The organism is Vibrio sp. 10N.286.46.A8 (assembly GCF_041470165.1).
Classification (GTDB): Bacteria; Pseudomonadota; Gammaproteobacteria; order Enterobacterales; family Vibrionaceae; genus Vibrio; species Vibrio tasmaniensis_A.
The window spans coordinates 1-51326 of sequence record NZ_JBFRLX010000027.1 but is presented as its reverse complement, the minus strand read 5'-3'; the positions used below and the strand labels follow the sequence as shown (position 1 = coordinate 51326).

At 44.6% G+C, this 51326-nt stretch carries 48 protein-coding genes and 1 tRNA gene; 13 read left to right on the top strand and 36 right to left on the bottom strand.

The features are described 5' to 3' along the window. The coding region (gene mnmC / locus AB4232_RS03580) for an FAD-dependent 5-carboxymethylaminomethyl-2-thiouridine(34) oxidoreductase MnmC (protein WP_372086226.1) at nt 1-1579 on the top strand (1579 nt) is incomplete at its 5' end. A gap of 147 nt (nt 1580-1726) precedes the next feature. Here mnmC and AB4232_RS03575 read toward each other — a convergent pair. From AB4232_RS03575 to AB4232_RS03565, 3 genes are all read right to left on the bottom strand, one after another. Further along, on the bottom strand, nt 1727-2248 hold the full coding sequence (locus AB4232_RS03575) for an NADPH-dependent FMN reductase (protein WP_009848737.1): 522 nt from the start codon (nt 2246-2248) through the stop codon (nt 1727-1729). 188 nt (nt 2249-2436) lie between these two features. After that, nucleotides 2437-2700: a YfcL family protein gene (locus tag AB4232_RS03570; RefSeq protein WP_009848738.1), complete on the bottom strand. Its 264-nt coding sequence runs from the start codon at nt 2698-2700 to the stop codon at nt 2437-2439. Between the two features lie 9 nt (nt 2701-2709). After that, nucleotides 2710-3240: an elongation factor P hydroxylase gene (locus AB4232_RS03565; protein WP_372086230.1), complete on the bottom strand. Its 531-nt coding sequence runs from the start codon at nt 3238-3240 to the stop codon at nt 2710-2712. Between the two features lie 299 nt (nt 3241-3539). On the opposite strand from AB4232_RS03565, the gene AB4232_RS03560 reads away from it, so the two are divergent. Then, nucleotides 3540-4163 (top strand): trimeric intracellular cation channel family protein, encoded by a 624-nt coding sequence (locus AB4232_RS03560; RefSeq protein ID WP_004734183.1) that lies wholly within the window; start codon nt 3540-3542, stop codon nt 4161-4163. A gap of 113 nt (nt 4164-4276) precedes the next feature. Here the strand turns inward: AB4232_RS03560 and aroC are convergent, their stop codons facing one another. Next, the gene (aroC, locus tag AB4232_RS03555) at nt 4277-5362 is read right to left on the bottom strand and encodes a chorismate synthase (RefSeq protein ID WP_004734182.1); all 1086 of its coding nucleotides are present in this window, start codon (nt 5360-5362) and stop codon (nt 4277-4279) included. Nucleotides 5363-5659: 297 nt separating this feature from the next. Between aroC and AB4232_RS03550 the strand changes: the two genes are divergently transcribed. Beyond that, the gene (locus tag AB4232_RS03550) at nt 5660-6163 is read left to right on the top strand and encodes a GNAT family N-acetyltransferase (protein ID WP_029222191.1); all 504 of its coding nucleotides are present in this window, start codon (nt 5660-5662) and stop codon (nt 6161-6163) included. A gap of 113 nt (nt 6164-6276) precedes the next feature. On the opposite strand, the gene AB4232_RS03545 is transcribed toward AB4232_RS03550, so the two are convergent. Further along, nucleotides 6277-6353: transfer RNA gene (locus AB4232_RS03545), tRNA-Arg, on the bottom strand. Between the two features lie 210 nt (nt 6354-6563). On the opposite strand from AB4232_RS03545, the gene folD reads away from it, so the two are divergent. Next, a complete protein-coding gene (gene folD, locus AB4232_RS03540) occupies nt 6564-7421 on the top strand; it encodes a bifunctional methylenetetrahydrofolate dehydrogenase/methenyltetrahydrofolate cyclohydrolase FolD (RefSeq protein ID WP_012603477.1) in 858 nt (285 codons plus the stop codon). Between the two features lie 151 nt (nt 7422-7572). Here the strand turns inward: folD and AB4232_RS03535 are convergent, their stop codons facing one another. The 5 genes from AB4232_RS03535 to AB4232_RS03515 form a co-directional block, all read right to left on the bottom strand. Next, complete coding sequence (locus AB4232_RS03535; RefSeq protein WP_372086223.1) at nt 7573-9387, bottom strand: cation:proton antiporter; 1815 nt, start codon at nt 9385-9387, stop codon at nt 7573-7575. A 185-nt stretch (nt 9388-9572) separates the two neighbouring features. Next, nucleotides 9573-10772 carry a NupC/NupG family nucleoside CNT transporter gene (locus AB4232_RS03530; protein WP_009848493.1) on the bottom strand — a complete coding sequence of 400 codons (1200 nt, stop codon included), beginning with the start codon at nt 10770-10772 and terminating at the stop codon, nt 9573-9575. Nucleotides 10773-10977: 205 nt separating this feature from the next. After that, nucleotides 10978-11898, bottom strand: coding sequence for a LysR family transcriptional regulator (locus tag AB4232_RS03525; RefSeq protein WP_009848494.1), 921 nt, complete (start codon nt 11896-11898; stop codon nt 10978-10980). A 152-nt stretch (nt 11899-12050) separates the two neighbouring features. Further along, complete coding sequence (locus AB4232_RS03520; RefSeq protein ID WP_012603473.1) at nt 12051-13049, bottom strand: lytic transglycosylase domain-containing protein; 999 nt, start codon at nt 13047-13049, stop codon at nt 12051-12053. Nucleotides 13050-13079: 30 nt separating this feature from the next. After that, on the bottom strand, nt 13080-13370 hold the full coding sequence (locus AB4232_RS03515) for a YcgL domain-containing protein (protein ID WP_009848496.1): 291 nt from the start codon (nt 13368-13370) through the stop codon (nt 13080-13082). A 219-nt stretch (nt 13371-13589) separates the two neighbouring features. Here AB4232_RS03515 and minC point away from each other — a divergent pair, with 219 nt between their 5' ends. From minC to minE, 3 genes are read left to right on the top strand one after another with little or no spacing between them, the layout of a single operon-like run. Next, nucleotides 13590-14252, top strand: coding sequence for a septum site-determining protein MinC (gene minC / locus AB4232_RS03510; protein WP_012603472.1), 663 nt, complete (start codon nt 13590-13592; stop codon nt 14250-14252). Nucleotides 14253-14274: 22 nt separating this feature from the next. Beyond that, nucleotides 14275-15087, top strand: coding sequence for a septum site-determining protein MinD (gene minD / locus AB4232_RS03505; RefSeq protein ID WP_009848498.1), 813 nt, complete (start codon nt 14275-14277; stop codon nt 15085-15087). Between the two features lie 6 nt (nt 15088-15093). Next, nucleotides 15094-15357 carry a cell division topological specificity factor MinE gene (gene minE, locus AB4232_RS03500; protein WP_009848499.1) on the top strand — a complete coding sequence of 88 codons (264 nt, stop codon included), beginning with the start codon at nt 15094-15096 and terminating at the stop codon, nt 15355-15357. Nucleotides 15358-15452: 95 nt separating this feature from the next. On the opposite strand, the gene hflX is transcribed toward minE, so the two are convergent. The 10 genes from hflX to prmB form a co-directional block, all read right to left on the bottom strand. Continuing rightward, on the bottom strand, nt 15453-16820 hold the full coding sequence (gene hflX / locus AB4232_RS03495) for a GTPase HflX (protein WP_372086220.1): 1368 nt from the start codon (nt 16818-16820) through the stop codon (nt 15453-15455). A gap of 286 nt (nt 16821-17106) precedes the next feature. Then, entirely contained in the window at nt 17107-18219 is a 1113-nt protein-coding gene (locus AB4232_RS03490) for an ABC transporter ATP-binding protein (RefSeq protein ID WP_054541691.1), read from the bottom strand. Nucleotides 18220-18225: 6 nt separating this feature from the next. Next, on the bottom strand, nt 18226-19083 hold the full coding sequence (locus AB4232_RS03485; protein ID WP_009848502.1) for a carbohydrate ABC transporter permease: 858 nt from the start codon (nt 19081-19083) through the stop codon (nt 18226-18228). Then, a complete protein-coding gene (locus AB4232_RS03480) occupies nt 19080-20018 on the bottom strand; it encodes a carbohydrate ABC transporter permease (protein ID WP_009848503.1) in 939 nt (312 codons plus the stop codon). Before AB4232_RS03480 ends, AB4232_RS03485 begins: the two co-directional genes overlap by 4 nt. Nucleotides 20019-20199: 181 nt before the next feature. Then, complete coding sequence (locus AB4232_RS03475; RefSeq protein WP_012603467.1) at nt 20200-21447, bottom strand: ABC transporter substrate-binding protein; 1248 nt, start codon at nt 21445-21447, stop codon at nt 20200-20202. Nucleotides 21448-21557: 110 nt separating this feature from the next. After that, a complete protein-coding gene (locus tag AB4232_RS03470; RefSeq protein WP_017104018.1) occupies nt 21558-23003 on the bottom strand; it encodes an ATP-binding protein in 1446 nt (481 codons plus the stop codon). 72 nt (nt 23004-23075) lie between these two features. Continuing rightward, complete coding sequence (locus AB4232_RS03465; RefSeq protein WP_017104017.1) at nt 23076-23804, bottom strand: response regulator; 729 nt, start codon at nt 23802-23804, stop codon at nt 23076-23078. 157 nt (nt 23805-23961) lie between these two features. Beyond that, nucleotides 23962-25419 (bottom strand): protein adenylyltransferase SelO, encoded by a 1458-nt coding sequence (locus AB4232_RS03460; RefSeq protein WP_372086216.1) that lies wholly within the window; start codon nt 25417-25419, stop codon nt 23962-23964. A gap of 516 nt (nt 25420-25935) precedes the next feature. Next, a complete protein-coding gene (locus AB4232_RS03455) occupies nt 25936-26577 on the bottom strand; it encodes a LysE family translocator (RefSeq protein ID WP_009848508.1) in 642 nt (213 codons plus the stop codon). Nucleotides 26578-26838: 261 nt separating this feature from the next. Continuing rightward, nucleotides 26839-27771, bottom strand: a complete 933-nt coding sequence (prmB, locus tag AB4232_RS03450; protein WP_009848509.1) for a 50S ribosomal protein L3 N(5)-glutamine methyltransferase — start codon at nt 27769-27771, stop codon at nt 26839-26841. A 62-nt stretch (nt 27772-27833) separates the two neighbouring features. Here prmB and smrB point away from each other — a divergent pair, with 62 nt between their 5' ends. Beyond that, nucleotides 27834-28364 (top strand): endonuclease SmrB, encoded by a 531-nt coding sequence (gene smrB, locus AB4232_RS03445; protein WP_009848510.1) that lies wholly within the window; start codon nt 27834-27836, stop codon nt 28362-28364. A 135-nt stretch (nt 28365-28499) separates the two neighbouring features. Here smrB and sixA read toward each other — a convergent pair whose 3' ends face one another. Next, nucleotides 28500-28964 (bottom strand): phosphohistidine phosphatase SixA, encoded by a 465-nt coding sequence (gene sixA, locus AB4232_RS03440; RefSeq protein WP_371707233.1) that lies wholly within the window; start codon nt 28962-28964, stop codon nt 28500-28502. Between the two features lie 304 nt (nt 28965-29268). On the opposite strand from sixA, the gene AB4232_RS03435 reads away from it, so the two are divergent. Continuing rightward, nucleotides 29269-32046: an insulinase family protein gene (locus AB4232_RS03435; RefSeq protein ID WP_372043858.1), complete on the top strand. Its 2778-nt coding sequence runs from the start codon at nt 29269-29271 to the stop codon at nt 32044-32046. Between the two features lie 316 nt (nt 32047-32362). Here AB4232_RS03435 and fadJ read toward each other — a convergent pair whose 3' ends face one another. Beyond that, nucleotides 32363-34609, bottom strand: coding sequence for a fatty acid oxidation complex subunit alpha FadJ (fadJ, locus tag AB4232_RS03430; protein WP_372086212.1), 2247 nt, complete (start codon nt 34607-34609; stop codon nt 32363-32365). Then, the gene (gene fadI / locus AB4232_RS03425; RefSeq protein WP_372086209.1) at nt 34609-35916 is read right to left on the bottom strand and encodes an acetyl-CoA C-acyltransferase FadI; all 1308 of its coding nucleotides are present in this window, start codon (nt 35914-35916) and stop codon (nt 34609-34611) included. The genes fadJ and fadI overlap by 1 nt, the downstream gene beginning before the upstream one ends. 559 nt (nt 35917-36475) lie before the next feature. Here fadI and AB4232_RS03420 point away from each other — a divergent pair. From AB4232_RS03420 to AB4232_RS03405, 4 genes are all read left to right on the top strand, one after another. Continuing rightward, a complete protein-coding gene (locus AB4232_RS03420) occupies nt 36476-37024 on the top strand; it encodes a sigma-70 family RNA polymerase sigma factor (protein WP_372086228.1) in 549 nt (182 codons plus the stop codon). Continuing rightward, nucleotides 37017-37745, top strand: a complete 729-nt coding sequence (locus AB4232_RS03415; protein WP_009848516.1) for a DUF3379 domain-containing protein — start codon at nt 37017-37019, stop codon at nt 37743-37745. Before AB4232_RS03420 ends, AB4232_RS03415 begins: the two co-directional genes overlap by 8 nt. A gap of 297 nt (nt 37746-38042) precedes the next feature. Then, nucleotides 38043-39296, top strand: coding sequence for an outer membrane protein transport protein (locus AB4232_RS03410; RefSeq protein WP_012603455.1), 1254 nt, complete (start codon nt 38043-38045; stop codon nt 39294-39296). Between the two features lie 296 nt (nt 39297-39592). After that, nucleotides 39593-40873 (top strand): outer membrane protein transport protein, encoded by a 1281-nt coding sequence (locus AB4232_RS03405; protein ID WP_135381269.1) that lies wholly within the window; start codon nt 39593-39595, stop codon nt 40871-40873. 138 nt (nt 40874-41011) lie between these two features. Here AB4232_RS03405 and AB4232_RS03400 read toward each other — a convergent pair whose 3' ends face one another. The 13 genes from AB4232_RS03400 to AB4232_RS03340 all read right to left on the bottom strand — a co-directional run. Next, nucleotides 41012-41797 carry a VacJ family lipoprotein gene (locus AB4232_RS03400; RefSeq protein ID WP_012603453.1) on the bottom strand — a complete coding sequence of 262 codons (786 nt, stop codon included), beginning with the start codon at nt 41795-41797 and terminating at the stop codon, nt 41012-41014. A gap of 118 nt (nt 41798-41915) precedes the next feature. Next, nucleotides 41916-43136 (bottom strand): c-type cytochrome biogenesis protein CcmI, encoded by a 1221-nt coding sequence (gene ccmI / locus AB4232_RS03395; RefSeq protein WP_012603452.1) that lies wholly within the window; start codon nt 43134-43136, stop codon nt 41916-41918. Then, the gene (locus AB4232_RS03390; RefSeq protein WP_009848521.1) at nt 43136-43624 is read right to left on the bottom strand and encodes a cytochrome c-type biogenesis protein; all 489 of its coding nucleotides are present in this window, start codon (nt 43622-43624) and stop codon (nt 43136-43138) included. The genes ccmI and AB4232_RS03390 overlap by 1 nt, the downstream gene beginning before the upstream one ends. After that, nucleotides 43621-44172 carry a DsbE family thiol:disulfide interchange protein gene (locus AB4232_RS03385; RefSeq protein WP_009848522.1) on the bottom strand — a complete coding sequence of 184 codons (552 nt, stop codon included), beginning with the start codon at nt 44170-44172 and terminating at the stop codon, nt 43621-43623. The genes AB4232_RS03390 and AB4232_RS03385 overlap by 4 nt, the downstream gene beginning before the upstream one ends. Before the next feature lie 5 nt (nt 44173-44177). Beyond that, nucleotides 44178-46148: a heme lyase CcmF/NrfE family subunit gene (locus AB4232_RS03380; RefSeq protein WP_009848523.1), complete on the bottom strand. Its 1971-nt coding sequence runs from the start codon at nt 46146-46148 to the stop codon at nt 44178-44180. After that, nucleotides 46145-46627 (bottom strand): cytochrome c maturation protein CcmE, encoded by a 483-nt coding sequence (gene ccmE / locus AB4232_RS03375; RefSeq protein ID WP_372086204.1) that lies wholly within the window; start codon nt 46625-46627, stop codon nt 46145-46147. The genes AB4232_RS03380 and ccmE overlap by 4 nt, the downstream gene beginning before the upstream one ends. Further along, nucleotides 46624-46830 (bottom strand): heme exporter protein CcmD, encoded by a 207-nt coding sequence (gene ccmD / locus AB4232_RS03370; RefSeq protein ID WP_009848525.1) that lies wholly within the window; start codon nt 46828-46830, stop codon nt 46624-46626. Before ccmD ends, ccmE begins: the two co-directional genes overlap by 4 nt. Nucleotides 46831-46844: 14 nt before the next feature. Further along, nucleotides 46845-47585, bottom strand: coding sequence for a heme ABC transporter permease (locus tag AB4232_RS03365; protein ID WP_009848526.1), 741 nt, complete (start codon nt 47583-47585; stop codon nt 46845-46847). Between the two features lie 174 nt (nt 47586-47759). Continuing rightward, the gene (gene ccmB / locus AB4232_RS03360; RefSeq protein WP_009848527.1) at nt 47760-48428 is read right to left on the bottom strand and encodes a heme exporter protein CcmB; all 669 of its coding nucleotides are present in this window, start codon (nt 48426-48428) and stop codon (nt 47760-47762) included. A 1-nt stretch (nt 48429) separates the two neighbouring features. Then, entirely contained in the window at nt 48430-49047 is a 618-nt protein-coding gene (ccmA, locus tag AB4232_RS03355) for a cytochrome c biogenesis heme-transporting ATPase CcmA (protein ID WP_012603450.1), read from the bottom strand. Between the two features lie 278 nt (nt 49048-49325). Then, a complete protein-coding gene (locus AB4232_RS03350; RefSeq protein ID WP_009848529.1) occupies nt 49326-49838 on the bottom strand; it encodes a DUF2802 domain-containing protein in 513 nt (170 codons plus the stop codon). After that, nucleotides 49838-50332 (bottom strand): chemotaxis protein CheW, encoded by a 495-nt coding sequence (locus tag AB4232_RS03345; RefSeq protein ID WP_009848530.1) that lies wholly within the window; start codon nt 50330-50332, stop codon nt 49838-49840. The genes AB4232_RS03350 and AB4232_RS03345 overlap by 1 nt, the downstream gene beginning before the upstream one ends. Nucleotides 50333-50402: 70 nt before the next feature. Beyond that, a partial coding sequence (locus AB4232_RS03340) for a chemotaxis protein CheW (RefSeq protein WP_372070364.1) occupies nt 50403-51326 on the bottom strand: 924 nt, incomplete at its 5' end.

Sequence of the window (51326 nt, the reverse complement as noted above, 5' to 3'; positions counted from 1 at the left end):
AGGTTTAGTCGATGCGTGGTTCTTAGATGGCTTTGCTCCAAGCAAAAACCCTGAAATGTGGAATCAAAACCTATTCAACGGCATGGCCAAACTGGCAAAACAAGATTGCAGCTGTGCAACGTTTACCGCTGCCGGTTTTGTTCGCCGCGGTTTAATCGAAGCCGGCTTTGCAATGAAAAAAGTTAAAGGCTTTGGTACTAAGCGTGAAATGATTGCCGGCCGACTTGACGAAAAGCACGCTCATACCAACATCAAACCTTGGTATGGCCTAGCTCAACACAGTGATTCACAAGATATCGCCATTATCGGTGGTGGTGTTGCCAGCGCTGCGCTCGCAAAAACGTTAAGCCGACGTGGTAAAAACATCACCCTTTATTGTGAACACCCACAAGCTGCGGGCAATGCCTCAGGTAACAACCAAGGTGCCATTTATCCGCTACTCAGCGAAGCGACATCGAACGTGTCTCGCGTGTTTGGTCCAGGGTTGCTGTTTGCTCGTCAGTTTATTAATCAGGCGGCACAATCTATTGAGTTTGACTACAGTTGGTGTGGCGTTAATATTCTGATGTGGGATGAAGGCTCCACTAAAAAGCTCAATCGCATGTTAGAAGGCAATTTCCACACAGATCTGATTCAGCGTTTAACGCCAGAGCAAGCCAACGAAAAGATTGGCTTACCAGTCGATAAAGAGAGTGTCTACTTTCCACTGGGAGGTTGGTTAAGCCCTCTCCAATTGACTCAAGGTTTGATTGGCAGGTTAGAAGAGACCAACCAAGTGAGCGCGCACTATCAACATCAAGTAACGCAACTTGAATGGTTAGAAACAGAACAGCAATGGTTGCTGACGATTGAGACGCCTCAAGGTGAAATTCAAACCAAGCACGACCAAGTAGTTGTCGCGAATGGACACAAGTTCACCCAATTTGAGCAAACTCGCCCTGTACCTCTGACGCCAGTTAAAGGGCAAGTGAGTCATATTCCGACTACAGAAAACCTCAGTCAACTAAAAACGGTGTTGTGTTTTGATGGTTACTTGACGCCACAGAACCCAAATAATGGTCACCACTGTATTGGCGCGAACTACGACAAGACCAATATCGACCAAGAGTTTGATATTGAGGTTCAGCAATATAATGGTGAGCGCCTACATGTGTCGCTACCAGACCAAGCATGGACAAAAGATGTCGACACCAGTGGCAACCTAGCGCGCCAAGGTATCCGAAGCGTAAGCCGTGACCACCTTCCGTTTGTCGGAAACGTTGGCGATTTTGAATCAATCAAAAAACAGTACCAAGACCTGCACAACTTCAACCCGCAACGTCACTCTGTTGATGATGTTCAAACGGTAGCAAGCTTCCCTAACCTATACTGCTTTATCGGGCTAGGCTCACGTGGCTTGAGCTCTGCGCCATTATTAGCTGAAGTGTTAGCATCACAAATCTGTGGCGATCCCCTACCCTTGCCTGTTGATGTGCTTGAGGCGATTCACCCAAGCAGAATGTGGGTGCGCAGACTGCGTAAAGGCAAAGCATTAACGGCTGGATGGGTTGCAGACAAGCACTCTAAATCAAATTCATAGTTTCTAGTTCAGCTATTCTGAACATCTGAAGTTTCTGAATATCAGAAATATCTAAAACTAAAGGCTAGAAAGCCCGAGCGACATTATGTCACTCGGGCTTTTTGTTGTTCGTGTTGATCTAAACTGATGTTCTAAACGGAGCAGTATTTACAGCTTAGCAACCGCGTCTTTAATCTGTTGGGCGATCTCTTCGTTGCTGATAGCACCAGACTCAAAATCAAAGTTATCGTAGAAGCTAGGCACTGAAAGCGATGCTTTAACGTTACCACCAAAGTACGGAGCCGAACCAGTTGCTGCGCCAAGTACTGTTTGTGCGCCACCAGGGCCTGGTGATGTCGCTAAGTAAACCGCAGGTTTCTCGCCAAATACTGAACGCTCAATGCGTGTCGCCCAGTCAAATAGGTTTTTGTACGCCGCTGGGTAGTGGCCGTTGTGCTCAGCGAAAGAGATAACAAATGCGTCAGCTTCTGCTAGGTCACGTAAGAATGCTTGAGCACCTTCCGCTTGACCAATCTCTTTTTCAGTGTCTTCACTGAACATAGGAACGTTGTAATCGTTGATGTTTAGAACTTTGACTTCAGCACCTTCAATCAAGTTAGCTGCGTAAGTTGCTAGAGTTTTGTTGATAGAGGTAGAGCTGGTGCTTGCGCCAAATGCGATAACTTTCATGATGTGACCTTTTCTGTGATTCCGTTAAGTGGGATTAGAATAACGTAGTCAGAAAATGGAACCATCACAAGGATTGAACGGACTCATTCAAAAAATTCGAATGAGTCTCAAATTATTGGTTCGCTCAAAAATGAGGAGGGAGAGTTGTGAGCGAATTACGGTAGACGAATAATGCTAAACGACTAAAGTTACGCTTGGTTTTGCAGCTCAACCCAAAGGTCATTAACGATCGTACGATCGGCTGGCGTCAATTCAGAACGTGCGTCTTCTAGGCTCTTCTCAATACGCAATTTAACTTCTGCTACGTCTTCAATGCCGTCTTCTTCACATGAAGCTACTGAAAGAGAAATATGACCACGTAAGTAACCACCAGCAAACAGTTCATCATCTGATGCGTTTTCAATGCGAGCATCAATTAATTCAAGTAGTTTTTCTTCAAATTCGATAATCATAATATTCTCTTATTTCACAATAAATTGGCTAGTACATAAAGGTTCTACATCGTAGAAGCTGCGTAATGCTTCAGAGAGCATTTTCACGCGAGGCGGCAGACCAGCTTCAAAGATACCCATGACTTCGCTGTGTACTTTATTCATAAAGGCCAAACGATCTGGCTCAAAATCGCCGTGTAGATTGTCACAGCTAACATTAAAAGGAAAGCCTGCGCTGGTCGCAATGATCCATTCATACGCTTGTGGGCGAATTTCCACTTTTTCAAACTCAGCTTGAACCGACTCAGTTCGGCCATCAGGCTCATACCAGTAACCAAAATCTTCCAATAAGCGACGCTCAGGACCAGCCACACACCAGTGCGCTATCTCGTGAAGTGCTGAAGCATAAAAGCCACGAGCAAAAACGATACGGTGATGAGGAATCTCCTCATCGGCTGGCAGGTAAATGGGCTCGTCCGCTCCCAGTTCTAGCTTAGTATTGAAGCTCTCGAAAAAGGCTTGATTGAAAATGTCGATGATGTCTGGGTATTGGTGTGTCATAAGATCAAATTTAAGTAAAAAGAACTGGGGCATTTTGCGTTTTTTTAAGCGCTCGGTAAAGCCCTATCACTGGCAATGACATTAGGTTCATCATAATACTTTACGATGACAATCGATTGCTGATCCCAGATTACACCACTTTGAGGTAAATGATTAGTTTAGCTAATCTGAAATGCCTATTCACGGTACAAATATTCATTCGTCAATCAGCGTTTTTACTACTACACTCGCGCTTAATTTTTATATCCCTATGGCCTATAAGACTCCAATTTATAGACCTAAATTATAGAGCTACAGCAATGCTACTAAGTGTTTTGTATATCATTGGCATCACGGCAGAAGCCATGACCGGTGCTCTCAGTGCTGGCAAACAAAAAATGGATTGGTTTGGTGTAATGCTAGTTGCGAGTGCAACGGCAATTGGCGGAGGTACAGTAAGAGATATTTTACTCGGCCATTACCCTTTAGGCTGGGTTGAAAACCCCCAGTACCTGGCGATCACTTGTATTGCTGGTGTTATCACAACGGGATTAGCCAAATGGGTAATCAAGCTAAAAGGCTTGTTCATTCGTTTGGATGCGCTGGGGCTTATCGTATTTAGTATCATTGGTACTAAAGTAGCGATGACCATGGGTCTGCACCCAATGATTTGTATGGTGTCTGCATTAGTGACTGGCGTGTTTGGTGGCCTACTGCGCGATCTTATCTGTCGTCAAACGCCACTAGTCTTGCATGAAGAGTTGTATGCATCTGTCGCCCTTGTCGCTTCAGGCTTGTACTTAGGTCTTCTTGAACTAGGCATAAACGATGTGACCGCGACGATCGTGACATTGGTTGTAGGCTATTTACTGCGCATGGCAGCAGTGAGATTCAAATGGCGCTTGCCTTCGTTCCAGCTTGATCCGGAAAGCTCTGTGCATTAGATAATATATTCTCAATGACGCAGAATATAAAAAGGGTTGCTTCATTACGAAGCAACCCTTTTTGGTTTCTCTCAAATCAGTTTCAAATCTGTTCTGAATAAAACGAAGCAGAACTAGATTTTTGGCGTTTCTGTTGTCACACCAAAGTTTTGACCACGGTGACGCAGTAAGTGGTCAAGCAACACGATAGCCAGCATCGCTTCAGCAATAGGCACTGCACGGATACCAACACATGGATCGTGACGACCTTTAGTGATTAACTGCGTTGCTTCACCGTCTTTAGTGATCGTGTCACCAGGAACGGTAATGCTTGATGTTGGTTTAAGCGCAATGCTTGCCACAATATCTTGGCCAGTAGAAATACCACCTAAGATACCGCCAGCATGGTTGCTGCTGAAACCTTCCGGAGTTAATGGATCACGGTGTTCACTACCGCGTTGATTAACCACATCAAAGCCATCACCAATCTCAACACCTTTCACCGCATTGATGCTCATTAGAGCGTGCGCGATGTCTGCATCTAGACGATCAAAGATTGGCTCACCAAGGCCTACAGGCACTTTAGTCGCAACTACTTGAATCTTCGCACCGATCGAGTTGCCTTCTTTTAGCAAGTCACGAATCAGTTGGTCAAATTCAGGTACTTTGTCGGCATCAGGACAGAAGAAAGCGTTGTTTTCGATCTCGTTCCAATCCACTTTATCAATTGAGATATCACCCATTTGAGAAAGATAAGCTTGGATTTCAACACCAAATTCTTGCTTAAGGTATTTCTTCGCAATCGCACCTGCCGCAACACGCATTGCAGTTTCACGAGCAGAAGAGCGACCGCCACCTCGGTAATCACGCACACCGTACTTTTGATGGTAGGTATAATCAGCGTGGCCAGGGCGGAACTTGTCTTTAATTTCGGAATAGTCTTTAGAGCGTTGGTCTGTATTTTCAATCAATAGACCAATAGAAGTACCCGTAGTCTGGCCTTCAAATACACCGGATAAAATCTTTACTTCATCCGCTTCACGGCGAGCCGTTGTATAACGAGAAGTACCTGGGCGACGACGATCCAAATCTCTTTGAAGGTCTGCTTCGGTAATTTCTAATCCTGGTGGGCACCCATCTACGATACATCCTAGTGCGATACCGTGACTTTCTCCGAACGTAGTCACGCGGAAATGTTGTCCGATACTGTTTCCTGCCATTACTTCCTCTAAATCAGCCATCACTCAGAAGGTTTGATTCCTAAACCGACTGGCTAATAGCTTTACTTGTCTATTCTTCGTGAATTCATAGTGGCTTTATTACCAAATGATGTAAACCCCAAAAAACCAACAATTTTAACTTTCTATTACATGAGCCGAATGAAATGAATAACGAGGGGAAATGAGTGGTGCTTTAAAGTGGTGATTTTGAATAGTTTCATGGCCAGTTAACAAAGGTTAATGAACTCGGTTTGAATACTCTCTATGTTGTAGCCCAAAATAATAAGGAGAAAAGTGATGATCGAGTGGAGAGTTAAAAAATTTGCGGAGCTGTCTGTTCAAGAGCTCTATGATTTCTTACAACAAAGAGTCGATATTTTTATCGTGGATATGAACACACCCTATAGTGATCTAGACGGCAAAGATAATCATCCAGAGACCTATCACATCATGGGTTATGAGAACGGACACCTAGTGGCTTACAGTCGAATTATGGCTCAGAAGCTTGGATACCCCGTAGATGTTCTCCCTCAGCTCGATTCTGATGCAGATGATGTTTGTATCGGGCGAGTGATCGTAGCGAAAGAATGCCGAGGTAAACAGATAGGTAACCAGCTCATGCAAGTGAGTTTTGATACCACTCGGAAGATTTACCCTGATTGCTCAATTTTTATTTCGGCACAAGCTCACCTTAAAGACTATTATGGTAAGTTCGGTTTCGACGTAGTGACCGATCGTTACTTGGAAGATGGATGCAGTATGCTAGGCCTTAGATATACCCCACAGCTCGTTGCCGTTTAGCAAAAACTGAAATACAAAGGCATCTAAAGACACAACACGGTATTGAAATATTAAGTCGTTCTGAAATGCAAAAAACCCGACAACTCAGGGAGTTATCGGGTTTCTTTAAATAGTGGTACGCCCTGAAGGATTCGAACCTTCGACCACCTCCTTAGAAGGGAGGTGCTCTATCCAGCTGAGCTAAGGGCGCGCTACAGGAAAGGATTATACGAATTCGAATCAGTAAAGCAACGGCTTTATCTAACATTCTGATCCAAGTGAGTAAAAAAAGGGCAATAAGATTATAGGTGTTGGAAAATAGAACAAAGCAAACGTTTGCTTAATGGTAATCAAAAAGATTTTCTGGAATAATGCGCCAAAACATCAGCCACTAACTTGAATATCAATACTAAGGAAATTCATGACTGCTCAAAATATTGATGGAAAGCTAATTTCTCAAACGGTTCGCTCTGAAGTTGCGGCTCGTGTAAAAGCTCGCACTCAAGCTGGATTACGCGCTCCGGGCCTAGCGGTTGTTTTAGTGGGTGAAGACCCTGCTTCTCAGGTTTACGTAGGAAGTAAACGTAAAGCATGTGAAGAAGTTGGCTTCGTATCTAAATCTTACGACTTGCCAGCCACTGCGACAGAAGACGAATTATTAACACTGGTAGACCAACTGAACGAAGACCCGGAGATTGACGGTATTCTTGTTCAACTTCCCCTACCAGCTGGTATTGATAGCACTCAAGTTCTTGAGCGCATCACGCCGGAAAAAGACGTTGATGGCTTCCACCCATACAACGTAGGTCGTTTGGCTCAGCGTATGCCTAAGCTTCGCTCTTGTACGCCTAAAGGCATCATTACGCTGCTTGACCGTTATAACATCGACTTACGTGGCAAACACGCGGTTGTGGTTGGCGCATCAAACATCGTAGGTCGCCCAATGACGTTAGAGCTTCTTCTAGCCGGTTGTACAACGACAACATGTCACCGCTTCACCAAAGACCTTGAGGGTCATGTACGTCAAGCTGATGTTGTTGTTGTAGCAGTTGGTAAGCCTAACTTCATTCCTGGTGCTTGGATTAAGAAAGGTGCTGTTGTGGTCGATGTAGGCATCAATCGTTTGGAATCTGGCAAACTCGTTGGCGACGTTGAATACGATGTCGCGAAAGAGAGCGCAAGCTTCATCACACCAGTTCCGGGTGGTGTTGGTCCAATGACTGTAGCAAGCCTAATTGAGAACACAATGATCGCTTGTGAGCAGTTTCACTCGAAATAGTCCGCAATGACAGCTTCGATAGTAATACCGTTGGCATGAATTGCCTCGCCCTAGAGTAAAACAAGCTAGAGCAGAATTAGAAAGCCGCAACGTGATGAACGTTGCGGCTTTTTTGAATCAGGGCAACTCGCTTCTGATGCAGTGCTCGTTGCTACTTATCTGGTATCTCGATTTTTTCCGTCTGTTCAGAAGGCGGCAATAAACTAATGATCGCACACTCCGTTGATATGAGTTTTTCCAAATCAGAACCTTGTGTTACTAAACGGAAATCACCACCTGTAATCACACCGAGTGGAATCGCTTTAGGATACAGCGCGTTAAACTCATTAAGGTCAAACGCATCGGTCAATCCCGTGCTCTTAATTTGGCTGCCTTGAGCCATCAAGGAGTTAAGCTTGGAATAGGTAATTCCTTCCGAAAACAGGCTTCTGTTACCATCTCGGCTCACTGAATGCCTTTCGTGTTTAGTTTCTGTCGATTCAAGCTCAAACACCTTATTTTCACCAAACTCATCTTGATAATGCATGCTGACTAATGGATTGGTTTGACGATAAGGCGAGACGATCATCACGCGCCCTATCCCGTCCAATTCCAGATTATTTTCCGCGTGGCTTGAGGCTGGGTTACCAAAATAGACATTCAGGTTATCCATACGCGCCAAACGAATGCTTTCCCAGTTGGTATCGGCAAGTACACTGTTGATATTGTGTGTCGCCAGCACCTTGGCAAACTGTCTTGCAAAATGAGTCGCGCCAAAGAAGATAACCCCTTGCGCTTTCTCTTGAGTCACACCCAACCTTCTCGCCCACCAACTTGCGGTAAGGCTTTGAATCACAACCGTACCGATGATGACCAAGAACACCATTGGCACCAGTAGATCAGCCCCTTCAATCAATTGCTTCTCTTGAAGTTTGATAGCAAACAGAGAAGAAACTGCGGCAGCAACGATCCCGCGAGGTGCCATCCAGCTCAAAAACCATTTATCTGCTGAAGTAAGATCCGTGCCGATCCCGCTGATCCACACGCTCAAAGGACGAGCCACCAGCATGACGACCGCTAATAAGCCAATACCGCCCCAACCTATCGAAAGGAAAGTCCCAGAATCAAGTCTACTCGCCAGTAAGATAAACAAGGCAGAAATGAGTAACACGGTTAAGGTCTCTTTGAACTCAATAATATCTTCAAGATCCAAGCCTTTCACGTTGGCGAGCCAGATACCCATGATGGTCACGGTTAATAGGCCAGACTCTTCACTCAGATCATTAGAAAAAGAGAACGCCGCCAACATCAACGTTAGGACTGCCACGTTACGCAAATAATGCGGAACCCAATGCCCTTTCAGCATCTTGGTAATCAAATAGCCACCGATGATCCCTAAGCCTAAACCGATGGCTAGAGTCAGCCCCAAAGCCGACAGTACATGGCTTGTAGGATCGGCTGAAGAAACAATGTATTCGTAAACGAGAACGGCAAACAGAGCGCCAATCGGATCAATCACTATCCCTTCCCAGCGCAAGATGCTGCCTAACGAAGATTTGGGCTGAATGCTGCGCAGCATGGGAACAATAACGGTTGGACCCGTCACCACCACTAAGGCAGCAAACAGAGCGGCTAATGGCCAACTGAAGTCCACAAAGTAATAAGCACCCACCACGATACACGCCCAAGTAAACAGCATGCCGAAACTCACGAGGTGTGTCACCATGCGACCATGGCCTCTGATTTCTTTGAAATTCAGGGTCAATGCACCTTCAAACAGAATAATAGCGACACCTAATGAAATCAGCGGAAATAGCACGTCACCAAAAATGGCATCGGGATTAAGGATGTTAAGACCGGGACCTAAAAGTAGGCCGACAATAAGAAGAGGAAGAATAGCAGGAAGACGTAAGCGCCAGCCTAACAATTGACACGTTAAAGACAGCAGTCCAATTAATGCCAAAGAAGAAGTAATCGACAAATCCATTTGTGCCCCTAAAAAATTCGTACCACACCTTGTGATACAAACCTATTTGCTGAAACAAGAAAGCCTATGTCATTAAACTATAGGCTCTCTTTTTCATGCTAACCGAATATTAGTGTGATTAATCAGTCACTTTACTATAGGGGAAATAAAGTGACTGACTCATCCACTCTGTACTTATCATCTATCTACAGAGAAAGCACCACGCCAGCGATCGCAGCGCTCATTAAGTTGGCAAGCACACCCGCACAAATCGCTTTGAAGCCATATTGTGAGATGAAAGAGCGACGCTCTGGAACTAAGCTACCCAAACCGCCAATCAGAATCGCCATGGTAGAGATGTTAGCAAAACCACATAGTGCAAAAGTAACGATCGCTTTTGAGTGCTCACTCAGTGCATCTTTTACGTCCATTAACTGGATGAAAGCCACAAACTCATTCACAACGATTTTGTTACCGATCAGCGAGCCTGCAACCACAGCTTCAGACCACGGTACACCGATCAGCCATGCAACAGGTGCGAACACATAACCTAGGATAAGTTCGAAGCTTAGGTTTACGCCAAACCAGCCACCAACAATACCTAACAAGCCATTCAGCATCGCAATCACACTGATAAAGGCTAGAAGTGTCGCACCCACCGCAACGGCAATACGAAGTCCAGACATAGCCCCATCTGCCATTGCCTCAACTACGTTTGTTGCTCGTGGAATCTCTACACCAGACTCAATATTTTCTTGAACATCCTCTGGGCTGCCTGGTACTAAGATTTTAGCCATCAATAGACCAGCTGGTGCCGACATGAATGCCGCAGCGATCAGATAGTTTAGGTCAACACCCAGCGATGCATAACCCACTAGCGTGCCGCCAGCAACAGAAGCCAAACCACATACCATCACAGCAAACAGTTGTGAGTCCGTCATATGTTTTAGGTAAGGCTTAACCACCAATGGCGCTTCGATCATGCCAACAAAAATGTTTGCCGTTGCAGACAGTGACTCCGCACGACCTGTGCCTAGAAACTTCTGCAAAGCACCGCCGATTATGTTGATCACCTTTGGCATAAAGCCGATGTGATACAAACCTGAAATCAATGCAGAGAAAAAGATAATGATGCCGAGAACGTTAATAGCGAAAACAAATCCGTTATTCGTTAGGCCACCGAATAGGAAGTTAATCCCCTCTTGACCGTAGTTGATCAAGCTAGACACCGCACCAGTAGCTGCATTCAGCGCTTCTTTACCCATTGGCACATAAAGAACCAATAGCGCGAATGAGATTTGCAGTAAGAAAGCCAAAGAGACAGTTCTTAGCGGAATATTTTTTCTGTCCGTAGATAGTAACCAAGCGGCTACTAAAATAGTGATAATTCCAAGTAGGGAAGCCATATGCGTCAACCTAAAAGTTGTAGGTAGGAAAGGCGACGCATTGTATAGAGGAAATCGTTTGCGGCAAGGTGCGGTTGTTAATGTGATGTTGGGATTATCAGCAACTAGCCCAAGGTTAGATTAAAGCATTGAATTTTAATGGATTAGCTTGTTCAAAATGCATACTTTTTCCATATGGAAATTATATTTATGAATTAGGAAACAATTAACGATGCAGCTCAACGCAAGTTTTGAGGTTTTTGTCCCAATACGTCGGCGAACCAACATGCTGTTTGATGAACTCAATCACTGCTGAAAGCTTCTTTGGCATGTTCTTTCGACTCGGATAGACGGCATAGAATGGCATCAACTGACTGGCTCTCCATTCTGGTAATACTTGGATTAACTTGCCTGTTCTAAACTCCTCTTTGACTAAATAAGTCGCCAAATAAGCAACACCCCATCCAGATACAGCTGCGTCTCGTACCGCCTCAGCCAAATCCACCGAGTAATCGCCCGCCACTTTGACACTGAGGTTTTCTTGCCCGTTATCAAACGCCCATGACGTGTAGTCTCGTTCACGGCTGCGATAGATAAGACAGTTATGGTCAATCAGATCAGATGGCACATGAGGAGTACCAGCTTTAATCAGATAATCCGGTGATGCGGCTACCACAAATTGGCTGTCGGCTAAACGCTGCGCAATATAACCTTCTGGCAGGTCTTCATTATTGGTGATCCAAAGATCCAAGCGCTCCTCAATCATATCCACTTTGTAATCGAACAAATGCACTTCAATTCTCAGCTGCGGATAGAGCTGTCTGAGCTGATCAATCGCTGGAATGATATGCAGTGTGCCAAATGACTGAGACAAGCCTATGCGGAATATTCCAGAAATGTCGTCACGCTGGCTATCCATATCCATTTGAGCCGCTTTCACCGTATTGAACAGCTGCTCACAATGCTGATAGAACACTTCCCCTGCTTCAGTTAGTGTCAGGCTGCGTGTGGTTCTTTGCACCAGCTTGATACCTATCGAATCCTCGAGCAAAGCAACTTGCTTACTGATGTGAGACACCGACACATTCAAACTTTTTGCTGCACTGGTAAAGCCTTCATGCTTGATTAACGCATGGAATATCACCATCTGTGCGGCTCTATCTGTTAGCACAAGGCCACCTTTAAAAATCTCTGAAATATAAAAGAAAAAGGACTCCGAAGAGTCCTTTAGTTCGTTCTGCCTATGGTAGACCAAATGCTATTCAAAGCGACCTAAATCTGTTAATCAAATTAGGTCGATTAATCAAACTTAATTCTGTCTGCTAGGTGGCTTACTGCCAAAGCAAAGTAGTAAGAACGATTCCACTTCATTAACACATTGTAGTTGTTGTAAATGAGGTAAGAACGGCCAGTTTCATCGTCTGGCATAATTAGCCAAGCTTTAATATCTTCATCAAGCGTTGGTAGTGGGCGATCGTCAAAGCGCTTAATACCGAGTTCAGACCACTCTTTTAAGTATTTCGCTTTGTCTTCGCCTCGGCCTTGCATTTCAATAGACACAGTCGACGGTACGTGAACCTGACGGCCCCAAGTATATTTGTCATCCCAACCCGATTGGCTGAGATAATTCGCCGCTGAAGCAAATACATCTTCTTCAGTACCCCAAATATCTTTCTTGCCGTCGCCGTTACCGTCAGCGGCATAAGCTAAGAATGAGCTTGGCATAAACTGAGGCTGCCCCATCGCACCAGCCCAGGATCCTTTCATCTCTTGTGGTGCAATATGGCCTTGATCAAGAATCTTCAACGCCGCCATCGCTTCGCTACGGAAGAAGGCTTCTCTACGTCCTTCATAGGCCATAGTCGTGAGAGCATCAATAACACTGTAGTTACCCGTGAACTTACCAAAGTTACTCTCAACACCCCATAGCGCGACAATGAATCTTGGTTGAACACCATATTCATCACCAATGCGCTTCAACGCAGAATAATGCTTCTTATAGAGCGATCTCGCCTGCTTCACTTTCCAATCTGGAACCGCGCGTGGAATGTATTCATCCAGAGTCAGTTTTTTCTCAGGTTGATTCTTATCGGCTTTCACCGCTCTTGGCTTAAACGTCACACCATCAAAGGCTTGATCAATGATCGTTTCAGAGATGCCTTCTGCCCGGCCTTGTTGCTTTAGTTTCTCTACATATTGCTCAAAGCTCAGCTCTTCAGCCTGAACGGAACCAATCGTCAGGCTATTAACTAATAGTAATGCCGACACAGCCAATATGGTTTTCGAAAATTTACTCAACGATCACTCCTCCTTGAATTAAGGTAGCTATCACTCTTCGTCTTGAACGTTTTGCTGAGCTTTACGCTCTTTATGAAGTTCAAGTTCATTAACCGGTGGTGGCGGAACCTGCAAAAAGAAACCATCGGTGTTCAGTGATTCTCTCACTTTATCGATGTTCACTTGCGCCAGTTTACGGCCATCCATTTTAATTACCATTACAAAACTAGGTTTACCAAACATTTGCATCAATGCGTCAGGAACTTGTGAGAAATCATCCTTCTTAGGGATATAAAGGTATGTTCCTTCTTTCTTTGAACTTTTATATATAGAACACAGCATGACAAACCTTTTTATTGTTTATGACTACAAAACTCTCACTTACGAGATCAATAGTTTATGTTAAGGGAAATATTGGGAACAAAACGTTCATTTGACAACAAGATTACTTGCTGTGCTTGGTTTGGGAATATAACATGATAAACCAAGTTTCAGGCAACGCCCTTTATTTTATTGATAAAGAAATTGTACCAATCCGCTATTGAGGTCCTGTAGTTTTCGATGTCTAGTAATCCAGATCTAAAAGGTAGCAGTTTTACGCTATCTGTTTTGCACTTATCCGATGATCAAGTCGAAAATGCGGTGTCTTTTCTTCAAGAAAAAGTAAACCAAGCTCCCACTTTTTTCGCTGCTGCGCCTGTTGTTATCAATATTAGCAAAGTCGCGGGTGATATCGATTTTTTGCAACTGAAAGAGGGGATATCTCAAGCGGGCATGATCCCAGTAGGTGTGGCTGGTTGTTCGGATAAACGTATGCAGAACCTAGCGAAAGAAGCTGGTTTTGCAGTGATGACAGCCAGTAAATCACCTTCTCAAGCTCCAGCGAAGATGGCTCCGATAAAAGTGGTGAGAACGCCTATTCGTTCTGGTCAGCAAGTGTATGCAAAAGATGGCGATCTATTGATCCTCAGCCATGTGAGTGCCGGCGCAGAAGTCATAGCCGATGGCAGCATTCATATCCATGGTACTTTACGCGGTCGTGCGATTGCAGGCGCGAGTGGTCAAACTGAAGCAAAAATAATTTGTAATGATTTACAAGCCGAGCTGGTTTCCATTGCTGGAAATTACTGGCTCAGCGATCAAATTGAAAGCGAGTACTGGCAGAAGAAAACCATGTTCAGTATGGCAAACGATGTATTACACGTTGATGTCCTCGCAATATAAGAGAAATAAAAAGGAAAACTAAATGGCACGCATTATCGTTGTAACGTCAGGTAAAGGCGGGGTAGGTAAAACGACCTCCAGTGCAGCTATTGCCTCAGGCTTAGCTTTAAAAGGGAAGAAAACCGCAGTTATCGACTTTGATATCGGTCTGCGTAACCTAGATTTAATCATGGGTTGTGAGCGTCGTGTTGTGTACGACTTCGTTAACGTTATCAATGGCGAAGCGACACTGAACCAAGCGATGATCAAAGACAAGCGCACAGAGAATCTATTCATTCTTCCGGCTTCTCAAACTCGTGATAAAGATGCACTAACAAAAGATGGTGTTCGTCGTGTATTTGATGAACTAGATGAAATGGGCTTTGATTTCATCATCTGTGATTCTCCTGCAGGTATCGAGCAAGGCGCTCTGATGGCTCTTTACTTTGCTGATGAAGCGATTGTTACGACTAACCCAGAAGTTTCTTCTGTACGCGATTCAGACCGTATTCTCGGTATTCTTGATTCTAAGTCTCGTCGTTCAGAAGATGGCTTAGAACCAGTGAAAACGCACCTTTTACTGACTCGCTACAACCCAGCACGTGTAACTCAAGGTGAGATGCTAAGTGTTGAAGACGTTGAAGAGATTCTTCACATCTCTCTACTGGGTGTCATCCCAGAGAGCCAAGCAGTACTGAACGCATCGAACAAAGGTGTTCCAGTTATTTTTGACGAAGCAACCGATGCAGGTATGGCTTACAATGATACTGTAGAACGACTACTGGGTAGCCAAGTGGACTTCCGTTTCTTAACGGAACAGAAGAAAGGCATCTTCAAAAGACTGTTCGGGGGCTAATTCGCAATGTCATTACTAGAGTTTTTTAGACCACAAAAAAAGACAACCGCAAACCTAGCTAAAGAGCGTTTGCAGATCATTGTTGCCGAGCGACGCAGCCATGACGACCCAGCGCCGTCTTATCTGCCGCAACTAAAAGAAGACATCTTGAAGTGTATTGCGAAGTACGTTGACGTCGATCCATCAATGGTTGATCTGACTTTCGAACACAAAGATGACGACATCTCAGTATTAGAGCTGAACGTCAAACTTCCAGAAGAAGACCGATAAGCAGAGATCGAGCGGTGCTTATCACGATTCAATAAAAAAGAGAGCCTAGGCTCTCTTTTTTGGTATTTTAACTTGTGTCTAAACGCTATAAAAGATTAAGAATTCTGCATACGCTTTTTCAGTCGAGCTAAGTCAATTTCACTAGAGCGAACAGTCAACTTAATGCACTCGTAATCGTACTCTTCTTTAATCACACTCATGTTTGAGCGAATCTCACCGATGATGCCTTGGCCAGAATAAGGAATCGTGATCTCTTCTTCGATCATGCCTTCTTCAGCAACACCAACGATGTACTTGTGCAGTTTCGTGATATCCAGAGGATCCCGAGTCGACGTTAGCATCGCATCTGGGAATTCTTCGATCAGCTCTAATTGCTGTTCTTCAGTCAATCTATCGCACTTATTCAGAACTAATAGTTTTTCGCTGCCTTCTACACCCACTTGAGCTAATACGTCGTGTACCACATCAAGTTGTGCGCGGAATGAAACATCAGAAGCATCAACCACATAAAGCAACAATGAAGCATCGTGCGCTTCTGCTAGCGTTGAGTGGAATGATGCAACCAGATCGTGTGGCAATTTCTTGATGAAACCCACTGTATCTGAAACCAGAATACGAGGTTGAGTAATCGGCTGAAGCGCACGAACCGTAGTATCTAGCGTTGCGAACAGTTTATCTTCACCCACCACTTCGGTTGCGGTCATTGCACGCATCATCGAAGATTTACCGGCGTTGGTATAGCCAACTAAAGCAACAGTGAAAAGCTCTGCACGCCTTGTGCGTCGGGTCTTCATTTCATCTTGTACGCTTACTAGCTCACGCTTAAGCGCAGCAATTTGGTCACGTACGTTACGACGGTCTAGCTCAAGTGAAGTTTCACCGGCGCCCTGACCCATTTGACGCTCTTTATCACCCTCAGCCGTTTCACGAAGTCGTGGCACTAAGTAGTTTAGACGAGCGATATCAACTTGCAGACGAGCAGTACGAGTACGAGCGTGACGGCTGAAGATTTCGATGATGATGCCAGTGCGGTCAAATACTTCCACACCCAAACTCGCCTCAACAGTACGCATTTGAGATGGACTTAAATCACAGTCAAATACCACAACATCAGCGGCACCGTATTGGAAGTTGCCCGTTGGAAGATCATCAAAATCTAGCTCATCGATTTCAGAATCAAACAAACCCGACTCATCAAGAAAGTCTTCATCTTCAGCTTCTTCAATAGAGCCTTGGTAACCAGTTAGATGTGCAATTTCGGCAAGCTTACCCGCACCCAACACATTCTGTCTTTGAGATGAACTGTGGTGTTGCGATTGCGTACCGACGACTTTAAACCCTAGGGTTGTCACTAAGCGAGCAAGTTCGGCAAGAGACTCTTTTGCTTCGTCACCTTTAAAATCCGGTGTCGTAATAGAAATAAGTAAAGCGTTATTCGCCGCTGGTTTTGCTGTTAGTTTCATGTATTCTTCTGTTTATGCACCAAGGTGCAGCCTAGTTTCTGGTCTAAAGTAGTGTGATCCTACGCGTTTCTACGTCAGCTTTATAGAGCTAAGGGATACTAAATCACGATATTATTGCAGTAGAAGCATATATATCGTTTATCCCTCTGTTTTTATAAGGGATAAAACGCAAGTATAGCCAACGAAAAAGGCAGCATCACGTTACTTATTAGTAGTTGGTGATACTGCCTTTGATTTAGACATGAACTTTGATTGTTAAACTAACTCAGCAACTAGAAGTTAAAAGTTAAAAGTCGATTCTCGCTTCAGTCTGAGCATCAAAGAATACGGCTTTCGATAAGTCAAAATGAAGCGGTGCCATTTGCCCAACCGACACTTCAAATTCTGGCGATAAACGACACGCGACTTCTTGGTCGTTCACCTTAACCATTGCAATAGTATCTGGCCCTGTTGGCTCCAACACTTCCAATTGCAGATCTAGCTTTGTAGTTGCCGACACATCATCACCTTCTTGCTCAGTAATGTGCTCAGGACGCAACCCAATGACCAACTCTTTGCCATCTTGGTCACGCATACTCTGTGGCAATCGAATGTGGTGTTCTTGCTCCGCCGTGCCAGTTACTTTGATGATCGGATTCTGTTCCTCATCCAAGTCCACCATGGTTTTAATGAAGTTCATGGATGGTGAACCCATAAAGCCTGCTACGAACATATTGTTTGGCTTGGTGTAGATCTCTTGCGGTGTGCCTAACTGCTGCAGTTCACCGTCTTTCATTACTGCGATGCGATCCGCCAGAGTCATCGCTTCGATTTGATCATGGGTTACATAAACAATCGTGGTATTCAGCTTCTGGTGCAGACGTTTAATCTGATGGCGCATCTCAACACGCAGCTTGGCATCCAAGTTAGAAAGCGGCTCATCAAACAGATACAGCTTAGGACGACGAGCTAGAGCGCGTCCCATCGCGACACGTTGACGCTGACCACCAGAAAGTTGCGACGGTTTACGATCAAGCAACTGTTCGATTTGCAGCATTTCTGCCACTCGATTTACTTCAGCATCAATCTCTTGCTGCGGCATCTTACGAATCTTCAAACCGAAAGCGATATTGCCACGCACCGTCATGTTTGGATACAAGGCGTACGACTGGAATACCATCGCGATATCGCGATCTTTAGGTTCAACCTGCGCCACGTCTATGCCATCAATTACAATCTCACCCGAGCTAATATTCTCTAGCCCAGCGATGGTGTTCATCAAGGTGGATTTTCCACACCCCGAAGGGCCGACAAGTATCAAAAATTCCCCCGAATCGATACTAATGTCGATGCCCTTTAACGTTTCGTTGTCCGCGTTGCGATAGGTTTTACGGATCTGTTTTAAATCTAATGTTGCCATGGGTAATTATCCTTTTACTGATCCTGCCGTTAGGCCACGAACAAAATATTTTCCTGCGAAGACGTACACCAACAGCGTTGGCAAGGCGGCGATGATCGCGGCAGCCATGTCGACGTTATATTCTTTAACGCCTGTGCTGGTGTTGACTAGGTTGTTTAATGCCACGGTAATCGGCTGTGTCTCTGAGCCCGAATACACCACCCCGAATAAGAAATCGTTCCAGATTGCGGTGAACTGCCAGATCACTGTCACCATGATGATAGGTGTAGAGATCGGTAATAAGATCTTAAAGAAAATGGTAAAGAAGCCTGCGCCATCCAGTTTTGCTGCTTTGATCAATTCATCAGGAATCGAGATGTAGAAGTTACGGAAAAATAGAGTCGTAAACGCCATGCCGTAGATAACGTGCACAATCACCAAGCCGATAGTTGTGTTTGCTAAACCCATCTTGCCAAGCATGGTTGCCATTGGCAGCAGCACAACTTGGAACGGAATAAAGCAGCCAAACAACAGCAAGCTAAAGAACAGATTTGAACCTCTGAACTGCCACTTGGTTACCACGTAGCCATTGAATGCACCGAGCAATGTTGAGATCGCAACCGCAGGTATCACCATTTGGAATGAGTTCCAAAAGTAACCTTTGATGCCTTCACATTTCACGCCCGTACAAGCGGTGTCCCACGCTTTATACCAAGCATCGAACACCCACTCTTTCGGCAAGCTCATCAAGTTACCCGCCTTGATATCAGGCAAGGTTTTGAATGACGTCAGCGCCATGACGAACAATGGCATTAGGTACACTAAACAGAAGAAAAGCAGTGCTGAATAAATAAAGATTCGAGCAAAATTGATGTTATTCATCATGACTTTTTCTCCCTAAGTTCAGAGTAAAGATAAGGCACGAGAATCGCTAAGATACCAGCAAGCATCATCATGGCACTGGCAGCACCAAGGCCAATTTGTCCGCGAGTAAAGGAGTGTGCGTACATAAATAGCGCAGGAAGATCCGATGAATAACCGGGGCCACCTGCCGTCATTGCGGTCACAAGGTCGAAGCTCTTAATCGCAATGTGAGAAGTAATGATCACCGCACTGAAAACCACAGGGCGCAAGCAAGGCAGAATGATTTTGAGATAGATGGTAGGTAAGCTTGCCCCATCAATTTGAGCTGCTTTGATGATTGAAGAATCGATCCCACGCAGACCTGCTAAGAACATCGCCATCACGAATCCAGAAGACTGCCAAAGTGCCGCGATAACCAAGGTATACACCGACATTTCAGAGTCGACTAGCCAATCAAATTTGAAGTCCGTAAATCCCCAATCTTGCATCAGCTTTTCAATGCCAAGACCCGGATTAAGAATCCATTTCCACGCCGTACCCGTCACAATGAATGACAACGCCATTGGGTAGAGATAGATAGTACGAATCGCCCCTTCTTGACGGATATTCTGGTCAAGTAATACCGCTAAACCAACACCAAGCAAGATAGCAATCGCCATGAACAGAAAACCAAACACACCGAGGTTGGTGATTGAGGTGATCCAGCGATCGTTGTCCATCAGCTTTTCATATTGGGTTAAACCAACGAAGTTAAAGCTCGGCAGAAATCGAGAGTTGGTGAACGACAGCGCTGCCGTCCAAAATATATAGCCGTAGATACACACCACGGTCACTAACGCGGTTGGCGCCAGTACTATTTTAGGTAACCAATGTTGCAACCTGTCAGCAAAACTCGGTTTCGGTGCAGGCTGGCTCCTTGTGGGTTTTGGAGTCGACTCAGTCAAAACATGCTCCATAACTTATCCTTGTTGCACAATCGAGCCAATGGCTTACCTTTCGGCACCACATCAGCATCACGCATATCAGAATTGGGAGTGAAGAGCAGATAGGCTCCCTACGAGCCTACCCACCCTGGGGGTTCGATAAAGCAACACAACCCGTCACTCACGTGCGTTGTGTGTCACTTATCAAGTTAGATTAGATAGCCGCTTTCACTGCTTTTGCTAACTTAGCTGCCGCTTGTTTAGGATCGGCATCTTTCTCGTTGAAGAAGTTGGTCACCACGTCATAAATAGCGCCTTGAGCGTAGCTTGTTGTCGCTAGGCCGTGAGCCATACTCGGGACAAGATCGCCCGATTCAGCACTCGCTTTGAAGGTAGCCATTGAATCCAACGCGCATTGATCAAACTTAGACATGTCCATATCTAGACGTACAGGGATTGAACCTTTGTTGAGGTTGAATACTTCTTGGAAATCTTTGGTAAGAATGGTTTTTGCTAGGTCTTGCTGCGCTTTTTGGTTCTCTTTGTCACTTAACTCAAAGAACGCAAAGCTATCGATATTGAAGGTAAATTGGCCGTCAGTACCCGGTGCTGGTGCACAAATGTAGTCTTTACCTGGCACTTTGCCTGCCGCAGTAAATTCACCTTTCGCCCAGTCACCCATGATTTGCATCGCGGCTTCGCCATTAATAACCATTGAAGTTGCGACGTTCCAATCACGACCTGGAGAGTTGCTGTCGATGTAATCACGCATCTTTTTGAACTTGGTGAACACTTCCACCATTTTGTCGCCAGATAATACGTCCATATCAAGATCAACGAACGCTTTGTTGTAGTCTTCACTGCCTAGTACATCAAGTGCTACGGCTTCGAATACGGTCGCGTCTTGCCAAGGCTGACCACCATGAGCTAACGGAATGAAGCCAGCCGCTTTAATCTTGTCTGCAGCAACAAAGAACTCATCTAATGTCGTTGGAACCGTCACGCCTGATTTTTCTAAAACAACAGGGTTAGCCCAAAGCCAGTTAACACGGTGAACGTTGACAGGAACTGCCACATATTCGCCATCCCACTTCATCACTTTAGTCACTACTTCTGGTAGTAGTTCATCCCATTGTTCTTGTTTAGCAGTCGCATCGAGAGACGTTAGAAAACCTAAACCACCCCACTCCTGGATATCATGACCTTTAATCTGCGCGGCAGATGGAGGGTTGCCCGATACTGCTCGCGTTTTCAAAACAGTCATCGCACTTTCACCGCCGCCACCAGCAACTGCGAAGTCTTTCCAAGTATGGCCTTGTTGTTCAATCATCTCTTTCAGTACGGCAGCGGATTTCGCTTCGCCACCGGCAGTCCACCAGTGAAGCACTTCCACTTCACCAGCTTGAGAAAATGTTGAGGCAGCAAGAAGAGATAGAGTAAGTAGGGTTTTATTGATTTTCATTATTATCTTCCATGTTTAGCGGACTCGACGTCCGGTTCATTAAAGAGTCTACTTATTCTGACTGATAAGATTGAAACAAAAGGTAACCCCAATGTAACAGGATTGTTACATTACACTTCTAGACCTGTTGGGATATAGACTTTGACTTCCAAGCCACCTTGAGAGGAGTTGCGAATAATGAGATCTCCACCGTGTCCGTGCAGGATATTTCGGCAGATCCCGAGGCCAAGTCCGTGTCCTTGATCATCCGTTGCTAGCCTAAAATAGGGTTCAAAAACCATCTCTAACTTGTCTTCAGGAATGCCATTCCCACGGTCTTGAATAGTCACGACAACCCAAAGCTCATCACCACTAACTTCCACGACAGCTGATGAACCATACTTAACCGCGTTGTCAATTAAGTTGGTCAGTACACGCTTAATCGCCAGTGGTTTCGCGACCAGTGGCTCAATGACGACCGGCTCAAACTCAACTTTTGTCTGATACTGGTTATGAGATTCAATAACAGAAAGTACCATTTCGTTGAGGTCAATAATGGCATTATTCTCGTGTAGATCGGTGTCTCTTACCGCTTGCAAAGCACCTTTGACCATCATCTCGAGCTCATCGAGATCTTTATTGAATTTGTCTTTCTTTACTTCACTCTCCAACAACTCTGCACGCAATCTTAGACGTGTTATTGGTGTCTTTAAGTCATGGGAGATCGCAGAAAAAAGGTGCTCTCGGTCGGCAACATAGCGACGAATCCGTTGCTGCATGCGATTAAAGGCTCGGGTTGCGGTGACCAGTTCAGTCGCCCCTTCTTCGTTTAGCGGAGGCTGCTGAATATCCATACTCATCTCATTGGCCGCCCTTGCTAACTTTTTCAGAGGACGCACTTGGCGACGAATCATCAAGTAAGTTAGAACCAGCAGAATAAGCGTTGAAGAAACTAAGAAGATCACCTGCTCTCTGCCAAGAATCGTATCGTCGAGTTTCACATATGGAGCAGGCAACAATGCCGCAATGTATACCCATTCGTGACTGGTCAATTCGATTTGTACAACCAGAATGGGTGGATTCAGCGGTTCTAACGTTAAAGTATGATGTGCCCACGATCGCGGGAGATCGCTCAAGTAGATGTCATTTTTAAGCAAGCGAAGATGTTCAGGGCGAGAGAAATCCACCCGAACTGATTCGACTTTATTGAGCTTGCTACTTAAAACACTTTCTATCGCTTCTATCGATGCGGTTTTTAGTCGGGTATCCGGGATCGGTTCGACAATCAAAGCCTCTTTATTGAAAGAAACAAAGAAACGCGTACCACCCATATTGCGGATTTGATCCAACACGATATGACGATATTTAACGGGTAGAGATTGAAAAAAAGTCACCGTTGAAGCAAACATGTTCGCCATACTCGACGAAGCAGAACGAATCCCTTCCAGCTCTTTGTGTTTTGATTCGCTATACCATATAGACGTTGCGATGCCCTGAGCTATTACCACGGCTAACAGCGTCAACAATAAGGTTCTTGCGACTAACGAATTTGGTTTCAACCAACTCATCCAGTTCATACGAGATATTTCATCCAGAATACTTCATTGGAAATACTTTATTTGCGTTACTTGATTAACAGTAGGTCATGCTTAGTGTTCATACTGAACCGGCACAGCAAGAATGTAGCCATTACCGCGCATGGTTTTGATGTAGTGAGGATATTTACCACTGTCGCCCAGTCGGCTTCTCAGGCGGCTAAGCTGTACGTCAATGCCACGTTCAAAAGGCAGCGCTTCACGGCCTCTGGTAGCGAAAGATATTGTGTCACGGTCGAGAACTTCGTTAGGACGAGTTAAGAACAACATCAACAAAGAAAAGTCACTGCCCGACAAGTCCATCTCTTCTGAGTTTTCGTTGTGATAGATTCGGTGCGCGAGCGTATCGAGCGTCCAATCACCAAAAATAATCTGCTTTGGCAGTGCATCACTTGGCTTGTCGTCCACCACTTGAACACGGCGTAATAGCGCTTTGATTCGAGCCATTAACTGACGAGGGCTAAACGGCTTCGCGATGTAATCATCTGCACCAATTTCTAAGCCGATAATCTGATCGGTTTCATCCGATACCGCTGTCAACATAATGATAGGCACATTGGATTGTTTTCGGACTCGCTGACACAAGGTAAAACCGTCGTCACCGGGTAGCATCACATCAAGCAGAATCAGGTCTGGATAACCATTGTTTTGCAGATGAGTTTCGAGTTCAACACCATCTCCCACCGAAGAAACATCGAAACCCGATTTTGTGAGGTACTCTTCCAGCAGCTCGCAGATTTCTTGATCATCATCCACCACGAGAATTCGAGTATTTGTTGGCATCGCCCAAACCTATTAAATTTACAACTTATTCACATAGTGTATAGGCTGGCCGATTATTTGATTATTGACATGTTTGTAAAGTTAGACGAACAAACAGATAAAGATCACATCTTAGTGACCTCTACCTGTACTTAGCGACTCAAAGAATCATAGGAGGTTAAGAGGAACAGCTGATTTCCATTGCTTTGCCCCACTCAGGCGGCAAGGCAGCAAGATGTTCGTAGTCAGGATGTTCCGCATAAGGGTCTGCCAGCACCACCATTAGTGCATCAATATCGCTGCTATCACCGCGCTCAGCTTTATCTATCGCAAGCTGGGCTAGGTAGTTTCTGAGGATGTATTTCGGGTTTACTTGTCGCATTTTTTCACAGCGATCGGCCACTGAACTCTCTTCCAATTCACAGCGTTGCAAGTAGTTATTCACCCATAGCTTTGCGGCCTCGCGGTCGATAACCAAATCAATCACGTCTTGCGGCGGCAATGTATCTAGGTTCGACAACGTTCTAAAGAATCTTGGGTAGTCGACTTTGTTTTGTGACATCAGTTCGAACATAGATTCAAACAAGCGACTGTCACCTTCGTGTTTCGAAAGCAATCCTAACTTACGGCGCATCAGCTGACTGAAATAACCGTTCATTTGTGGTTCGTACTGTTCTAACGCGGCCTCTAAATCGGCTTTATCCACCAGCGGCGAAAGAGAATGAGCCAGTGCCGACAAATTCCATAATCCAATTCTAGGCTGCTGATTAAAGGCATAACGACCTTGATAGTCGGAGTGATTACAGATCAAGCGAGGGTCATATTCATCTAAGAAGGCGAACGGGCCATAATCGAAGGTTTGCCCTATGATCGACATGTTATCGGTGTTCATCACCCCATGAGCAAAACCATTCGCTTGCCACAGCGCGACCATTTCCGCAGTGCGATCAACAATCTGATTAAACATAGCAGCGTAGGGTTTGTCGTCATCGAGGCATTCCGGGAAGTGCCATTCGATGACTTTATCGGCCAATAATTTATGTTCTGCCAACTGATTGGTATAAAACAGATGTTCAAAGTGACCGAAACGGATGTGTGACTCAGCAGCACGCACCAGCAATGCGCCCCACTCTTGCTTCTCTCGATAAACGGGTGTGTCGCTAGTCATCATCGCCAATGCGCGAGTAGTTGGGATATTAAGCCCCGCCATCGCTTCGCTACATAGATACTCACGAACCGTTGATCGAATAACAGCACGACCATCGCCCATACGAGAATAGGGAGTTTTACCCGCACCTTTAAGGTGTAAGTCGAACGTTTCACCACTTTTCGCGACAACTTGAGCTAATAACTGCCCTCTTCCATCACCTAAATCAGGGTTATAAGAGCCAAACTGGTGGCCTGCGTATTTCATTGCTACTGGCGAGAATTTCTCAGGTTCAACATTGCCCGACAACGTCTCAAGCAATTCCTCTGAGGCGCCCTCAAATGACGGAAAGCCGAGTTCATCCGCAAGGTTATGGTTCCATGCGAGCCATTGAACATTGTTTAGCGGTGTAGGTTGAATTGGGGTATAGAACAATCGAGGTAATGCCGTAAATCGATTGTTAAATGAAATAGAATCCCAGACAGACATGAGAGATACACTGTAGATAAAAGATAACTTAAGATTATCACAGTTTGATAACAACTTCAGATCAGGTTATGCAGTGAGTCTATTGAGATAAAGGGGGCTAATCAGACAAAGAGATTATTCAGAGAAAAGGTTACTGAGAGGAAGGTACAGCTAAGAAAAGGTTAAGTGGCTAGCCTGATGAGAAGAGCCACATTTACGAGTGTAAGAGTTCTAACTTTGAAGACTTTTTGAAAAGTATATTCATAATAAAACTGAAAATATAGAGCCATGAAGCTGACTACATTAGAGCAAGAATACCCAGAAGAGAAAGGGTAGAGAAAATCCAAGTACGACTGATTACGCCAAAATTACTGTGTTGAATCATTTCTTGATGCTGCATATATCTCTCCTGAGAATGTGATGGTGTAACACCAATATATCGACTTTATGCCGATATCAGCAAGCACATTAATATTAACCTTTTATTACAGCCTGAATAATTTTCTGTAACTATTCAGGCCTTTGATAAATTGAAAATTACGCTCTGCTTGTAGTAGAAAGCAGCGCCCCAGCACCGATAAAGACACCACCAGTCACACGATTAAAAACCTTGGCTCTACCTTTAGCAAACAACCAATTTGATGATTTCGCACCTAGGTAGGCATAAACCAGTAACCAAGACAATTCCATCACAACGAAGGTCAAAGCGAACACCAAAAATTGAGGAAATAGCGCTATCGATGGGTCAATAAACTGAGGAAAAAGTGCGGTAAAAAACAGGATAGCTTTTGGGTTACTCGCACCAACAATAAAGCCACTGACATAATGCTGTGCAGCGCTTTCTTTAACAGGTTGAGAGCCGGCTTGTTGATTCGATAACTTGTCGTAATCTTGCTGACTCGATCGTAACGACTTCCAACCGAGATAAATAAGGTAAGCAGCCCCCGTCCACTTAATGATATTAAACACCACTTCTGACGAAGCAATGATCACCCCTAAACCGGTAAAAGATAACGTAAGGATTCCGGTAATGGCAGTCACGCTACCCAAGGCGGTAAATATCGATAACTTAAAGCCAGATTGCACACCCTTAGTCATGCACAACAAAGAGCTTGGCCCTGGTGATGCCGTTAAGATCAACACCGCTAGCAAATAATAAATCCATGTATCAAAGGTCATCGCGAATTCTCCTTAACTCACTAAAACGACTAAATATTGAGCACCAATATGTAATAGCTATTCATATTAAGCAACTAAATATTGAGCACATTCACTCTGTGCTGTTTACTTATCCCTTAAATTTCGGCAATAAAAAACGCCATGCATTGCTGCATGGCGTTTAAATTCAAACGTTTCAAATAGAACGTCTTATCAGGTTCTAACCTTAAGTTTCCAGCCTAATCTCTAAGCTAAATTCCTAAGCTAACGACTAACAGTAACCTAGTCTTTGTAGATAGAGAACTCATCCGCGCAAGCAACAAGCTGCTCACGAGTGATCATGAATACGCCATGACCACCGTTCGAGAATTCAATCCAAGTGAATGGAATCTCTGGGTACTGATCCATCATGTGAACCATTGAGTTGCCCACTTCACAGATAAGAATACCGTCGTCAGTTAGGTAGTCAGGTGCGTTAGCTAAGATGCGACGAACCAATTTCAGACCGTCAGTACCCGCTGCTAGGCCAAGTTCTGGCTCGTGAGTAAACTCATCTGGCAGGCTGTTCATATCTTCTTCGTCCACGTAAGGTGGATTCGATACAATCAGGTTGTATTTCTCTTTTGGCAAGTCACGGAAAAGATCTGAACGAATTGGAAACACTTGCTGCTCCATGCCGTGATCTTGAACGTTCTGCTCTGCAACTTGCAATGCATCTGTAGAGATATCAATCGCATCTACTTCTGCGTCAGGGAATGCATGAGCACAAGCAATAGCAATACAACCACTACCTGTACACATATCCATGATGCGAGTTGGCTCTTCAATTAACCAAGGTTGGAATTGAGCTTCGATCAGCTCACCAATTGGAGAGCGAGGCACAAGAACGCGCTCATCAACGAAGAACTCAAGGCCACAGAACCAAGCTTTATTGGTTAAGTAAGCCGTTGGTGTACGCTCATTGATACGCTTGATTACGCGCTCAACAATACGCAGACGTTCGCTACTTGTTAGACGAGAGTTCATCACATGCGAAGGAACATCAATCGGTAGATAAAGAGTAGGTAAAATTAGTTGTACCGCCTCATCCCACGCGTTATCAGTGCCGTGACCATAAAATAGGCCCGCTGCGTTAAAGCGACTAACAGTCCAACGAATCACATCTTGAAGCGTGTGTAGTTCTGATACCGCTTCTTCTACAAAAATCTTATCCAAAATTGTCTCCGAAAAGCGCTACAATACTGCTAATTACGTTTCTAATTAGAATTCATAACCTGATGAGCAAAAAAGACACCGACTTCGATGACGATTTCGCCCTGTTCAACGATGCAGTAAAGGGCGTTAAAAAGTTGCAACAGGATACCATAGTCCAGCAGCCAAAAAGAAATGCCAAGCAAAAAGAAATTACTCGAACGGCAAGACAAGCCAGTGATAGCGAGTTTTATTTCTCGGATGAGTTCATTCCGCATCTTAGCGAAGAAGGGCCTACACGTTATGCGCGCGATGATGTCTCTAAATATGAGGTGAAGCGCTTACGTCGTGGTGTCTATGTACCGGATGTATATCTTGATATGCACGGTATGACGCAGCAAGAAGCCAAACGTGAACTTGGCGCGATGATTGCGCACTGCGTGAAAGAGAGCGTAGCTTGTGCCTGTGTACAGCACGGCATTGGTAAACACATCCTTAAACAGAAAGTGCCTTTGTGGTTAGCACAGCACCCAGATGTGATGGCTTTTCACCAAGCACCTTTAGAGTTCGGTGGCCATGGGGCGCTACTGGTTTTACTTGCTATCCCAGATAAATAGCCATCGACTTGCTCTTTATTCTAAAAAGTACGTCCAGCACCTTGTCGTTTGGTCGAAATAATCCGTTAGAAACAACGAAGGGCATCTCAATAATCATGAGGTGCCCTTAAATTTATCTTGAGGAAACGGGCTCAGCTATGGATTAATGTTCCAAAGCAACTCGCCTTTTTGTTTTTTAAGGTCGAATTCAATACACGCGAGCCCTGAGGTTGGGAACATAGGTGGCGCCATGCCCGTCGCAAATTCAGCCGTTAAATAGCCCACTAGAGGTAAATGAGAAACAAATAAAATGGTCTCTAGCTTTTCTACTTCAGCCATTGCTATGGTCAAATCAAACACATCGTCAGACATTCCGTAAGGCGTAATGTCATCACAGGTTTCTACTTTCTTTCCAGAAAACGCTTGAGAGATTTCTAACCACGTTTCTTGTGCCCTCAAGTATGGGCTCACAAGCACTTTATCGAACTGGCTAAACCCTTGCTCATTTGCAGCTTGTGCTACCGCAAGAGACGCCATTTTACCGCGCTTCGTTAACGCACGTTCTGCATCCGAGTTAGCAAAATGTTCTGCTTCACCGTGGCGCATTATGAATATTTTCATGTTCAGTCCTGTCTACGTAACATTTCGAAAGTCGATATATCCCATATCAGCGATACGCTACTTAGCGTTTGGCTCTCAAACTAGAGAAACCGCAGTCTATATAAATAATTATATCAAGTCACTTGCTAAAGAGTTCGACTTTCTTAACAATCTTATTAAAAGAAAATAAATCACTGATAAAAATCGATAAAAGTGATTTAGAAGTCGCCAAAAAGCACTTCATATCCCAAAATATGATCGCGAGGTTTGCACCTGAAATCATCGCGTACATAATTTAAAAACCACCTTCTCTGGAGATGCATCTGTGCATTTAAGCCCTAATGATGAACATCAATACCGTTACGTAACATTAGATAACGGGTTGAGAGTACTGTTAGTTCACGATCAGAACGCTCAAAAAGCTGCAGCCGCACTCGCCGTTAATGTCGGGCATTTTGATGACCCTACAGACCGAGAGGGTTTAGCTCACTACTTAGAGCATATGCTATTTTTGGGAACTGAAAAGTATCCAAAGGTCGGAGAGTTCCAAAGTTTTATCAGCCAGCATGGCGGTAGCAACAACGCTTGGACAGGAACCGAACACACCTGCTTCTTTTTTGATGTTGAATTGAATGCCTTTGAAAATGCACTCGATCGCTTCAGCCAATTTTTTACTGCCCCCCTGTTCAACGAAGAAGCCTTAGACAAAGAACGCCAAGCCGTTGATTCAGAGTATAAAATGAAACTCAACGACGACTCGCGACGCTTGTACCAAGTGACCAAAGAGCTAGTGAATAACAATCACCCATTCTCGAAGTTTTCTGTCGGTAATATCGATACGTTGGGTGACCGAAACGGCGAGACGATTCGACAAGAGATCTTGGCTTTCCACCAGCAGCAGTACTCTGCTGACTTAATGACACTGACGCTGTCTGGTAATCAATCACTGGATGAAATGCAAAGCTGGGTTGAGGATCGCTTTAGCTCGATTACCAATCACAACCTACAAGGCAAGAAGGTTAACGTACCCATTATTGGCGAGTTAAGTACTGGCGTTCAAGTCCGTGTTGAGCCGATCAAAGAAGTACGTAAACTTATCTTAACCTTCCCAATGCCAAGTATGGATGAACACTACGGTATTAAACCATTATCGTTTTTTGCACACCTTATAGGTTACGAAGGCGAAGGCAGTTTGATGATGCAACTCAAAGAGAAAGGCTGGATTACTTCTCTCTCCGCAGGTGGCGGCGCAAGTGGCAGTAACTATCGTGATTTCACAGTCAGTTGCTCATTAACCATCGAAGGCTTAACCAAAACCGATAACATCATCCAAGCGGTGTTCCAGTACGTTAAGTTGATTGAACAACAAGGTATTGAAGAGTGGCGTTACCTCGAAAAACGGGCTGTTTTGGAATCAGCCTTCCGCTTTCAAGAGCCCTCAAGACCACTTGATGTCGTCAGCCATCTCGTTATCAACATGCAGCATTACCAAGAGCAAGATGTAGTGTATGGCGATTACAAAATGTCGCATTTCGACGAAGAGTTACAACGTTCTCTGCTTCCTTACTTAACCGTCGACAACATGCGGGTCACCATTGTTGCTCAAGGGTTCGAATATGACAGAGAAGCGAAATGGTACTTTACGCCCTATTCGCTCACACCATTTAGCGCTGAGCAAGTTCAATGCTTTACATGCATTAACCCCGGCTGGCAGTTTGAGCTCCCAAGCAAAAACCCATTTATTTGCTACGACTTAGACCCTGCAGAGCTCGAAGGTGACGCCAAGCACCCACAACTGTTAGAAGAGCTGGACGGCTTTAAGTTATGGCACCTCCAAGACCATCAATTTCGAGTTCCAAAAGGTGTGGTGTATATCGCTATAGATAGCCCACACTCAGTTGCCACCCCGAGAAACATCGTTAAAACACGCTTGTGTGTAGAGATGTTCTTAGACTCGCTTGAAAAAGATACATATCAAGCTGAGATTGCTGGCATGGGCTACAACATGTATACCCATCAAGGTGGTGTCACACTTACTCTATCTGGATTTAGCGAGAAACAGCCACAGCTGCTCAATATGATTCTTGAACGTTTCCAAGCACGCGACTTTAGTTCAACACGATTCGAAACGATTAAGCATCAATTGCTCAGAAACTGGAATAACGCATCGCAAGACCGTCCTATTTCTCAGCTGTTCAATGCGATGACGGGAATCTTACAGCCAAACAACCCGCCCTATTCCGTTTTAATTGAAGCGCTGGAAACAATAGAAGTCGACGAGCTTTCTTCTTTTGTTCAAGCTATTTTGGCCGAACTGCATGTCGAAATGTTTGTGTATGGTGACTGGAAAAAAGCCGATGCGAACAAGATGGCTGAAACGCTAAAAGATGCCCTGCGTGTTCAAGATCAGGCTTACGAAGAGTCACTGCGCCCTTTAATCATGCTGGGTGATAACGGTAGTTTCCAACGCGAAGTGGTCTGTAATCAAGATGACTCAGCCATTGTGGTTTACTACCAATGTTCAGATATATCACCTACAAATATTGCACTGTATTCATTGGCCAACCACTTGATGTCAGCCACTTTCTTCCACGAGATTCGTACTAAGCAGCAGCTAGGCTATATGGTCGGCACTGGTAATATGCCATTGAACCGACACCCAGGTATTGTGTTGTATGTGCAATCGCCTAATGCTGCCCCAGCAGATCTGTTGGCTTCCATAGACGAGTTCCTCAATGCCTTTTACATGGTATTGCTAGAGCTTAACGACTATCAATGGCACAGCAGTAAACGCGGTCTTTGGAATCAAATTTCAACGCCAGATACCACCTTGCGTGGTCGTGCTCAACGCTTATGGGTTGCGATAGGCAATAAGGATTTGGAATTCAATCAGAGGGATCGCGTGTTAGAAGAACTCAAAGGTCTGACTCGCTCAGACATGATGCGCTTTGTGGTTAGCCAACTTAAACCTCGTACAGCGAATCGTCTGATTATGCATGCCCACGGCAACGCTCATAATGAAGAAGAGAAGTTGTCAGCAGGTGTGGAGATTGGCTCAATTGATGAGTTTCAGTTGCGTCCTAAAGACTGTGAGCTTGGTTAGTCGTTCTTAGTAAAAAGATCAGAAGGTTGATGTGAAAGCATCAACCTTTTTTATTGAATGCAGCACAAGAGCAGATCTCCTATTACGCTCCTTCGTCGCTTTAGGAGATGACGGTAGTTTTGATTGAGGTGTGTTGACCACCTTCCTAATCAACACAATAGCTTACTTGTTACATCTCAATCGTCATTCCAAAAAAGGAGAAACGACTGAGTCGGGAATCTCCTTCTTTTGCATACTCCCATAAAAATGAAGCCCGCATCAATTGCTTGATACGGGCTTTATAATCAAAGTGCTAGAAAGTTACTAATAGAAAGAGTTACTTGTAGAAAGACTCATCCAACCCTGCACGTGTCAGTAGGCCATCACATGGCGCGAAACGATCACCGTACTTTTTAGCGAAATCGTTCATCATCTCTACCAGTGGCTTAATACCGAGTTGATCCATATAACGGAACGGACCACCTAGGAATGGCGGGAAGCCGATACCGAAAATAGCACCAATATCGCCATCTCGCGGGCTACGGATAATGCCATCATCCAAACAACGAACCGCTTCGTTGAGCATAGGCAGTACACAGCGCATTGCGATATCGTTGTCGCTTAGCTTAGGTTCAGGTTGCAGCTTAAGCAGCTTGTAAACTGACTTATCGACTTCCTTCTTCTTACCTTTGTAAGTGTAGAAACCTTTGCCACTCTTACGGCCTTTACGGTTGTCATTCAAAAGAATGTCGAACACATCAGGGCCTTGGAAACGTTCGCCTAATTCATTAACTAGAATCGGGATGATCTTCGCACCGATATCAACACCGACTTCGTCTAACAAAGTAATTGGGCCAACCGGGAAACCAAAGTCCAGCAACGTGCTGTCGAGCTTTTCAATCGGCTCATTTGCCAATAACAGATGCGCCGCTTCATTCATGTATGGAGCAAGAATACGGTTTACGTAGAAGCCAGCCGTATCTTTAACAACAATCGGTGTTTTACCTTGCTTCTTCGCTAATGCAACAACCGTCGAAATCGTCTCTTCTGACGTTGTTTCATGAGGAATAACTTCAACCAGTGGCATTTTTTCTGCTGGGCTGAAGTAGTGAAGACCGACTACGTTTTCTGGTCGCTGCGCCTTCTCTGCAATCTTATGGATTGGCAGTGAAGACGTGTTGGTCGCAAAGATAGTCTCTGACTTGGCATTGGCTTCAATGTCTGCAACCATTGATTGCTTAAGGTCGAGATCTTCAAATACCGCTTCAATCACCACATCCGTGTGGTTAAAACTCGTAAAGTCGATGCCACCAGACAGTTGTAACATCTTACTCTCAAGGCCAGCTCGGCTCAGAATACGACGTTTACGTTGCTTATCGAACAACTTGTAATTGTAGTTAAGTGCATTGAGCACACCTTCATTAGACACATCTTTAATACGAACCGGGACTTTCGCTTTAGCAACACTGACGTGGCTGATACCAGCGCCCATAAGACCACCGCCCAATACACCAACACGCTTAACCGCTTTTGGTTCTGCGTCCGCACCGTGCTCTTTTTTCATTTCAGTCGTTGCAAAGAAAATCGAACGAAGGGCTTTGGATTCTGCGGTCATCACCAATTCAGAGAAACGCTTCGCTTCGTACTGAAGACCTTTATCAAAGCCGTTCTCTAAGCCATAACGAATCACATCAAGAATCGCATCAGCGGCTGGGTAATTGCCGCGTGTTTTCTGATTGGTCTTCTTTGAAGCCTGTTCAAAAATAACCTTGCGACCAAGACCCGTACGTGAAATTAGTTTTTCTTTGGCCGAAGCTTGGCTTTTAGACGCCAAGCGCTTACCTTTTTTCCCGCCTGAGTTCTTTTCAACAAAGCTCTTAGCAACTTCCAGCAAGATAGTTTCTGGCACACAAGCATCCACGACACCTAGCGATTTCGCTTTTTTAGCGCGCAGTTGCTTACCCGTAAGAATAAGGTCAAGAGAAGGCAGTAAACCGATAAGACGAGGAAGACGTTGCGTACCACCAGATCCTGGCAACAGACCAAGTTGGACTTCTGGCAAGCCAAGACGAGTCTTGTCTGAGTCTGTACATACGCGGTAATCACACGATAGTGCCAGCTCTAAGCCACCACCTAAACATGGGCCGTGAATCGCTGCGACAACAGGATAAGGTAAATCAGAAAGCGCTTGGAACATCTCTTGCCCCTGACGAGCGAGAGATTGTGCTTCATCAGCCGTTTTGCAGGCATCAAGCATTCGAACATCAGCGCCAGCAATAAAATTATCTGGCTTCAATGAATGAACGATTAAGCCTTTAACTCGGCTTTGCTTTTCCTTCAACTGCTCGAAGATTGCTTTCATTTCTTCGGCAAACGCCGCTTGTAGCGTGTTCATTTTTTCGTTTGGTACATCGATCGCAAGCCATGCAATATCTTGGTCATCGATAGTTAAAGAAAACGCGGTCGCCGGTTTTACGGCTTCATCGTTTGAAACCGTCTTATCACTTTTAGATACAGTCACTGGCTTTGAATCCGTTTTTTTGACTGCTTTCTTTTCTTTTTTCACATCAAGAGTCGTAGACATTATTCCACCTCCAAGATCATTGCTGCACCTAAGCCACCAGCCGCACAAGCAGTATTCAATGCTAGGCCACCACCACGACGTTTAAGTTCACGCAGTGTCTGAGTCATCATACGCGCGCCAGTCGCTGCAAACGGGTGTCCGTAAGCAATTGAGCTACCCAACACGTTGAACTTCTCCATATCAATCTCACCGATCGCTTTGTCACGGCCAAGATTCTTCTGAGCAAATTCATCGCTTGCGAACATTTTGACGTTAGCCAGAACTTGAGCCGCAAACGCTTCATGCATCTCGATAAGTGTTAGGTCTGATAATTCTAGTCCTGTGTTCTTCAATACTTGAGAGGTCGCGTACGTCGGCCCCATCAGCATATCCGTTTCAACACCAATCGCTGAGAACGCGTAACCACGAATGTAACCAAGCACTTCTAAGCCTAGCTCTTTCGCTTTTCCTTCGCGCATCAACATCACTGCGGCACCGCCATCGGTGAGAGGCGTGGCATTGGCTGCCGTTACACTGCCGTATTGTCTGTCGAATGCAGGGCGCAATTTAGCGTAACCTTCAACCGTCGAGTCGTGGCGAATGTTGTTGTCTTCTGCTAGGTACTTTTTATAAGGCGCGGGGAATGCCGTCATCACTTCGTCTTTAATCTTGCCTTCTTTCCATGCTTGAGAAGCCAAAGAGTGAGAACGGTGAGCAAGTGCATCTTGAGCTTCGCGAGTAATACCATGTGTCTTAGCCATCTGCTCAGCAGTTTGTCCCATAGACAAACCTGTCGAGTATTCTGCGACTGCTGGTGGTACTGGCATCAAATCTTTGACTGAAAATGTTTTAAGAATCTTCAGTTTTTGACCTATGGTTTTCGTTTTACTCAGTGCTAATAAATTCGCCGCTAACTTTTTCGAAACGCCGATTGGCAATACAGAAGAAGAATCCGCGCCGCCCGCAATACCAACATCAATCGTGCCAGCCATAATGCTCTCGGTCACGTTGACTGCAGCTTGGAAGCTAGTCGCACATGCTCGCGTCACACTGTAGGCATCAGTATTAATGTCCATACCTGTACCCAACACGATTTCACGTGCAATGTTCGGTGCTTCTGGCATTTGCACTACTTGGCCGAACACGATTTGTTCGATAAGCGCAGGATCGACATCAGTTCTTGCAAGCATTTCGCTCACCACCATTTTGCCTAGGTCAACCGCAGGCACTTGGCTAAATTCTGTGCTCTGACGAGCGAATGGGGTTCGTAGTCCAGCGACAACGGCAACACGTTCTCCAGAACGCGTTTTGACTTCCTGTTTGCCCATGGTTTCTCCTTAAGGTTAAGAGGTCTGACCTGAAGCATTGTAAACAAGTTGTTAATTAAATCAAACAGGCGTTTAAATAAACGTGATACGAGTATCCCACTGCTTGAAAATCTAACTGAACATTCAGGCGAACCTTTTTGAGGGAAAGGTTGTCGTAAGATACTAAACTATTGCAAGCAAAGCTGTTATCGCTATGTAAGGGATGTTTTTCTTAAGGCAAAAAAAAACCACACAAAACTGTGTGGTCGGAATGTATATAAAGCAATTAACTTAACGCCAATTGAAATAATCAGTTTCCTGATTAGGAGAAAGTAAAGTCAGCCTTCAAAAGGAAGTGTCGTCTTGCTCAACATGCTAGCCACGAATGACTAACTAGACGACAAGGTGTACTATAGCGTTTTCGAGGGCTTAAATTTTGAAGTAGATCAATTTTAATGTGATTTTACGACTTCCTGCCGACGTTAGCCCTAAAAACGAAACAGCATATGTAACGAAGCACAACGTATAGAAGACAGCTATACGCAGAGCAATTATGGAGGCTCGTGTGTCAATAATAAAAATGTTTGGAAAGAAAACAGCCAAGCGTCCGGTCAACTCTGATATGGACAAACAAAGAAAATACGAAGCACTCGTGCGCGCCTATCATCGTGACCTCTTTCGCTATGCCTATTGGCTATGCAAAGACAAAAGTATTGCCGAAGATTTAGTTCAAGAAACTTGCCTTCGTGCATGGAAGTCACTCGATAGCCTACAAGATCAAAAAGCCGCAAAGTCATGGCTGATTACTATCTTGCGCCGCGAGAATGCTCGACGTTTTGAACGCAAACAATTTGATCTGGTTGATATCGACGATCATGGTAACGATGCTAGCATCAGTGATGACCCACATCATCAACACCAATGGTTGCAAGCGCAGATCATGAAACTTGAAATCGAATACCGTGAACCCCTCTTCTTACAAGTGATTGGTGGTTTTAGTGGTGATGAGATCGCCGATATTCTCGATCTTAACAAAAATACGGTGATGACACGTTTATTCAGAGCTCGAAATCAGTTGAAAGAGATGCTGGATACAGAAGAGGCAGAGAGGGGGCAACATAATGGATGATTTGGAATTTCGTCGTCGTGTATTGTCGGAACCTAAGCAACGTACACAAGACATTATTGATGCAGCAGCGAATAGTGAAGCCAATAGTAATTTCTTAGACGATGTACTATCACTTGATAAGCAAATCCATTCAGCATTGAATGTGGATGTGCCAGACGATCTGGCAGATCGTATCCTATTCAATCAGACCTCAAGCGAAGAGAGCAAAGTAGTAAGGCCTACGTTTGCTCGACGAGCGATGGCAATGGCTGCTTCTGTGGCATTCGTTGCAGGTTTATTGGTTGGTCAAGTCAACTGGAGCAACGCGTTGGTATCTCCAGCTCAAGCAAGCTTGGCGGATACTGCAATGAAACATGTTGTTGATGAAAAGAGCTTCGTTAGTGCACTTGATGAAAATGTATCATCTCAACAAATCAACGCAAAAATGAACCCGTTTGCTTTTCAGTTTGATGAAGCCTTCCCTTACCACGTCTATTACCTGAACCACTGTGGTTTTGGCAAATCCAACGCAATGCACATGGTTTTCCAAGGCGAAAAAGGCAAAGTCACGCTGTTTTTAACTGGCATTCCGACTGACAAGTCTATCGACTTTGATGAAAAAGGCATGTCAGGCTCGGTAACACCGATCGATGGCAGCAGTTTGATCCTTGTAGGGGAAGATGGCGAGGATGTCTCTAAAATCGCCGAAAAGCTGACAAAAATGATCAAACCAATGAGCTAATTTGCTCTCAAAGCCCCGTAACAAAAGGCCCAGCAAGTATATCACTGATATTGCTGGGCTTTATTTATCAATAAATCGCAAAACCATTCACCACACCAATACCTCTAGAGTTAAAACTCTAAAAAACAGCATTTCTCTCCATTTTCGTGCCAGATAGGCGTCATTTCCATAATTTTACCCTCAAAATTTCCAATGGTCGGATTTGTATATCGTATACTTCCGAATAGGATCAGCCAACATTGAGCAATTGCTCAAATTAATCGCCCTGTAGAGGCGGATATATAAAGGAATAAATGAATGACTACCAACAACACGCGTCTGTTTAAAAAGTCTCTTTTAGCAGTAACAATCACACTGGCATCTTCGCAAGCGATGGCAGCAGGTTTCCAACTTAACGCACAATCAGCAACCGGCATCGGCCGTGCTTTTGCTGGTGATGCAGTAATCGCAGATAACGCGTCAGTAATGGCACGTAACCCTGCAGCAATGGCACTATTTGATAAAACTGAGCTATCTCTTGGTTTTGAAAGCATCACTTCAATGATTGAAGTCAACGACGTTAACTACGTTGGTGGCAAAGTTCCGGTAAATAATACTGATGATGTAGGTGACACATCAATCGCGCCTAACATCCACTTAATCGTTCCAGTAAATGATAAATTTGCTTGGGGTATCAATGCCTACTCAAACTTCGGTACTAAAACAGAGTTTGACAACAACTACCCGGCAGCTGAATACGGTGGCTTAACGGATGTTAAGAGCGTCAACTTTGGTCTTGCAGGATCTTACCGACTAGACGACCAATGGAGCTTCGGTGCAGGTTTAGACCTTATTTATGGTCAAGGTACGATGAAACGTACCGCTGGCGCTGGTTTTGGCCCTGGAGATGCATCTAAGGGAATTCCACCAGCAGGCACTCCTTTATTAAACGTCGACAAAGCTGATGGTTGGGCTGTTGGCTTTAACGTTGGTACTGTTTATGAGCTAGATGAAAACAACCGTTTTGGTCTATCTTACCGTTACAGCCCTGAAATCACCGCTAAAGATGACAAGGGCCAAGAAATCACGCTACCACTACCAGACATCGCTGAATTCTCTGGTTTCCACAAAATTGAAGATACTAAGTTCGCAGTTCACTACTCTGTACAGTGGATCGGCTGGGGTGATTTCGACCAGATCGAATTCCAAAACCTATCTCAAGGTGCGATCAAAGGCGCTTACAATAAGGAATACAAATGGCAAGATGGTTGGCACTACGCAATTGGTGGTACTTACTACCTAAACGATACGTGGACACTACGTACCGGTTACATGTATGACACCAGTGCGCAAGACGAACTGACATCTATCTCTGTTCCGGATTCAGACCGTCAGTGGTTCTCTGCTGGTTTCACTTACCACATTGATACCGCTTCAAACGTAGACTTCGGCTTTACATACTTGTTAGGTGACGATGTGAAGGTTTCAGAAACCTCTTCAGGTACGCCACTAACAGCGACGACACATGCTGATGCAATCCTATTAGGTCTTCAGTACAGCCGCAGCTTCTAATATAAAGTTAGCTATAATCCCAAAGGGTCGCATTGTGCGACCCTTTTTTGTTTTCCTAAACCACTGACCAACCTAAATTTAAGCTTACAACTGTAGCCTGCAGAGCAAATATACAGCTACAGGTGTACGCTCAAACTTCGCAACACAGCCGAAACATTTAGATGATTTCTCTAATAATTAAACACATTTGCTCATTTAATCCCTAAAACACTGTTTTATTCGAATTTCATTTTTAAAGTAATAACTCTAAAAGTAGAATCACGCCACTAAATACTTATGATTCAGTGAACATAATAATGAAAATGAATAAAACTCTTCTATCTGCTGCAGTGGCAGTTGGATTACTTTCGACTTCTACCGTAACTAACGCGGCAGGTTTTCAACTAGCAGAATACTCAGCAACAGGCTTAGGCCGTGCTTACGCTGGTGAAGCAGCAATGGCTGACGGTGCAGACGCGCAATGGCGTAACCCTGCTATGCTGACTTACCTAGAAGGCACACAGGTTTCTGTTGGTGGTATCTACGTTGACCCAAATATTGATATTGAAGGGACTTCTACAACTCGCAGTGGTACAACAGCATCAAACTCTAGTGACTTCGCGCACAGTGCTTTTATTCCAAACTTTTATGCTTCTCATAAGTACAACGAAAAATTTGCGTTGGGTTTTGCTGCAGGCACAAACTACGGTATGGCAACGGACCTAGGTAAAGACTTCGGCGGTGCAAACCATGGTAACGAAGCAAGTGTGACTACTATGGAGCTGAACCTGAATGCTGCATACCAAGTGCTAGAGAGTGTTTCTATTGGTGGTGGTGTACGTTACATCATGGCTGAAGGTAGCTTTGGTGCGACTGCTGCTTCTACTTTACCTGTGGGAACAACTCTGAAATACATGGAAGGTGATGATACAGCATGGGGTTGGCAAGTTGGTACCGCTTGGGATATTAATGAAGACAACCGCCTTGGCTTTACCTACAAATCAGAAGTTGACCTGACTTTAGAAGGTTACGCTAAGGGTATTGGCTTCAACCCAACAAACCCAGTAGCGCACAAGAGTGGTTCAATGGATCTCGCTCTTCCGGCAACAGCAGAACTTGCAAGTTTCCATCAACTGACAGACACAGTAGCGGTTCACGCGAGTATTAACTGGACAAACTGGAGCAGCTTTAAAGAGCTTGTTGCTGATTTCCCTGGCGAAAAAAGCGTAGAGATCAAGCAAGAGAACTGGGAAGACAACTACCGTTTTGCTATCGGAACCACTTACCAAATGACGCCTAAGCTAGCACTACGTTCTGGTATCGCATATGACACATCAGCGGTAAGTACAGAACACCGCACTGCGACGATTCCAGAAACAGACCGTACTTGGTTAAGTATCGGTGCGGGCTACCAATGGTCTGAGCAGCTAACTCTGGATGCTGGCTTCACTTACATTCTAGCGAAAGACGCGAAAATGCATGAATCAGATCCAGGAACACAACAAAAACCTGGAGCGGATGCCTTTGGTGGCCGTTTCGACGGCGAGGTTTCAGGCAGCATCTGGTTAGTCGGTATCCAAGCTAACTACCGCTTCTAGGCTAGTTACCTAATTATCTACTTACCTTCTTACCGAAAGGTAGAAAAGTAGAAAAGTAGAAAAGTAGAAAGCATTAAAAAGGCTCGATGTTGAATTAACATCGAGCCTTTCTCTTATCTGCTTATCTAAGCTTTGTCTCTAGTAATCTTCGAGATACTCATCAATGAAATCTTCTTCCTCAAGATCAACCTCTTCTGGCTCGATCTCAGCTTTAAAATCTTGACGTTGGATGTAAATATCACGAGTCAAAGCATATGGATCTGGAGAGTCATCTAATAAGGCTTCTTGCGAGGCCAACTGAGCACGTGTTTCCATACCTTCAAAGGCCCACTTCCCTAACTTTGCCCAAAAGGTAAACAGAGACAAAGGTACATATAAGCTATCCACTTGCTCTGTTACTTGTCGGGTCGTCACAGGGCCATATCCCGGCAGCATAAAATACGGTCCATTCCCTACCCCATAATGACCAATCGCATCAGAAAACGACTTTTCGTCATATTTGGTGATCCCCGCTTCGCTAGCAATATCAATCAGACCAAGAAGACCAAAGGTAGAGTTAATCCAAAAACGATTGAAATGATCGAGCGCTTTCCCACCATTACCCATAATGAGATTATTGAGCATACTTGATGGCTCATCTAAGTTGGCTAAAAAATTGGAAATACCAGAGCGAATTGGTACAGGGGTATAGTCAACATAGGCAAGAGAAACAGGTCGAACCAAATAAGGGTCGAGATACTCGTAGTTGATATCCCACATCGCTCGGTTGAAACCTTCAAAAGGGTCGTTCGGATGGGACTCTTCGACATATTCAGAGGTTTCGAAATTATCACCGCCATTGCTTTCATCTGGTACGCTCGAACAACCTACCGTTAAGCTTGCGATGAAGAGTAAACTCGAAAGTCTTAAAACACTGATAGACATATCACCTTTTCCATAAGGAATAATAAAAAAGGCCAGCAATCGCTGGCCTCAATTGGTTGCGTAAGTCTATACCGTTTTTTAATAAATCGGAATAGCTAACACCTATGCAAAGTAATGATTAATATTGCTTATTGATATCAATGGTAACTGGGGCACCCAGTTCAACCACTTCACTTTCACCGTACCAATCACCGTCTCGAGTTGAAACGTTACCATCTGTATCAAGCCTAGCTCTAACCATTAGAGTTTCAAGGCTGGACAGCTTCTGCCCTTCCAACATGCTGTTGCCATCATCAAGAACGACAGTACGAGGGAAAGTTCCTAGCGGATAACGAGCCGCAGCAATCGGCATTGGTGAGCCGTCAGCTCTGTGCACTGATACAACTAACACTGAACTAGGGGCAGCATTCACATCACCAGATAATTCAAGCGTTACAGCAACAGTTTTACCTTGGTCAACGCCCATAGCATTGCCCATTTTCTTCTGTGCACTTTCAATACTGCGCGACAACATTTCATAGCGACTGTCTTGTGGACCAATCATCTGTTGCATGATGCTCCAGTACTTAACAGCACCTGGGTAGTCTTGACGCTCAAACGCATCAAACGCTAGCAACGAGAACACACGAAGATCAACATAGTCGTTTTGAATCAAACGGCTCAAAATTAAACGAGCTTGGTTTTGATCCGCATCATCAGGTGAAAGCATCAATGCTTGTGCATAACCTAGCTGAACATCTTCATTCTTTGGCTCAAGCTTGTAAGCTCTTTGCATCGAATCTTTCGCAGTTTCCGCGTCGCGGTTAGCCAATGCAATACGACCTAATAGTAACCAACCTGTCGAATCTTTTGGTTGATAGTGCAGACGAGTACGAAGTGCCAGAGTCAAATCTTCTAGTTCATCATCCGTTAATGCACCACCTTCCGATGACATTAGCTTTTTAGACAACTCAGGAAGGTTTGAACTCACTTCTTGCCAGTGTTGGACTTTATCCAGAGCACCAAACTGAAAGTACATACCATATGTAACAACCACGACTAGGACAATAGATGGTACTACGACGCCCAATGTTGAGATTTGGGTCTTCTTCATCTCTTTCTGCGCAGGTACATCATCAAGTAGAGACTGTTTCAAATCAGCGATCAGCTCTTGTTGGTTATCAACAAGGCCTTCTTCTGCTTCTACTTCGAGCTCAACGAGACGATCTTTATAGAATGCTTTGTTCAACTCGTCGCGAAGCATTTCATCATTGTTCGCCTTCTTATTTATGAAGGGCAGAACAATTAAGAAAATAGCTGCTAGCGAAAGGATAATGGTAGAAATCCAAAATAGAGTCATTACTTCTTATCTCCGTCGTTCTCTTCATCGAGTAACGCTTTTAAACGAGCTTCTTTGTCTGCATCCCAGTCTTTATCTGACTCTACTGCTTTCGACTTTGACTTTCGGCTTCGTAAAATGATCAAACCGAAACCAAACACGACTACCGCAAACGGACCAACCCAAAGGATTGATGTGGCTAATGTGAGTGGTGGGTTGTAAGTAACAAAGTTACCGTAGCGAGCAATCATGTAATCAATGATGTCTTGCTTCGACTTGCCATCTTTTGTCATTTCATACACTTTTTGGCGTAAATCAACCGCAAGCTCTGCGTTCGAATCACCAATGGTGTTGTTCTGACATTTAGGGCAACGCAGCGTGTTGCTTAGCTCTTTGAACTGCTGCTCTTGATCAACGGTATCAAATTCATGAAATTCGATAGGCGCAGCAGAAACAGTCGCCGAAATAGCAAATGTAGCGAATAGAGCAATCAGTGTCTTCTTAATCATTTCGCTTCCTCCAACAACTCTTGGTACATCGGCTCAAGCGTCGATGCCCAGTTAGTTGGGTTCACGTCACCAACATGGCGATAACGAACTACGCCGTTAGCATCAATGAGGAAAGTCTCTGGAGCGCCATACACACCAAGGTCAAGACCTAGCATGCCGTTACCATCGAACAGGCTGATCAAGTATGGATTGCCCAGCTCTTTTAACCAACCTACCGCTTTATTGCGATCATCTTTGTAGTTAAGGCCAATAATCTTAACGCCTTGACCCGCTAACTTATTCAAGTAAGAGTGCTCTGCATAACAAGTAGGACACCAAGTCGCCCACACATTTAGAAGCAGTGGCTCACCTTTAAAGATAGCTTGATCATGGAACTTACCCGGTTGCTCTAAGTCTTCTAAACCGAACTCAGGTACTGGCTTACCAATCAATACCGATTCAAGTTTAGTCGGGTCATCACCCGACTGGTTACGCATCAATTGAGTCGCAAAGATTCCAGCTAGAACCATGAACGCAATCAATGGAATGAATAAAATCTTCTTGTTCATTCGAATTAAGCCTCCTGCTCTTTAGTAGACTTTTTCGTTGGCTTACGGAAGCGGTAACGACGGTCACTGATAGCAATAACACCACCAATCGACATAATCAGAGAACCAGCCCAGATCCAACGTACAAATGGTTTGTAGTAGATACGCACAGCCCAAGATTTATTGTCGTCTAAACGCTCACCCATTGCGATGTAAAGGTCGCGCGTTACGCCACGATCAATCGCCGCTTCTGTCATCATCGACTTAGCGGTTGTGTAGAAACGTTTTTCAGCGTGAAGCGTGTTGATGTATTTGCCTTCTTTGGTAATTTCAAAGTCAGCAATGTAACCATCGTAGTTAGGGCCATCTTTGTCACGAACTCCTGTAAACAGGAAGCTGTACTCTTCAAGTTGGTAGCTTTCACCTGGTGCTAAGCGTACGTCACGTTCGATGCTGTAGTTTTGCACCATCGCAATACCAATCACTGTCACGGCCAAACCAATGTGACCACACATCATCGCCCAGTGGCTACGAGGTAGCTTAGTCAAGCCTTTCAGGAATGTATGACGGTGTGTCGCACGTTCATGAAGCTCAAAGCCATGCATGAAGATAATCCAGAATGCCATTACCCAACCGGCAAAAGCGGTACCGCTGAAACGGTCAGCCAAAATCGTAACCATTAGCGCACTTAAGCCCAGTGAGAATACACCTGAGATCAGCATAGGTTTAACGAGCTTAGATAGGTTGTCACGTTTCCAACGGATCAGTGGACCGATACCTAATAGGAACGAGAACGGGATCATTAACCAGAAGAACAACATATCAAAGAATGGTGCACCGATAGATACCGAGCCCAAGCCTAACTGTTTATGAACTAATGGCAGCAAGGTACCAACTAACACAACCACAAGTGCAGCAATCAATAGGATGTTGTTGCCGAGTAGCGCGTTTTCACGAGAAACCAAATCGAAGTTACCACGTACACGAACCGATGCGCCTTTAACAGCAAACAACAACAGTGAACCACCGATAACGAACACTAAGAAACCTAGAATAAACATACCACGGGCAGGATCCGACGCGAATGCGTGAACCGATACCAAGATGCCCGAACGAACTAAGAATGTACCTAGTAAGCTTAGTGAGAATGCAGAGATAGCCAGCAAGACTGTCCAAGCTTTAAATGTGCCACGCTTTTCGGTTACCGCTAGTGAGTGCATTAGAGCAGTACCAGCTAACCAAGGCATGAATGAAGCGTTTTCTACTGGATCCCAGAACCACCAGCCACCCCAGCCAAGTTCGTAGTAAGCCCACCATGAACCAAGTGCGATACCTACTGTTAGGAATAACCAAGCAGCGATTGTCCAAGGACGAGACCAACGAGCCCATGCCGTATCTAAACGACCGCTCATTAGAGAAGCGATTGCAAAAGAGAACGCTACCGAGAAACCTACATAACCCATGTAAAGCATTGGCGGGTGAATAATCAAACCCGGATCTTGCAGTAGTGGGTTCAAGTCACGGCCATCAACAGGGAAGAAAGGCAATGTACGTAAAAACGGGTTAGACGTTACGATAATGAACAGCAAGAAGCCGACAGTAATTAAACCCATAATCGCCAGTACGCGAGCCACAGACTCTTGAGGCATACCACGACTAAACGTTGCAACTGCTACCGTCCAACCCGCTTGGATTAGAACCCAAAGCAGTAGTGAGCCTTCATGAGCCCCCCAAACCGCGGTAATTCGGTAGTACCAAGGTAGTTGGCTATTCGAGTTACTTGCTACGTATTGAATCGTAAAATCATTTGTGTAGAACGCGTAACACAAGATAAAGAACGAAATCGCTAGGAATCCGAACATACCCCACGACAGCGGTCGTGCACTGTTCATCAATAATGTGTTATTTCGAGCGGCTCCATACAGTGGGAGCACGCTTAGCAGCAGTGCAAGTCCCAAAGACAGGATCATCGCAAAATGGCCGATCTCGGCTATCATTGAGCATTTCCTTCTTTTTGTTCAGCCGTGTATTGCAAAGGCTCATGAGTTTTCTTCATTGCTTCAGCAACTTCAGAAGGCATATATTCTTCATCGTGCTTTGCCAACACCTCAAACGCTTCAATTGTCGTTGCATCCTTAAGGACACCTTGAGCAACAATACCTTGGCCTTCACGGAAAAGATCAGGAAGGATGCCATCATATAGAATCGTCACTTTAGGGCCTACATCAGCCAAATCGAAGCTAACACGCAATGATTCATTGTCACGGCTTACAGAGCCGACTACAACCATGCCACCAATACGTAAGCGTTGACCCACTTCAGGTTTTTTACCATCTTTGCCGTTGACGAGCTCGGTTGGTGTATAGAACAGATCCATGTTCTGGTTAAGTGCATAAACCATCAATCCAACAGTTGCACTGATACCAAAAAAGATCGCTAAGATAATGCCTAGCCTCTTTTTGCGTCTTGGGTTCATAGAGTGTTCTCCATATTTTTTGCTGCATCAATACGAGCTTGACGGTCAATCTTAGCTTGTACTTCATTTAATAATTGCTTACCACGACGAACGCTTACGACCAGTAAAATGATCATCGCGAGGAATGTGATTCCAAATGCACTCCATACATATGAGGCGTAGCCACCCATGGCAAAGAAATCACTCAGAGATTCAAAATACATAATTACCTACCCTACTACGCTTTATTAGCCGCTAGCTTGCGAACCCATGGACGGTGACTCTCTTTACTGATGATTTCGTTTCTAAAACGAACCATAGTCACAGCACCAAAGAAAAAGGCAAAACCGAAGATGTTAAGAAGAAGCGGCCATAGCATGTCACTTGAAATAGAAGGCTTATCAAACTTAGTAATTGTTGCGCCTTGGTGGAGTGTGTTCCACCACTCTACTGAAAAGTGAATGATAGGTAGGTTGATGACACCAACGATGGCCAAAATACCGGCTGCTTTTGCTGCGGTTTTTTGGTCGTCAAACGCATGGTGCAGTGCAATAACACCTAAATATAGGAATAGAAGAATCAGCTCTGAGGTTAAACGTGCATCCCAAACCCACCAAGCACCCCACATTGGTTTACCCCAAACAGCGCCAGTTAGTAACGCAATAAAGGTAAATACAGCACCGATAGGCGCCATAGCCAACGCAGCCATGTCTGACAGCCTTACCTGCCATACCAAACCGATAAAGGCGGCAATTGCCATCGACATGTATACACCCATAGACCAAATTGCAGACGGAACATGGATATAGATAATTCGGAAGCTATCGCCTTGCTGGTAATCAGAAGGGGCAAATGCAAGCCCCCATACAGTACCGGCGGATAGACACAATAGCGCTAGGATCGAAAACCATGGCAGAAGTTTACCAGCAAGCTGATAAGAGGTTTCTGCTTTGGCGTAGGGATGGAGCCATTTCCACATGTTGTAATCTCACTCTTACTTCATATTGCTTACAGCTATCACAGCTATAATTATTATAATTTATTTGGCTTACAGCTTCTTTCAGTGACTCTAGGAGTTTGAAGGCTTTAAATAGTTCACTTTGAACATGCAAAGTGCTGGTGAGTGCGTAGTTAATCTTAACCAGGTAATTAACTAGTTAACACTCACTCTCAGTGCTGCACTGATGGCAAATGGGGTGAGCGTCATCGCGCCCATTAACATTGCCCCTAACACCGCTAATTGTCCGTTATACGCAACGCCTAACGCTGCGGCATCAATCGCTGATGTAGCAAATATAAGAATTGGGATATACAACGGCAAAATAAGCAGACTTAACAGCACACCACCTTTTTGTAACCCAACCGTTAAAGCCACACCAATCGCACCAATAAAGCTTAATGCAGGCGTACCGACCGATAACGTTAAGACTACCGATAACCAAGTATCGAAATCCAAGGACAGCAGTACCGCCAACAACGGACTGATCAATATTAATGGTAACCCTGTCAATAACCAGTGCGCTATGACCTTGGACAAGACTACCAACTGCAACGGGATGGGCATCAACATCATCTGCTCAAGCGCGCCATCTTGAAAATCATCACGAAACAAACGCTCTAAAGAGAGCAATGCAGAAAGCAAAGCCGCTACCCAAACAATACCTGCAGCAATACGTGCAAGTAGGTTTGGCTCAGGGCCGATACTCAATGGGAAAAGGGTGATGACAATAATAAAAAACCACAGAGGGTTAAAGATATCGGCTTGGCGACGAAATGCGATCAATAGCTCACGTCGGATGATCGTTGTCATTGAAGAGATCATATTACTCACCCAACTTTATTTTTCTTAGTTTCGGGCTATCAGCAAACATATCTTGGTGTGTGGTTAATAACACAATGCCACCGTTATCTGCATGCTGAGAAAAAAGAGACTCCAAAACCTTAACACCCTGCTTGTCTATTGCAGTCAGCGGTTCGTCTAGAATCCATAACATTTGCTTACTTAACCACAGACGAGCCAATGCTACACGGCGCTGTTGACCCGCCGAAAGTTGACCTGCAGGCACATCTTCTCGTCCAGCAAGGCCGACTTGAGCCAATGCATTGTAAAGTTCTTCCTTACTCGTTCCACTGCTGTGAATCGATTGATAGAAGCTCAGGTTTTCATAGGCACTAAGCTCGCGTTTTACGCCAGTTTGGTGACCAAGAAAAAGCAAATTTTGGTGATACACATCTCGACTCGTTTCAATGGACTCACCATCCCAAGAGATAGTGCCTTCATCACGATCACCTAAGCCGGTGATAATCCTAAGGAGTGTCGTTTTCCCAGTACCGTTACGACCTTCAACTTGAACCAGCTCACCGGGTTTCAATTGAAAAGACAACGATTCAAACAGAACCCTGTCGTCACGAATAGCAGTTAAATTTGAGACTTCTAGCATAGGTAAATTTAGTCGAGTAATGAGAGGGCTATAGTAGCACACCAATAAGGTGACAAAACAGGACTAGGCGTTTTCGAAAGAACAAACTCCGTAAGAAACTGTTACCACCGCATCACAATTTACACATTTTCATCAACAAACAAGATATTGCATTAGATACAAATACTTATAAACATCGTTCTATATAGGTATAACAGGCACAAAAAAAGAAGCCGAAGCTTCTTTTAAGAGGTGTGCGTGATGAACATCAATTGCTCATTACGCAGTAAGCGCTAAATTTAACGACGTCGAGTCGGGTCTCTGCGATCACGAGAGGATGCAGGTTGTTCATCATACGATGAAGGATTACTTCTTAACGAAGGGATTTTTTCCTTACCTGCGAGCTTATTCTGCAGAGACATCATCAGCTCAGCTTCTGCCTTAGGTAATTCACACTCTTCGATCAGTTCGTTTATCCCAGCACCAAGCTGAACCATTTTAGTTGCACGTGTATACAAACGCCCATCGGTGTCCGCATGTTCCAACTCAACAATACGTTCATTCAAGTGTTTTATCAGATCTTGCTGTTCCGTCACTTTCTGACCAAGGCCAACCACAACAGAGCGAACTTCAAGTAATTGCTTACTCGATTTTTGAAGCTCTTTATCCAAGTTACGAACTTGCAGGCGTGACGTATCGATCTGCTTTTGAATCGCACTTTTTACTTTGCTAATCAAAATCACGATGAATAACGTAAAAACCCCAACTCCGACTATCAGAGCAATAGGGTTTAAAGGAAGCGCTTCAAACATTACAGGTGAGCCATCTCATCCCATTCGTCTTCACTTAACAGCTTGTTCAGATCGACTAAGATAAGAAGCTTGCCATCACGGTTACTAACACCTTGGATGAACTTAGCACTTTCATCAGTACCAACACTTGGTGTCGTGTCGATTTCAGAAGAACGCAGGTAAACAACTTCAGCAACGCTATCTACTAAAATGCCAATAACTTGACGCTCAGACTCAATAACGATAATGCGTGTGTTATCTGTGATTTCACCTTGCATCAAACCAAAACGAGAACGAGTGTCAATAACAGTAACAACGTTACCACGCAGGTTGATAATACCTAAAACGTAGTCTGGAGCACCCGGTACTGGAGCAATCTCGCTGTAACGCAATACTTCACGTACTTGCATTACATTGATGCCGTAAGTTTCTTCTTCTAGTTGAAATGTCACCCATTGAAGTACTTCATCATTTGTTTGATCTTTTCTTACTTCAACTTCACTCATATGAGACATAGATAATCCTCTTGCCGTCGTTACCGACCACTGTTGTTAACTTGATGCTTATATTGTACCAATCGTAGTACTAGCCCAATGCTTTTACGTCTAGCCCTGCATTTAGCATGGCGGTTAATGCTTCAACATGGATCAAAGCACACATTTTTTCTTTTACCATACCAGCGAGCCATGGCCGTTTCCCTGCCGTTTCTCGCCAGCGTACTTTATCTGTATTAAGCAGCTCGGTACCTTTAAGCTCTGTGCTCGCAAGCCCCCACAAGCTTTCGCCAAGCATGACTATATATTGATAATTTTCTTTATAATCATCACATAATAGCTTTTCAGGCATCACCCATTTGGCGGTATCAACCACGTCTAGCTTACTATCTCGATTAGTTTGCAACCCCAAATACCAAGCAGGTTTGCCAATAATATGACTTAACTCTTCAAGGCGATGAATACCCCCGAGCTCATCAAGTGGCACAGCAAACGTCACACCGTTCACATCAAAATACAGCACTTGAAAATCTTCAGTTCTAGCCGTCGTTTCCCATGATGTAAACTGACCGGCTCCACCAGCTTGAGTTTCAAGTTCGGTAAATGGCTCAATTTGAGGAGATTCAAGATCGGGTTCAGTAGCCTTAACTTCTACTTGCTCCGTCTCCAGCGATTCAGCTTGTAACTCTTCAATTTGCTGCGATTCAACAGGTGGATCTACAGCAATTGATAAATCAGGTTCTGGAAGATCCCAATCTTGAATTTCAGGATCTACAGACACTTGAACAGACTCTACTGCAGCGTCAAACATTTGCATGTCTGCCTGCTGAGCAATTTGCTGTGTGTTCCGATCCATCAACTCATCTAGATTCAGCTCATCGACAACATTAGTCGCTTCTAAACGACTCAGAAGTTTCTGAACATCCTCAAGATTCGGCACTTCAAATTCTGCAGCGCGTATTTCGGCGTAGCTTGAATAATGACTAGTCGTTAATTGTGGCTCTGGCTCTGGCTC

Bases quoted from the DNA above. Each gene is read 5' to 3' on its own strand.
- AB4232_RS03575 (WP_009848737.1), bottom strand. From the start codon at position 2,248: ATGAAAGTTATCGCATTTGGCGCAAGCACCAGCTCTACCTCTATCAAC.
- AB4232_RS03570 (WP_009848738.1), bottom strand. From the start codon at position 2,700: ATGATTATCGAATTTGAAGAAAAACTACTTGAATTAATTGATGCTCGC.
- AB4232_RS03565 (WP_372086230.1), bottom strand. From the start codon at position 3,240: ATGACACACCAATACCCAGACATCATCGACATTTTCAATCAAGCCTTT.
- AB4232_RS03560 (WP_004734183.1), top strand. From the start codon at position 3,540: ATGCTACTAAGTGTTTTGTATATCATTGGCATCACGGCAGAAGCCATG.
- aroC (WP_004734182.1), bottom strand. From the start codon at position 5,362: ATGGCAGGAAACAGTATCGGACAACATTTCCGCGTGACTACGTTCGGA.
- AB4232_RS03550 (WP_029222191.1), top strand. From the start codon at position 5,660: ATGATCGAGTGGAGAGTTAAAAAATTTGCGGAGCTGTCTGTTCAAGAG.
- folD (WP_012603477.1), top strand. From the start codon at position 6,564: ATGACTGCTCAAAATATTGATGGAAAGCTAATTTCTCAAACGGTTCGC.
- AB4232_RS03535 (WP_372086223.1), bottom strand. From the start codon at position 9,387: ATGGATTTGTCGATTACTTCTTCTTTGGCATTAATTGGACTGCTGTCT.
- AB4232_RS03530 (WP_009848493.1), bottom strand. From the start codon at position 10,772: ATGGCTTCCCTACTTGGAATTATCACTATTTTAGTAGCCGCTTGGTTA.
- AB4232_RS03525 (WP_009848494.1), bottom strand. From the start codon at position 11,898: ATGGTGATATTCCATGCGTTAATCAAGCATGAAGGCTTTACCAGTGCA.
- AB4232_RS03515 (WP_009848496.1), bottom strand. From the start codon at position 13,370: ATGCTGTGTTCTATATATAAAAGTTCAAAGAAAGAAGGAACATACCTT.
- minC (WP_012603472.1), top strand. From the start codon at position 13,590: ATGTCTAGTAATCCAGATCTAAAAGGTAGCAGTTTTACGCTATCTGTT.
- minD (WP_009848498.1), top strand. From the start codon at position 14,275: ATGGCACGCATTATCGTTGTAACGTCAGGTAAAGGCGGGGTAGGTAAA.
- minE (WP_009848499.1), top strand. From the start codon at position 15,094: ATGTCATTACTAGAGTTTTTTAGACCACAAAAAAAGACAACCGCAAAC.
- hflX (WP_372086220.1), bottom strand. From the start codon at position 16,820: ATGAAACTAACAGCAAAACCAGCGGCGAATAACGCTTTACTTATTTCT.
- AB4232_RS03490 (WP_054541691.1), bottom strand. From the start codon at position 18,219: ATGGCAACATTAGATTTAAAACAGATCCGTAAAACCTATCGCAACGCG.
- AB4232_RS03485 (WP_009848502.1), bottom strand. From the start codon at position 19,083: ATGATGAATAACATCAATTTTGCTCGAATCTTTATTTATTCAGCACTG.
- AB4232_RS03480 (WP_009848503.1), bottom strand. From the start codon at position 20,018: ATGGAGCATGTTTTGACTGAGTCGACTCCAAAACCCACAAGGAGCCAG.
- AB4232_RS03475 (WP_012603467.1), bottom strand. From the start codon at position 21,447: ATGAAAATCAATAAAACCCTACTTACTCTATCTCTTCTTGCTGCCTCA.
- AB4232_RS03470 (WP_017104018.1), bottom strand. From the start codon at position 23,003: ATGAACTGGATGAGTTGGTTGAAACCAAATTCGTTAGTCGCAAGAACC.
- AB4232_RS03465 (WP_017104017.1), bottom strand. From the start codon at position 23,804: ATGCCAACAAATACTCGAATTCTCGTGGTGGATGATGATCAAGAAATC.
- AB4232_RS03460 (WP_372086216.1), bottom strand. From the start codon at position 25,419: ATGTCTGTCTGGGATTCTATTTCATTTAACAATCGATTTACGGCATTA.
- AB4232_RS03455 (WP_009848508.1), bottom strand. From the start codon at position 26,577: ATGACCTTTGATACATGGATTTATTATTTGCTAGCGGTGTTGATCTTA.
- smrB (WP_009848510.1), top strand. From the start codon at position 27,834: ATGAGCAAAAAAGACACCGACTTCGATGACGATTTCGCCCTGTTCAAC.
- sixA (WP_371707233.1), bottom strand. From the start codon at position 28,964: ATGAAAATATTCATAATGCGCCACGGTGAAGCAGAACATTTTGCTAAC.
- fadJ (WP_372086212.1), bottom strand. From the start codon at position 34,609: ATGTCTACGACTCTTGATGTGAAAAAAGAAAAGAAAGCAGTCAAAAAA.
- fadI (WP_372086209.1), bottom strand. From the start codon at position 35,916: ATGGGCAAACAGGAAGTCAAAACGCGTTCTGGAGAACGTGTTGCCGTT.
- AB4232_RS03420 (WP_372086228.1), top strand. From the start codon at position 36,476: ATGTTTGGAAAGAAAACAGCCAAGCGTCCGGTCAACTCTGATATGGAC.
- AB4232_RS03415 (WP_009848516.1), top strand. From the start codon at position 37,017: ATGGATGATTTGGAATTTCGTCGTCGTGTATTGTCGGAACCTAAGCAA.
- AB4232_RS03410 (WP_012603455.1), top strand. From the start codon at position 38,043: ATGACTACCAACAACACGCGTCTGTTTAAAAAGTCTCTTTTAGCAGTA.
- AB4232_RS03405 (WP_135381269.1), top strand. From the start codon at position 39,593: ATGAAAATGAATAAAACTCTTCTATCTGCTGCAGTGGCAGTTGGATTA.
- AB4232_RS03400 (WP_012603453.1), bottom strand. From the start codon at position 41,797: ATGTCTATCAGTGTTTTAAGACTTTCGAGTTTACTCTTCATCGCAAGC.
- ccmI (WP_012603452.1), bottom strand. From the start codon at position 43,136: ATGACTCTATTTTGGATTTCTACCATTATCCTTTCGCTAGCAGCTATT.
- AB4232_RS03390 (WP_009848521.1), bottom strand. From the start codon at position 43,624: ATGATTAAGAAGACACTGATTGCTCTATTCGCTACATTTGCTATTTCG.
- AB4232_RS03385 (WP_009848522.1), bottom strand. From the start codon at position 44,172: ATGAACAAGAAGATTTTATTCATTCCATTGATTGCGTTCATGGTTCTA.
- AB4232_RS03380 (WP_009848523.1), bottom strand. From the start codon at position 46,148: ATGATAGCCGAGATCGGCCATTTTGCGATGATCCTGTCTTTGGGACTT.
- ccmE (WP_372086204.1), bottom strand. From the start codon at position 46,627: ATGAACCCAAGACGCAAAAAGAGGCTAGGCATTATCTTAGCGATCTTT.
- ccmD (WP_009848525.1), bottom strand. From the start codon at position 46,830: ATGTATTTTGAATCTCTGAGTGATTTCTTTGCCATGGGTGGCTACGCC.
- AB4232_RS03365 (WP_009848526.1), bottom strand. From the start codon at position 47,585: ATGTGGAAATGGCTCCATCCCTACGCCAAAGCAGAAACCTCTTATCAG.
- ccmB (WP_009848527.1), bottom strand. From the start codon at position 48,428: ATGATCTCTTCAATGACAACGATCATCCGACGTGAGCTATTGATCGCA.
- ccmA (WP_012603450.1), bottom strand. From the start codon at position 49,047: ATGCTAGAAGTCTCAAATTTAACTGCTATTCGTGACGACAGGGTTCTG.
- AB4232_RS03350 (WP_009848529.1), bottom strand. From the start codon at position 49,838: ATGTTTGAAGCGCTTCCTTTAAACCCTATTGCTCTGATAGTCGGAGTT.
- AB4232_RS03345 (WP_009848530.1), bottom strand. From the start codon at position 50,332: ATGTCTCATATGAGTGAAGTTGAAGTAAGAAAAGATCAAACAAATGAT.